A 56,657-nucleotide genomic window follows, 5' to 3' on the forward strand; every position below is an offset into this window, starting at 1 on the left:
GCAGAAACTTAGCCGGGCAGCACGGCCGACCAGCCGCCGTCCACCATCAGGTTTGCTCCCGTCACGTAGGAAGCCTCATCCGATGCCAGGAACAGCGCGCAGTTGGCGACTTCTTCCGGCGCCCCGATCCGCCCCAGCGGGATGCTCCCCTCAATGGTCCGCATGGGGTGGTCCGCTGCCAGCAGGTTGCCCTCCGTGGCTGCGGTACGGATCATTCCGGGACTGACGGCGTTGACGCGCAATCCATGCGGAGCGCCCTCGGCCGCGAGCTGTTTGGTCATGGCCACCACCGCTCCCTTCGTGGCCGTGTGGGCCAGCCGGCCGTTGGTCATGGAGCCGGTCACCCCCGCTGTGGAGCCCACCAGGACAATGGCACTGTTTACGGCCTGGATCAGCTGCGGCCAGAAGTACTTGACCGGCAGGAACACCACGTCCATCTCGTGTTCAATGTTCCATTTCCAGTCATCGAAGGTGAGCTCCTCCACCGGGGCGAAGCGCGTGACTGCGGCGTTGGCGTACAGGATGTGGACCTGGCCATGCGTAGCGGCGACACCCGCAGCCCACGCCGCCACGGCTGCCTCGTCCGTGAGATCGACCCGGCTGCTGCTCATCCGGCCCCCGGCGTCGGTGACCGCCGCAACCGTGGCCGCGGCGCCGTCGTCGTCCATGTCGCAGCCCACCACGAAGGCCCCTTCCGAAGCGAAGGCGAGCGCGGCGGCCCTGCCCTGGCCGCTTGCCGTTCCGGTGATGACGGCGGTCTTGCCGGTCAGGCGTGGGCTGGAAGCGGGCATGGGAGATCCTTCCGAAAGCGTGTTTCCTCGACTTTCGCAGGGATGGGCCGGAAGGGGAACGGCGTCTTGGGTCTAGGTGGTATCCGCCGGGCGGATAGTCCCGCAGATAGTCACGGGGACGGACTCAGGCGTCTTCGGCGGCAGTGCCGGCGGCCGGAGCCGCAGCGTCTGCGGCGAGGGCTTTGCGCCGGCGGGAAACCTGGATGGCGATGGCGGTGGGGATCGCGGCCAAAGCGGTGATCCGCATCCAGGGCCGGTCCAGGACATGGCCCGTGAGCGCATCAAGGGAGTAGAGGCCGGAGCCCCCGATCGTGAACGCGGCGGCTGCCAGGCCCAGCACGGCCGGGTACTCGAGGCCGCCCTCTTGGGCGAAGAAGCCGTTCGGGGCGTGGACGCTGGCTGCTACGCCCATGGTGGTGGCAGCAGCGGCGCCGGCGGCAGGGGTGGCCAGGCCCAGGGCCAAGGCGAGTCCCGCTCCTGCTTCACCGACGCCCGCGAGGACGGCGCTGGGTTTTGCCGGGCGGAACCCCATGGCGTGCATGCCCTTGCTGGTGCCTTCAACGCCTCCCCCGCCGAACCAGCCGAAAAGTTTTTGGGATCCGTGCGCGATGAGCACCCCTCCGAGACCAACGCGGAACAGGGTCTGGGCGGCGGCGGCCGCCTCAGGGCTGGTGGTTACATTGCGCATAACAGTCCTCCTTGGGTTGCTGAGTCGCTGCCCGGCTCGGTGTGAGCACGATTCTACGTCTGCGCTGCCTCCCGCGCCTGGATAGCCACCGGATGGGCAGTGACGGGGAAGAGTTCGTGGAGCCGGGCGCAGGAGCGCTGGACCACGGACCGCAGCCACACGCTGGCCGGGTCCTCCGCCTGGGACGGGTGCCAATACATGGCCTCCACCAGGGAAGCTTCGGTGCCTTCCGAGAACTCCAGCACAACGATGTCCGCGCCGCGCTGGGCCCGGGCCGCCAGCATCCGCGGGACCATGGCCACCAGGTCCGTCCCTTCGACCAGGAGCGGCAGCGACAGGAACCCGGCCACTACGGCAGCCACGCGCCGCTGGATGCCCCGCGACTCGAACAGCTTGTCTGCCGGGGTGCTGATTCCCTCGCCGAAATAGCCGACGGCGTGGGGAACCGAGGCCAGGTCCTCCAGCGTCAGCCGGGGCTGCTGGAGCAGGGGGTTGCCGGCGTCGGCAATGGCCACGAAGCTGTCACGGAAGAGTTGCTTACTGGCTCCCTGCATCTGGTAGCCCGTAGGCCCCACCAGCAGGTCGATCTTGGAGTAGTCGGCCATCTGGCCCTGGATCCCGGAACCGGCGGTGGGCACGAAGTCCACTGACACGCCCGGGGCTTCCTGACGCAGGATGCCACGCAGCGGACCCACGATCAGCGCCGCCGCATAATCCGAGGCGGCGATAATGAACTCCCGCTCGCTGGTGGCGGCGTCGAAACCGGACCGCACGCGTGTGGCCCGCTGGATGTGAAGCATGGCTTCATCAACCAGCGGGACCAGGGACTGCGCGAAGGGCGTGAGGTCGTAGGTGCGGCCGTTCCGCACCAGGAGTTCGTCGTCGAAATGGCGCCGGAGCCGGGCCATCGCAGCACTGGTGGCGGGCTGGCTGAGCTGGAGCCGCTCCGCTGCCCGGGAGATGTTCCGCAGTTCAAGCAGGACCTGCAGGTGGGGCAGCAGGTTCAGGTCCAGGTTCTTCATACCCACAGGTTATCCATGCCCGCAGTGCGGCCTTTGCGATGCCGGGATTCTAATGGCTGACGGCCGCCATCCGGGGTCCCCGGACCAGGACAGCCAGGAGGGCCACCGCGCACGCGATTCCCAATCCGCCCAGGGCAAGGCTGAGGCTCCCGGTTGCCGCCGCGGCCGCGCCAAGGACAATGGGCGTCAGGAACTGGCCGATGAACAGTGTCCCGGTCCAGATGCCGGTGCCACGCCCGCGCTGCTGGAATTCAAGGCCATTGACGGCCCAGGTCAGCAGGGTGGGCAGGAGCACTCCGGTTCCGGCGCTGGCAACCACCGCCCCCGCGATGGCCAGCGGCACGGTCCCCGCGACGGAGACCAGGGAAAGTCCGACGGCGGCCAGCCCGAAGGCGAGCGCCAGCAGGTTCCGCGTGCCGAGCTTCGCCAGGAAGCGGAAGGAGATGGCACCTGCCGCGGTGGCCAGGGAAGCGATGGCCGCAGCCAGTCCAATGAGGGCGGCATCGCCCACGCCCAGTCCCGTGATGACGTACGGCAGGTGGACGATGAGTGCGTAGAACACGATACCGCCGAACAGCGTCACTGCGGCCGGGGCACCGATCTGCCGCCATGGCACCGGCGTCCTTTCCGCCGTCGTGCGCTGGCTCTTTGCCGGCTCCCACAGCTTGAAGACCATGGGGATCACGATGACCGCGCTGACTGCGTAGAGCCAGAACGGTGTGCGCCAGCTGATGCTGCCCAGGGCGCCGCCGAGGGCGAAGAATGCGGTGGCCGCGAGCGCGCTGACCATGGTCTGCAGGCCGAGGTATTTGTTCCGCTGCCCGCCCGCGTAGTAGTCGGTGATGAGCGTGGTGCAGCAGGTCATGATGGCCGCTTCCGCAATTCCGACGCCCACCCTGGACAGTGCGATGGACTCGAGCGTGTCCAGCCACAGCGGCGCGGTCCCGAACGCTGCGTAGGCCAGCATGGCGAAGACCAGCAGCTGCTTGCGGCCCACCCGGTCGGCAAGGTAGCCGGCAAGCGGTGAGAAGAGTGCCACGAACAGCGCGGGCAGCGTGAGGGTCAGCGGTACCAGGATGGCAACACCGGGGGTGTCCGCGAACGCCTGGTTCAGGGTGGGGAGGATGGGTGCCAAAAGTACGGCGCCCAGCACCGGCATGCAGCTGCCGGCAACCAGGAGGGTTGCCTGCAGGCGTCCTGCCGTGCGGGGCCCCGAGGTGCCCGGGGCCGCATTCCCGGTCCCGGTATCCGTGAGCTGAATATTCTCCATTGAATCTTCCTTAGCCTCTTGATGGTCACGGAGGGATCAGCGCGGTTCAGGCGCTGAAGAGTGACTTCCCTCACTGTGGCAACCGTTGGGCTATCGGGGAATCATGGATTTGGGATAGCTGATATCCACGGAACGGATGGCAGGACGAAGGTGTGCCGGGCGGCTGCTTCCGCGCGGGAACCTCCGGACAGATCAGGCCCCCAGTTCTTCTGCCACCTTCCGTGCGCCGCGGACCGCAATCGCCACGCTCATCAGGGTGGGGTTCATCGCCGTCGCCGTTGGTATCAGCGCATTGCCGCCCACAACCAGGTTCCTGTAGCCCCACACCCTAGACCACGGATCTGCCACCGAGGTGTCGTCGTCGATGGCGCCCATCCGCATGGTGCCCTGGTAGTGGAGGCTCGAACCGTTGGGCATCAGCCGCGGCTCGGCAACAAAGACGCCTAGGGCCTTCCCGGCGCGGCGCAGCCGCTCTGTGGCCTGCGCGATTTCCACGTTTTCCCGCTCGGTGAGCTCGTATTCGATGGTCATGTTGGGGAATCCCCGGTAGTCCGGCTCGTTGTCGTCGAAGGTGACCGCATCTTCATACCGGGGGTGCTTGCGCATGCCGTAGCCCATGTTGACGTAGCCCCACGGGTTCTGTGAGTACGGGGTTCCGGGCTCCATGGGGAAGGGCGCGGTCTCCGAGTACATGACCTGGACGGAGAAGGGGTGCTCCGGTTCCGAGAAGGGGATGCGGTTGACCGCGGCAACGGGGTCTGCCGGATTCATTGCACGCCGGGCGAGTTCGGCGTCGAGGTCCTCCTCGGTGGCGAACCGGCCCATCTTGTCGGCATCCAGGGCCACCGTGGAGATGACCACCGGATGTTCGGTGAGGTAGTGGCCCAAAGCCTTCGGCCGGATCCCGGAGGCCCACAGGAGCTGCGGCGAGCGGAAGGCATCTGCGGCAACCACAACCATGTCCGCTGCCACAAATGACGTGTCCCCCGTCCGCAGGTCCTGGACGGTGATCCCGGTGACCCGGGGCCCGTCCAGTTCCACCCGGCGGACCAGGGTGAGGTCGCGGAGTTCGAACTGCTTCGAGAGCGGACTGTCCCTGTCGACCAGCGGGCCGAGGACGACGTCGGCACCCGCCCAGCGCACGGACCCGTCAGGCTGCGGATCCCCGGCCACGGGAAGGGTGCCCACCCCATAGCCTTCCGGCAACTCCGCACCGAACTCTTCATCGAGGAGGGACCGGATGGCCTCGCCGACTTTGGAATCGGCGAAGGCGGCGCTGTGGACGTGCAGCAGCCGCTTGGCGTCCTCGATCAGCCCGTCCCATTCGTCGTCCGCGATGAAGGGGATCTTTTCGCTGAAGGCGGGCGACGGCGTCGCGCAGGTCCAGTGCGCACCCTGGCCGCCGACGTTGGTGGCCGCAGCCGCTGCCGGGAAGGATGGGGCATGGGCGGCGCCGGCGCCCCCGAAGTCCAGCAGGTGGGTGCCCTGGCGAGCGGTGAACATGCCCTCCGTGACGGTTCCGGCCGGGATGCCGAGCGATTCCCGGTACGCGCCGGCCTGCGGCCCCTGGGACATTTCCCGGGCACGGGCCTTTTCGGCGGCATCCGGGATGTTGCGGACGCTCTCGCCCGGGACTTCGGTGAGTTGCGGCCCGGCTTCGAACATGATGACCCGGGCGTTCGGGACCTGCTCCACGAGCAGCCGGGCGTAGGTGGAGCCGATGGGCCCGCTGCCGACGATGGCAATGGTTGGGTTGGACATGATGTCTCCTTTGAAATCAGGCCGAAAGGGATTCGGAAGGTGAGGGGGCGGCGGGAACGGGTTCGTCGGAGAGGCGGCCCTGCGGAAGCAGGACAGCCGCAGCGATGCCCACCACATAGGCGGCCGCCAGGGCGATGAAGACCGGGGTGAAGACCGAGCTGTAGATCTGCGCCACATTGGCCTGGACGTCCGGCGCGGCCCCGTGGACCAGCTGCGGGGTCAGGGTTGAAGCGTCGAGGCCTGCCGGCAGGAGGGCGGCCACGCCGAAGCCGATGACGCCGCCGATGATCGCCGTCGCCACTGTTGATCCCACCTGGCGCACCAGGTTTACGGTTGCGGTGATGGTGCCGGTCTGTCTTGCCGGGACGGCTCCCTGGACCACGGCGACGATCAGGCTCATGAAGGCACCGGTGCCAATGCCCACCACACCCATCACCACCATGGGAACCCACAGCGGAAGCCCGGCAGGCAGCAGGGCCATCGCGAACAGCCCGGCGGCTCCCAGCGAGGTCCCCAGGATCGGGAAGATCCGGTACCGGCCGGTCCGGCTGGCCAGCCATCCGGTGAGCAGGTTGCTGATCAGCATGCCGAACACGGTGGCGATGGGAACGAGGCCGGACACGGTGGCCGTGGTCCGGTAGGCCATCTGGACGTACGTGGGGAGGTAGGCAGTGATGGAGAAGAGCCCGACGCCGATAATCGCCGAGAGCGCGGTGCCCGCCGCAATGGTCCGGTTGGCAAAGACGTGGAGCGGCACGATGGGCTCGGGGGCGCGGCGCTCGATAAAAAAGAATGCCACAAAGCCCAGCATGCTGACCGCGAGCGCAGCAGCCGTGGCAGGGCCTGCGCTGCGTTCCGCAGCCCAGGTGACTGCGAGTACGAGGGCCACCAGCGAGGCAGTGAAAACTGCCGCACCGGCAACGTCAAAGTGGCGGGGGGCGGGCCCTGGCTCCAGGTGCGGCACAGCAATCAGCGCAAGGGCCAGGGCCGCCGCACCAACGGGGATATTGATCCAGAAAACCCACTGCCAGCCCCAGTAGTCAGTGATGGCGCCGCCAAGCACCGGCCCCACCAGGATGGCGATGGGGAAGGCCGCGCCGATAATGGCCATGTAGTGGGGACGTTCACGCTGGGTGGTGACCCGGGCAATGATGGTCTGGGACATCAGCTGCAGGCCGGCGGAGCTCATCCCCTGCAGGACACGCGCGGCGATGAGCCACGCCATGTCCGTCGCGAAACCGCAGGCCAGGGAGGCGGCGAGGAACATCACCAGCGAGCCGAGGAAGATCCGCCGGGCGCCCAGGACATCACCGAGCTTGCCGAGTACCGGCAGCAGCACGGTGCTGGCGAGGGTGTATCCCACCACAACCCAGCTCATCAGCTTCAGCGCGCCCAGCTCACCGGCGATGGTGGCCAGCGAGGTGGATACCACTGTGTGGTCCAGGGCCCCGAGGAAGGAGACCGTGAGCAGGGAGATAACAAGGAGACGGAGTCTCAAAGGCGAAAGTGGCATAGTGATCTACCCGAACGATCGGGCCGTCGACGCGACGTGGTGTGCCTCCGGCGCACCATCACGCCGGAGAACGGGTCCGGCAGGAACCCCGGCGCCACTTCCATGATACCCAACTTTAGTCGTAAAACAACATAAGAGTGCAGGAATCGGGCATGGACGAATGGCGGTGCTCCTAAGCATGGCGCAGTGCCCATGCCAGGGCCATGTCCTGGAGCAGCTCATCCAGGTCAGCTTCCTGCTTGCCCGACAGGCAGGCGTCGAGAGCCCGGCGGAGCGCCAGGCGTGCTGACGATTCGTAACGCTCAGGTGCCCGCAACGCCCCATCCCCCGTGAAGGTCTCCACCCGGGTCAGCCCGGCCGGCTGGTCCACGGTGACTTCAGTCCGCACCTCACCAAGGGCCAGCACGTGGAGCAGGCCTCCTTCATGAGGTCCACCGACAGGAGTCCCCAGAACGGTGGCGGGGGCAGAACCGGTACCCTCCGAATCCAGCAACGCCATCCTGCCCTGCGGCGTGGACATTCCCACGCTCAGCGCCAGGGGTGTCCCGGCAAGGCACCGGGCCCAGCCGAAGCCATCGAGGATGACGCCGTCCAGGCCGGCAACCGGAGCGGCGCATTCAACGGTGACCAGGCGGGCCGGACTGCCTCGCCGTGCCCGGACCGCATCGGCTGCAACATCGGGACGCAGGCGGGGCCGCTCAATGATCACCGGAATGTCACGCGGCCACGCTTGGGAGGCAAGAGCATCCTGCTGGAGCATTGCCGGGTCGGCTAGCACCACCGCCGACGCTCCCGCGGCCCGGGCAGCCAGCATGCCCTGCCACCAATCCCCCACTCCCGGCACCACCACCACCGCACCCCGCATGTCCTCCGCAAGTGCAGCACTGACGGGAAGCTCGGCAACAGCGGCGGCGTAGGCCGGCAAGGCGGTGACGACGCCGAATGCGCCATCCCGGCTCATTGCGTCACCCCTGCCAGGACTTTGGCTGCCGCAGCGTCCGCCAGCCCGATGGCAAACAGCGAGTCCGCCAGCAGTTCGTCGTACTCCACGGGGGCATCACCTTCCAGGAGCGAGGCAACCAGGCGCCACTCGGCCACATAGCCGTCTTCCTCATCGCGAGGGTACTCCGTCCACTGCCCGTCCACGCTGCGCACCCGGACGGCAGCGCTTCCGGCATGGACGAAGGCGGGCGGAAAGTCCACCTCGATGCGGTCATGGGTGGTGGCGATGTTCATCCGCCAGAGGGCATCCGGCCCTTCCGGCAGCATGGTGAGTGCCAGCTGGACCAGGACTCCGCCGGCCCGGTAGCCCACCTGGTAGCCGATGGGCGCAACGATCCTGGCGTAGAGAATGTCATCGATGCCGGGCGCGATGTCCCGCACGGCAGGAAGATCATGGATCGCGAGCCCGGTCAGCAGCTGCCGCAGGACATCTGCCGCCACCGTGGGGTTGCCAAGGTCGGGGCGCCCCCGCCGGGCAGCCTGCAGGGAACCGCCCTCGGCCACGAGCCGGTGGTACCTGTCGTTCGGAGGCAGCGCCAGGGTCACGGAGATGGCCTGCACCCGGCCCTCCAAGGCGACAAGATGGTGTTTTGCGCGCCCCCAGGCAGCATCAAACAAGTGGTTCGTTCCCACCAGCAGGAGTGTGCCCGCGGCCCGGCATGCAGCAATGACGTCATCGGCTTCCTGCCTGCTGGTGGCCAACGGCTTCTCGCAGAAGATGGCGAGCTTGCCGGCGGCCACCGCGCCGAGGATCTGGCGGGCATGTTCAGCGGGCGGGCTGCAGACGGCCACCACATCCACCGCCGGATCGGCGAGGAGGTCCGCCTCCCCCTCCGACCAGCGTGCGCCGAGCCTTTCCGCAAGTACCTGCGCGCGGCCGCTCCCCGCGTCGGCAATATGGACCACCTTGTACAGGTCCCCCAGGCGTCCCAGCACCGGCAGATGCAGGGCGGCAACGCCGGGCCCGGCTCCCAGTATCCCCACGTTCCAAGGCATCGTTGCCTCCTCACTTTTGTCTCTATTATTCATAAGTAAGGACGCTTCTGGCTATAGTCGTGCTTAACCGCACCTTAGTCGGCCGATCTATGTGAGAATTGTTGGCATGACCACAGACTCCACCCTCCGCTTTGGAGCACAGACGGATGAAGTGACGAGCCTCCTGCGGATCGTCAACCTGGTGCGAACGGGCGAGGCCACCACGCGGCCCGAAATCGGCAAGGTTACCGGGCTCGGCAGGGGCGTTGTCAGTCAACGCGTCGATCAGGCCATCTCGATGGGCTTCCTCGGCGAGGGCGACTTCGGAGCCTCCTCCGGCGGCCGCGCACCCCGGACCCTCCGCTTTCGCGCAGAGCAGGGACACATCGTGATCTGCGCCCTTGGGGCGGCTCATATCAGGGTTGGCGTAGCCGCGCTCGACGGCGACATCCTGGAACACACGCACCGCACCTGGGACATCGCGCAGGGTCCGGAGAAAACCATCGAGGCCGTCATGACCCTCGTGGAAAAAGTGCTCGGGCAGCACCCCGCCGTGCCGGTCTGGGGTGTCGTGGTGGGCCTCCCCGGACCAGTGGATTTCGCCTCGGGCCAGCCTGTGGCACCTCCCATCATGCCCGGCTGGAACGGCTTCGACGTCCGCACGCCCTTTGAGGAACGGTTCACCGCGCCCGTGTGGGTGGATAACGACTCCAACCTGCTTGCCCTCGGCGAACGCGCCCGCCGGCGCGACTCACTCGCGGACCTCATCTACTGCAAGATCGGCTCGGGCATCGGAGCCGGCCTGCTGTCCAAGGGCAGGATCCACCGCGGTGCCAACGGCGCGGCAGGCGACATCGGCCATGTCCGGGTTTCCGACTCCGATGTCCAATGCCGCTGCGGCAAGACCGGCTGTCTGGAAGCCGTTGCCGGCGGCTGGGCACTGGTCCGGGACGCAGAAGAGGCCATCAAGGAAGGCGTGAGCACTTCCCTTGCCGCGCTGGCGAAGAAGGGAAGGCTTTCCCTCGAGGAGATCACCCTTGCAGCCCAGGCGGGCGACTCCCTGGCCATCACCCTCGTCCAGAAGTCGGCGCGCGTGGCGGGCGAGACTATCTCGGCGCTGGTGAACATGTTCAACCCCGGGGTTATTGTCATCGGCGGTGCCATGGGTTCGGCCGGCGAGGTTTTCCTTGCCGAAGTGCGCCAACGCGTCTACGAACTGTCGCTGCCGCTGGCCACCCGGGACCTCACCATCACCCTCTCCGTCAACGATGAGCGCGAACCGCTGCGCGGAGGAGCCGAGCTGGCCCGCGAGCAACTGTTCGACATCACCTTCCCGCGCTGGTTCGCGGACGGGCGGCCGTCGCCGGAACGGGTTGCCCTTTCCGCTTAACGTTCCGCCGCCTCTAGGTTCCGCCGCGGAAGGACCCCTCCTCAGGCCACGTCTCGGGACACGCTGGGGACCGGCACCCGGTCAAGCTCCAGGCGGGCCTCCAGGTGGAATGGGAGGACCAGCGGAGAGCCGGGACGTGCCTGCAGGTAGGGCACCATCAGCCGGAAGTCGACGGTGACGGCGTGTGGCCCGCGCGGGAGTTTACGCCGGCCTGCCAGGACGAGCCTGTCCTGGACGAACCACCAGCCGGACTCTGCCTGCAGCGCATCGGGGTGTACGGCGCGGGACCCGAGCATCACCGCCAACTCCCCCGGCGCCAGCGGACCGCCGTCGACGTCCACGGACAGGCCGGCAACGCTGGACAGTGGCATTGAACGGATCCACGGCAGGCCAAGGCGGAGCTCAAAGCCTCCCGGAGTGGCGGTCAGCGCATCTTCGCGCAAAGCGGTTTCCAACATGGCTTCCATCCTTTATCCTGAATCTGACATAAGTTTGTCATTAACAAGCATAAAGGGGAAGACGCCCTATGGCTTCTGAAATTCCAAGCGGCTGGACGTTCTGCGCCAGCTCCTTCAACTGGACGCCGGACATCATCGCTGCCCGGCGGACGGCCCAGGACATCGTCACCGGCATAGCGGACTCGGTGGTGAAGACAGTAGAGCTCGAGCCCGGGCTGGTGTGGAGGTCCTTCCCCGCTCCGCAGAACGACGAGGTGGACGGCCTGCGGGAAGCCCTGGCGGCAAAGGGCGCATCTATCAGCATCGTTGGGGCCAGCCTGGACGACTTCACCTCACCCACGCAGCACCGCTCCCTGCAGCAGCGCCTCGACTTCCTGGTCCCCCAGATCCATGCCGCGCACCGGGTAGGAGCCCGGGGAGTCCGGCTCCCGATCGGACAGGCGGGGAGTGAACTCCTCACGCTGGTCCAGCCGCTCCTGCACGAGCTCGACCTGGTGCTGTACGAGGAAATACAGGGGCAGCAGGCCCCCGGAAGCCCCGCCGTCGAACCTGCCCTGGAGGCGATCGCCGCGCTCGGTGATGACCACGTCCGGGTGCTCGTGGACATCAGCATGCTGATGCCGGCCCTTCCGGTCACCTACCTCGAGGAGCTGCGGCAGGGCGGTGTTTCCCCGGATCTGCTGGCGCGCCTGGAGAATGGCTGGCGGGATCCCGCCACCCACGACGCCGTCACCGCCCTGCTCCGTTCAGGGAACGTGCCGCCGCGGATCCACACCCTCTTTATGAACCTGATCATCCGATTTGGCCGCAGTGACGCTGCCGGCCTGCAGGGCATCCTGCCCCTTGTGGGCGCCTTCCACCTGAAGTTCTGGGACCTGGACGACGACGGCGGGCGGGTTTCGCAGCCGCTGCGTGACCTGGGCGGCCTTCTCCGCCGTAACGGCTTCAGCGGCACGCTGACCAGTGAGTGGGGCGGCCACGAGTGGCTGCAGGACGACCCCACTGACATGACGAGGCGGCACCTGGCGCTGGCGGAAGCAGCACTGGTCGAACCTTTCCCATCGGCGGTTGAGCCCGTCGAAACCCTGATTTCGACAGGCTCAATCACCGGCTGACACCACAAAAGGACCGGTCCTGGATGTCCAGGACCGGTCCTTTTGCTTTGTACTTATTTCGTGCTGAAGGCGGCGTCGAAAGCTGCCGCGGAGGGCTCGTAGCTGGAGAGCCTGCGCACAAAAGCCAGAGCCTCGGGGGCGCCGTCCAGGCGGTCCATGCCGGCGTCCTCCCACTCCACGGACAGCGGGCCGCGGTAGCCGATGGAGTTCAGCATCCGGAACGCGTCCTCCCAGGGCACGTCGCCGTGGCCTGTGGAGATGAAGTCCCAGCCGCGGCGCGGATCAGCCCATGCCAGGTGGGATGACAGCCGCCCGTTGCGCCCGTTGCTGAGCCGCTTCTTCGTGTCCTTGCAGTGCACGTGGTAGATCCGGTCCTTGAAGTCCCAGAGGAACCCGACGGGGTCGATGTCCTGCCACACCATGTGGCTCGGATCCCAGTTCAGCCCGAAGGCCTCGCGGTGCCCGATCGCCTCCAGTGCCCGCTGCGTGGTCCAGTAGTCGTACGCGATCTCGGACGGGTGCACCTCGTGGGCAAAGCGGACACCGACTTCGTCGAAGACATCGAGGATGGGGTTCCACCGGTCGGCGAAGTCCTGGTAGCCGGCGTCGACCATCTTTTCGGAGGCCGGCGGGAACATGGCCACGTACTTCCAGATGGACGAGCCCGTAAACCCGGTCACCGTCTTCACGCCCAGCTTCGCGGCGAGCCGCGCGGTGTTCTTCAGTTCCTCGGCGGCGCGGCGGCGCACTCCTTCAGGATCGCCGTCGCCCCATACGGCGTCCGGCAGGATGCCGCGGTGCCGTTCGTCGATGGGGTCGTCGCAGACAGCCTGGCCCTTGAGGTGGTTGGCAATGGTCCATACCTTCAGGCCGTGGCGTTCCAGGATGTCCAGCTTTTGCTGCACGTAGGCGTCGTCGTCCCAGCGCCAGGGGTCCAGGTGGTCGCCCCAGCAGGCGATTTCGAGCCCGTCGTAGCCCCACTCGCCGGCGAGCCGCGCCACCTCCTCGAATGGCAGGTCGGCCCATTGGCCGGTGAACAGAGTGATAGGTCGTGCCATGTATTTCCCCTCCTACCGGACCTGCGCCGGAACGTCAGCGGCAACACGGGTCCAGGCTGAATCATTGTCGGAACTGCGTTCGACGGCGTCGAGCACCCGCTGCACCCTCAGCCCGTCAGCGAATGTCGGGTGCGGGTCCGTGCCGGCCACAATGCCCTCCACGAGGTCCTTGACCTGGTGCGAGAACCCGTGCTCATAGCCAAGCATGTGGCCTGCCGGCCACCACCCGGAGACGTAGGGATGCTCCGCTTCGGTGACCAGGATCTTCCGGAAGCCCTGGCGGTCACTGGGCGCCGTGCGGTCGTATAACTGGACACTGTTGAGGTCCTCGAGGTCGAAGGCAAGGGCGCCCTTGTCCCCCGAGACCTCGATCTGCAGCGCGTTCTTCCGTCCGGTGGCGAAGCGCGAAGCCTCGAACGACGCCAGGGCGCCCGATTCGAAGCGGCCGGTGAAGATGGCGATATCGTCCACGGTCACCTTGCCCTTGCCCACTCCGGCCGTGCCGGAAAGCCCGCTGCCGGAATCGAGCAGGGGGCGCTCCTTGACGATGGTGTCAATGGTTCCGGACACCTTCTCCAGGTTCAGCCCGGTGACGAACTGGGCCAGGTCGATGGCATGGGCCCCGATGTCCCCCAGCGCGCCGGAACCGGCGTGCTCCTTCTGCAGGCGCCAGGCCAGCGGCATGTCAGGATCAACGAGCCAGTCCTGCCGGTACGAGGCACGCACCTGGTTGACCGTCCCCACAGCACCCTCAGCGATCAGGTTGCGCAGGAAGGTGACGGCCGGGACTCGGCGGTAGGTGAAACCCACCATCGCCCGGATGCCCTTTGCGGCCGCCCGTTCCGCCGCTTCGGCCATCGCCTCGGCTTCGGCCACCGTATTGGCCAGCGGCTTCTCGCAGAGCACGTGCTTCCCGGCTTCCAGCGCCGCGATCGCAATCTCTGCATGGGAATCACCCGGGGTGACAATGTCGACGACGTCGATATCGTCCCGCGCGACCACCTCGCGCCAGTCTGTGGCTGACTCAGCCCAGCCCCACTTGTGGGCAGCCGCGGCCACCGCGTCGGCGTTCCGGCCTACCAGAACCGCCATTTCCGGCTCCGCCGGCAGATCGAACACGCGTGGGGCCGTGCGCCAGCCCTGGGAGTGGGCGGCACCCATAAAGCCGTAGCCGATCATGGCCACGCGCAGGGTGTTCATGCCAGCACTACCTTGCGCTCAACCGCCACCCGGTTTCCGACGTAGCGCATGGGTGCGATCTGCATGTAAAGCAGGCGGAGGGTAAGGATGACTTCGACATCGATTTCCTCGCCGGCGTCGGGGATGCGGTCCAGCGGGATGATCACATCGGGCTTGTCAGCGACGAACCACAGGGTTTCCCACTGTTCGGGAAGTTCCGCGATGGAGTAGGACTTTCCCTGGAGTTCGAAGCGGAGAGCTTCCTTGGGGATCGCCACGCCGTTGACGGTGGCCGCAACATCGTCCACGGCGGACAGCCAGAGGCTGCGGTACCAGGGCAGTTGCACGGACACCGAAATGCCCTCGGGGTGCCTGCGGACGTCGGCGTCCTGGAACAGGGAGTTGTGGGTTGCCATGGCTTTCCTTACTTCGCAGTCTCGACGAGGGCCGGGTTGGAAACAGTTGCATCAACGGATTCTTCGATGGCGCGGCGCATCAGCGCGTGCTGCTTCTTCACCAGGTCAATGGGGTCCGATTCGCCCAGGTCGGCGAAGGCGTGGCCTTCCCATTCGCTGGAGAGGAATCCTTTGTAGCCGCCCTTGACGAACTGGCGCACGATGCGCGGGATGTCCATGGCGGGCTCGTTGCCGTTCTCGTCGATGTCGTAGAACTTCGCGTGCACGTGGAACATCTGCGGCATGATGTCCAGCCATTCCTCCGGCGGAACCAGTCCGTGCATGTTGAACGCCAACCGGGTGAAGGGGCCCAGCCGGGCGGGATCGAAGTTATTTTCGCGCAGGTAGTCCTCGAACTCCTGGTTCCGCTCCTGCATCGGCAGCGGCTTGCGCCAGATGTCCTGCATGACCGCAAAGTGCTCCTCGGGCAGGCCCATCTGGGTCAGGGTGCGGAACAGCGTGGGCGACAGGCTGTGCATGGTGGAACTGAAGTCTGCCGTGAAGCCCAGCCGGTCGCTGCCGAGCTCCTCATACATCTCTCGGATCTGCAGGATCTTGGGATCGTTCGGGCCCTGGGGCGCGTGGATCTCGTAGCCGAGCTTCTGGTCGTACTTCTCGGCCAGCGGAAGCAGCCGGCGGAGCAGTTCCTTGCCGGCGGACCGGATGACGATCTTGTTGAAGCCCAGCGTGTTGGCGGTCTTGAGCTGCCTGGCGAAGAAGTCGTACTCCTCGTCCGGCGTCATGTCCCGGTCCTTGCGGCGGCCCATGTCCAGGTTGGTGCCCACGGCGCTGGGGGTCAGGCCGTAGCGGTCCATGCTGTCCCGCCACAAGCGGACAAAGTCCTCGTCCACATCGGGGTAGGTGCGCAACATCTGGGCGATGTTGAACTCGACGCCGGGGCCGAGGCCTTCATCGGCGACGGCCTTGATGAGCGTCTCCGGCGTGTAGAGCCCGGCGGCGAACTCGGAGGTGAGTGAATAGAGTGTGATGCCAAGCTCGATGCCCGAGCCTGCGATGCCTTCTGACATGTGTGTTGTTTCCTTCGTTGTCAGCCGCGGACGGGCTGGGCGAGGTGGCTGCTGAGGATGCGTCGCGCTTCTGGGGCGTCGGTGATCATGGCCGAGCCGGCGTCAGCCGCGGCAGAGCGCTGGACGGCCTGCTCGGCGCGGATGATGTCGAACGGGTCCTGCCAGTTGTTCCAGTGCCAGCCTTCGTATTCACTGGAAATGGCACCGGTGTAGCCGTTTTCCACGAGCTGGCGGACCAGGCCGCGCACCGGAACCGAGGGCTCCTCACCGTTTTCGTCGATGCCGAAGAACTTGCCGTGCACGTGGCGGACCCACGGCATGATTTCCAGCCAGGTGTCCAGCGGTGCGGGACCGAACAGCCCCGTTCCGTTGATGCCGAAGTCGATCCCCAGATCCGGCCGGCCGTTGCGGGCGGCCAGGCCGATGAAGGCACCGAAGCGCTCACCATGGACCTTCTGGGTGTTGGGCGGACCTTCTGCGTAGAAGCCGTTCCACAGCTCAACAACCTGCCGGAGCAGGTCCTCGGATGCGCCACGACGGCGGTAGGCCTCCAGCAGGGAGGGGGCAAAGCCGGTGACGGTGGCACCCCAGTCGGCGGTGAAGCCCAGCAGCGGGGAATCGAGCTTTTCGTAGCGGTCGCGGAGGGCAAGGACCCGCTCGTGGGCGCCGTGCTGGTCAGCGTGGACTTCGAGGGCCAGGGTAACGCCGTACTTTTCGGCGACCGGCAGAAGGCTTTCCATGGCGTCGGGTGTCAGCGAGATCTGCACGCGGGCAATCGGGAAGCCGAGCCTGGCCGCCACCTCGATCTGCTTGCGCATGTATTCGACCAGTTCGTCGTGGTTCATCAGCCGGTCCCGGCGGATGCCGGTGTCAACGTTGACCGCGAGGGACGTGGGGACCAGGTCCACCTCAGCCACCAGGTCGCGGAACTGGCCCACGAAAGCGTCGTCGATGCGGTCCGGGAAGCCCCGGAGGCTGGAGAATCCAATGACCTCAAGCCCCGGACCAAAACCCTCGGCCGCTACCTTGCGGATCAGGCCATCGAGGTCGTACTGCCGCGCGTGGAAGGCGCGGGTGAAGCTGTAAAGGGTGACGCCCTGGATCGGCGTTCCGAGGCTGGTCATCGCGATGCCACCTTCATGGTCTTGGTGTCGTGCTCTTCGATGTGCAGCACGCCGTGGTCGGTGATGATGTACGGGATGTAGAGCTTCAGGTCCACCCGGACCTCGTGCTCTCCATCGGCATCCTGGACGGGAAGGTCGCCGGAGAGGATGGCCGAATCCAGCGGGTACCACCATTCGCCGGTCTCATCCACGAGCTCCTCGAACCTGAACGTCCGGTTGTTCATGGTCCAGCGCAGGCTGTCCTCGGGAGCGGCAACGCCGTCTATGGTCAGTGCTGCGCCGGCGATGCATGAGCCCGGAAGGGCCCGGTACCAGGGGATGCGGACTTCGACGGCGGTACGGCCGTCCTGGGTACTGAGTGTTCCCTGCTCGATTATGCGGTCGGCGATCATCGAGACCTCCTTGTCTGCGGCATGCCTTGCCGGTGAATGAAATGCCTGTGAGTGAACGAAAACGCGGCATCCTGCCACTTATTCATTATTTAGCCATTCTATTGTCTGATTCAGACATAAGTAAAGCGTCGTTCAGTTCTTTTGCGATTTTTCGGGCTCCGCGCACGGCGAGCGCAACCGCCGTCAGCGTCGGATTGCATGCCGTGGCGGTGGGAATGACGCCGTTGCCGGCCACGAAAAGGCCGGGGACCTGCCACACCTGGCTGTCGGGCGAACAGACGCTCCCGCCGTCGTCTGTTTCTCCCATCCGCGTGGTGCCTTGGTAATGCAGGGACGCTCCGGGCGGCATCACGAATGGACGCTCGTCGAGCGGTTCACCCACCGCCTTGCCCAGGCGGACGATTTCCTGCTTCGCGCGCTCCACCACCTCGTGGTCCCGCTCTGTGAGGCGGTAGTGGATGCGCATGGCGGGCATTCCGTAGGCGTCACGCGCGTCGTCGTCGAACGCCACCCGGTCCTCGCGCTGCAGGTCCTTGGCGCAGAACAGGCCCAGCCCCACGATCGATCCCGGAACAATGGGATCATCGTCGGCCAGCGGGACCGGGGACGCATCCAGCTGCATGATCTGGCCGTGGAAGGGTGCCTCGTCCATGTAGGGCACCCACGCCACGCCGCTCTGCTCGCTCAGGGCACCGTCAGCTGCCCGCGTTACATGTTCGGCCGAGACGCCGCGCAGCCTGCTTGCGAACACCACCTGGGCCTGGTCGTTGAGGTAGCGGCCCAGGGCGTCGGGCCTGATGCCGGAAGCCCACAGCAGCTGCGGCGTGCGCAGCGCGTCACCTCCCACCACAACATAGCGGGCGGCGACGTGATGTGTTTCGCCGCTGCGGCGGTCCTGGACCTCGATGCCGGAGGCAATTCCGTCCTCCGCCAGCACCCGGCTCACCAGCGACTCGTCGAAGAGTTCAAAGTGCGGGTTCTCGCGGGTCACGTCACCCATCACGACGTCGGAGCCTGACCAGACGAGGCCGCCGTCCTCCCGCCGGTGGACAGCAAGCGGCATGGGCTGGACGCGGAATGCAGGGTCGCGGCCCTCGTCCAGGACGGCCGACAGGCGGTTGATGACGAGGTCCGAGAAGGGTGCGTCGTCGAAGGCGTGGGTGGTGACGCCCAGCAGGCGGTCGGCCTCGTCAAGAAGCTGCTCCAGGTCCGGCAGGAACGGTATGCGCTCCGTTCCTCCGGGACGCGGGCATGCGGCGGTCCAGTGCGCCGCCATGCCGCCCACGTTGCTGGACATGGCCGCGACGGGCATGCCGTCCTCTCCCGGGAAGGCGTAACCGTCCGGCAGGAGATATGTGCCTGCCCTGGCCCGGCGCTCCCCGCTCTTGGCTGCGCCGGGGGAGGTGATCGTTTCGGCCCCTGCCCCAGGTCCCTCGGAAGCGCGCTGGGCAATGCTGCGGCGGTCGGGATCGGCGATGTTCTTGACGTGCGCACCTGGCGGATTGCTGACGGTGGGGCCCACTTCGAACATGGCGATGGTGGTGCCGGGGGCTTCCTCGCTGAGGATCCGCGCATACGCGGATGCTGTGGGCCCGCTGCCAACGATGGCGACGTCGACGCGTGCGGGATAGCGGTTACCGGCCATGGCCCGCCACCAGTTCCTGGATGCGCCGGACGGACTTTGCCGAATCAATGGTCGGGTAGTACTCCAGCCCGATCGGGCCCGTGTAACCGCTGTTCTGCAGGTCCCCGATCCTGGCAGGCCAGTCGATGGAACCCGACCCGGGCTCCCCGCGTCCCGGGGCATCGGCGATCTGCACGTACTTGATGAAATCCCCGGCGTTGGCCAGTTCGGCAACCACGTCCTCGCCCTCGACCGTGGAGTGGTAGAGGTCGTAGAGGACGCCGAAGTTCGGCGAGTTGACGCCTTTGGCGACGTAGACGGCTTCCGAAGTCCGGTCCAGAAGGGCTCCGGGGTGGTCAACACGGATGTTCACCGGTTCGAGGACCAGGGTGATGCCCGAACCCTCGATGTGCGCCACGCCGCGGGTGAAGATCTCGATCAGTTCGTCCAGCTGGTCCTGCCGCTTGCGGCCGCCAAAGCCGGTGCCGCTGCCCACCACAATCCGTGGGCAGCCGAGCTGCCGTGCCACCTCGACGCCGGCGTCGAGGCCGGTGTAGAAGGGTGCGTGGTCCTTGGGCGGGATCATGAACTGCATGCGCGGTTCGGCCAGTTGGGCGGTGAGCTGGACTCCGGTGTCCTCAAGGGCTGCCTTGAGGGCGGGAATGTCCTTGCCCGTGGGGCCCCACATTTCCACGGCGTCGAAGCCGGCGGCGGCTGCGGCGCGGACCCGGTCTGCGGGGCTGTCGCCTGCTTCCGAGAACAGGAGGTCGATATTGGGCGCAAGTTGGTACATGGATTTCTCCTTGAAGTAAGAAAGGTGAGCTGGATTGTGGGCCCTCAGCGCCCGGATCCGCCGGTTTTTGGGTGTGGAAGGCCGCCGCGCAGCGTTCGAGGCGCTGCGCGGTGGTCAACCGTTGCGGGTCAGCCCTTAAGGCCGCCGGAGAATCCCTGGATGAAGCGCTTCTGCGCGAACAGGAACAGGGCGAGGATGGGGATCATGGACACGATGACGATGGCGAAGATCGAGTTCCACTGGGAGACCAGGGAGCCGATGTAGTAGTACATGGCCACCGGCAGCGTCTGGTTGGCGGAGCCGCCCAGGAAGATCAGCGATGTGAAGAAGTCGTTCCACACGATGAGCCCGGCAAAGATGGTCACCGTGCCCGTGGCGGGAGCCATCATGGGGAACACCACCTTGGAGAAAACCTGGGACTTGCTGGCGCCGTCGATGGTTGCCGCTTCTTCGTAGTCCGTGCCGAGGCCGCGGAAGAAGTTTGCGTAGAGGAAGATCGAGAGCGGCAGGAGCATGCCGGTGTAGAGGACGATCAGGCCCCAGGCCGATCCGGTAAGTCCAAGGGCGCGTGCACCCATGTAGAGGGGGACGGCGCCGAGTTGGCCGGGCAGGATGATGGCGACCAGGAAGAGGTAGTACGCGCCCTTGCTCCAGCGGCGGGTGCTCCGTGAGATGACGTATCCGGTGACGGAGCCGAGGGCAATGAGTCCCACAATGCTGCCGGCGGTGATGATGAGGCTGTTGACCAGGCCCAACACCACGTTGGAGTTGCCGGTGGCGGTCAGGACGTCCACGAAGTTGCTGAAGTCAGGGCTTGTTGGCGGAGCCAGGGCCGAGGTGGTGAACAACTCGGTGTCCGGCTTCAGGGCGGTGGTCACCAGGAAGTAGAACGGCGCGAGGAACAGCAGGGCGAGTGCCCACAGGCCGACTTCGCGGAGCAGGGTGAGTTTGGTGTAGCGGAACATGGCTTAGTCCTCGGGGTTCGAACGCGTCAGCCGCTGCTGGAGTACGGCGAAGATCAGGATGATGGCGGCGAGCACCAGGGCCAGGGCGGCACCGCCCCCGAAGTTCCCGAGCGCAAAGGCCTGCTTGTAGACCTGGGTGGCCAGCGTTTCCGTGGCCCCCGCGGGTCCGCCGCCGGTGAGCGCCATGATGGGGTCGAAGACGCGCAGTCCCTGGACGATTCCCAGCGTGGTGGCAATGGCGACGGCGGGTCGGATGGCGGGCAGGGTAACGTTCCGGAACCGCTGCCACAGGTTGGCGCCGTCAATGGCAGCCGCTTCCTCGACTTCCACCGGGACACCGGCCAGGCCGGCCATAAAAATCACCATGGCAAAGCCGGTTGACGACCAGATCAGCACCACCAGGACGGTCCAGATGGCCCACTGCGGGTCGGCCAGCCACGGCTTGGCCTGGTCGCCGGCGCCTATTGCCGTCAGGAGGGCATTGAGCGGACCGTCGAAGTCGAAAATGTATTTCCAGATGTAGGCCGTGGCCAGCGGGCTGAGCACCACCGGCATAAAGAAGAGGGTCCGGAGGATGTAGCGCGTCTTGAGGACCCGGTTCAGGCCCAACGCAATGATCAGTCCGGCAATATTGCCCAGGAGAACCGAGCCGAAGGCCAGGAAAAGGGTGTTGGAGAGGGCTCCGACTTTTGTGGGGTCTTTGAAGATGGCCTCGAAGTTGGCCCAGCCCGTGATCTTGAACGAGCCGATGCCCGTCCAGTTGGTGAAGGCGAAGAATCCGCCGATTCCGGTTGCCACGTAGTGGATGGCAACCACCAGTGCGATTCCCGGCAGGGCCCACCACCAGTGTCCGAACTCCAGGCCGCGGCCCCGGGAGCGGGCGTTCTGTCCCGCCCCCGGAGTGCGCCTGCCTCGCCGGGGTGCTTCTGCTGCTTCGCTTTTCGGTTGCATCGTCGCAGTCATGGTATTCCTTGCTTGTCCCTTTGAGTGGTCGGAACGTTGATAGTGAAGAACGGCTACTGTCCCCAGGCGGCGTCCATGGCCTGCAGGACCTGGTCAGGGTTCTTCTGGCCGGTGATAATTCCCTGCACGCCGGTTGCGAGGGCGTCGTAGACGGCGGAGTTCGGCCACTGGCTGTTCGGCAACGGCCCGTATTTTCCGTCCTTGATCAGGTCGCCGACGTTCTTGTACGCGCCGCCCTCGAAGTCGTAGCTGTCGATTCCACTCACCGGCAGGGCGCCGTCGATCTCTGCGAACGCCTTGGTCTGCTCCGGTTCGGCAGCCCAAGCGAGGAACGCCTTGGCGGCGTCCTTGTTCTTGGAGGCGGCGTTAATGGAGAAGGCGTAGTTGGCGCTGGCGTAGACGTAGTCGTTACCGGAGCCCTTTTCAGCCGGCAGTGCCCGCACGCCGAATTCGGAACCGGCAGCGGCGGACTGCAGCTGCTTCCAGCTCGTGGCCGGAATGAATCCTGCCAGTGACGTACCGCTGGCAAGGCCCTTGGTAATGGCGTCAAAACCGGCGCCGGCGGCGCCCTTCTGGAAGCAGCCTGCGTCCTTCAGAGTGTTGACTGCCTCGAGTGCCGACTTCCAGCCGTCGGAGCCCGCGAAGGTGACCTCATTGGCCGCGCGCTTGTCGTTCCACTGGGGGTCTTCCGCGTAAACGCGGGAGGCCGCCAGGGACATCGCGGTAAGGCCTGTGTTGGGAGGCGCCGCGCCGGCAAGGGCGAAGAGGGATTTCCCGGACGATTCGAGGGACTTGCACTGCTGTTCAAGAGCCGCAAAGTCCGTGGGGAACTCGCCGGCTTCCTTAACCGCAACCTCGTTCGCGACCAGGGCGGACACAGTAATGGCCGTTGCCTGGCCGAAGACCTTGCCCTCCGGGCCGAAGCTGCTGGCGCTCCCCTCAGGCAGCAGCTCTTTGGCGGAATCGTCCAGGGGCTCAAGGAACCCGGCCTCCGCCAGCGGAAGGATGCTGCGTCCCTGGCCGCTGCCCGGCGAGGTCACCACAATGTCCGAGGCGTTGCCGGCCTGGAGCTGGGTCCGCAGGGTCTGGTCATAGGAGTCGTTGGGCTGGGGGTTGAACGTGATCTTGACGTTCGGGTTGGTCTCCATATACTTCTCGGCGAGTACCTGGAAGGGGCTCTCGATGGTGTTGGAGGTGGCGAATGACAGGGAGAATTCCTGCGAGCCGCTTGAAGAGGCGTTGCTGCCGGTGGAGGCCGAGCAGCCGGTAAGGACGAGGGCTGCGATGGTGGGGACGGCGAGGGCGCCGGCCTTCAGGCCCGAATAGCGACGGTGCTGTGTCATGTCCAGCCTTTCTGACTTCGTTGTCGAAATTATCCGGGAGCCGTGACCCCGGTCACTCACCAGTATGCGGGAGATGTGCAGAAAAAGCACATAAGTCTTGCCGATGACAGACATAAGTTGAACGGGGGTCTGCAGAAGCAATCCGCATCGGACGGCGTGATGCACACCGCAGAACCTATTGATGCCGCTGATACACTGGCGGGACGAAAGTTCACCGTTGAAAGATCGACGTGCCGTGACGAATAATGTCCTGCTTTCCCGGCTCGACCTCAACCTGCTGATCTCGCTGGATGCCCTGATTACCGAGCGGAGCGTGACGAGGGCGGCCGAGCGGCTCCACCTGAGCCAGCCGGCGCTGAGCGCGTCGCTGGCGAGGCTCCGGTCCCATTTCGGGGATCCCATCCTGGCCCGCCGGGGCAATGCCTATGAGCTCACGCCCTTCGCGCTGCGGCTGGCGGAGCACACCACCACGGCGCTGGAGGCCGCCCGCCGTGTCTTCGAAAGCCAAGCGACCTGGGAGCCGAGCGAATCAGAGCGCGAGTTCTCCATTTACGGCTCGGATTACGGCTTTACCACCATCGGACGGGTGGTTTCGGAGCTTGCGGCCGAGCGCGCCCCCGGTGTCCGGTTCCGGTTCATGCTGCACAACCCGATGGTGGTGGAGGATGCCGCAAACCGCCTGCGTTCGGTGGACGGCATGGTGATTCCGCACGGCTTCCTGACCGGGCTCCCCTACCTGGACCTGTGGCGGGACGGCTGGGTCGCCGTCGTCTCGTCGTCCAATGACGCCGTTGGCGAGAACATCACCATGGAGAACATCGCCGAACTCCCCTGGGTGATGACCTACCAGACCCGTTCGGCGTCAACGTCGGCAGAACGCCAGATCATGCAGCTCGGTGTTGAGCCGCGCGTGGACGTGGTGGTGGAGAGCTTCCAGTCCCTGCCGCACTTCGTGGTGGGTACCAACCGGATCGCGCTCATCCAGGCGGCGCTGGTGCCGTTCGCGCTGCGCGTCGGCGGGGTGCGGATCCTGCCGCTGCCCTTCGACGCCACGCCCCTGGTCAACGCCCTGTGGTGGCACCCCGTCCATAACCGCGATTCGGAGCATGAGTGGATGAGGGAGCTCTTCAAGGAGGCTGCCGGCATTGTTGCGGCGGCTGCGGCCCAGGAAGCCCCGTAAACAAACGCGCGCTTAAATGCCTCGGTGCCCGGCCGGATGAACCGGCGGGCACCAAAGCATTTGGGATTGCAGGGTCAGGCGGATGCCAGGACAGTCCGCATGCTCTTGCGGATGAGGTCGTGCTGCTTGCGGACCAGCAGCAGCGGATCCACCTCGCCGAGCTCGGCGAAGGCGTGGCCCTCCCACTCGCTGGACCAGTAGCCGCGGTACCCGCCCTCGACGAATACCCGGACGAGTTCCGGATAGTCGATGGCCGGTTCGTTTCCTTGCTCGTCGATGTCGTAGAACTTGGCGTGGACGTGCATGATCTGCGGCATGATGTCCGCCCACTCCTTCGGGCTGACATGACCGTGCATGTTGAAGGCCAGGTGCGCGAAGGAACCAAGGCGGGCAGGATCGAAGTCCCGTCCCCGGAGGTAGCCGATGAACTCCTCCTGCCGGGCCCGCATTGGGGCGTCGGTAGCCCAGATGGCCTGCAGCGTGTGGATGGCTTCGTCGTCGAGCCCGGCGCGGCGGACGGCCCGCAGGAGCGTCGGGGACATGCTGTGCATGGTGGAGGAGAAGTCCGCCACGAAGCCCAGCAGCGGCGAATCGAGTTCCGCGTAGACGTCGCGGACCTTCATGATTTCCGGCGAGTTGGGGCCCAGCGGTGCGTGGATCTCGTAGGCGAGCTTGAGTTCGAGGTCCTCGGCGAGCGGCAGGAGCCGGCGCAGCAGCTCCGGTTTGGCGCTCTGGATGCGGACCAGCGGGAAGCCGAGTTTCTTGGCGCCATGAAAGAGCGTCTCGGTGAACTCATACTCCTCGTCCGGAGTCATGTCGCGGTCCCGTCGGCGGCCCATGTCCAGGTTGGCGCCGAAGGAACTGGCGGTGAAGCCGTGCTTGTCGAAGGCCTCCTGCCAGGAACGGGCGAAGCCATCCGTCACGTGCGGGTAGGTGGGCAGGACCTGGGAGGCGACGATCTCGATGCCGGGGCCGATGCCCAGCCCGGCCACGCGGTTCAGCAGACCGTCAAAGTCGTACCAGCCGGCCCTGAACTCGGCGCTGGCGGAGTACAGGGTGAGCCCGAGCGAGAAGGGATCGTCCTCAGCCTTCGGCGGAGGCGGGGCCACCGCCGTCGTCAATCCAGGAGCAGCAGCCGCCCTGTCCGTAACGGTCAGCTCGAGTGTCTGGTTCACGAAGTTGGGGACGTACATGCCGGGTCCGCCGTCCTGGCCCGGGGCGATCTGCATATAAGGCAAGCGCAGCTCCCCAATGAGCTGCACCCTGTGCTGCCCGCCGAGGGCCACCGGGGTATCCCGCTTGGCGATCAGCAGGGGGTGCTCCTGCAGGTACCAGAGGGTTTCGCTCTGCGCTGGCAGGTCGGCGAGTGCGTAGCGGACGCCGCCGAGTTCCAGGGCCAGGTCATCGGCAGGAACGTCCTGTCCGTCAATCGTGAGCCGCAGGCTGGAGACCGAGGAAAGCCACAGGCTCCGGTACCACGGCAGCGTCAGGGCCAGGGCAAGGCCGTCGGGATGGGTGCGGAGGCTTGAATCGTCAAGAAGTCCGTTGGGCATGGCTGTTCTCTTTGCTGGAGGAGGAATGGGTTTTTATTGAAGTCCGGCGGTGATGCGGCGGATCAGCGCGTGCTGGCGCCGCACCTGTTCGATGGCCCGCCAGGGCGTGCGTTCGCCTTCGTATTCGCTGGAGAGGTAGCCGGTGTAGCCGGCGTCCTTGATCGCCTTGAGCACCGGCAGCCAGGGAATCTGCTGGTCTTCGAGTTGCTCGTTGATGTCGTGGAACTTGGCCTGGATGAACACCACGTACTGGGCGATTGCTGCGAAGTCGGCGGGGTCGACGCCGATGCCGTCCAGGAAGGCGGGCCGGGTTGCGCGGGTCTCGCCTTCGCGCAGCGGGATGGGCCGGTCCTGGAATATTCCGGTGTCGATGAGCAGGCCGAAGTTCTTGGTTCCGGTCCGTTCGATGAGGCCAATGTAGTCGTCCACGACGGGGTGCTTGATGGGTGTGGGTGAGTGGATCTCGGGGCAGATGATGATCCCCAGCTCGTGCGCCAGGTCGAGGGAGCGTTCCACGGACTCGGTCCAAATCGGGTCCGGAACCAGGTCGCTGGATACAACGCCGATTTTGGGCCGCACAAAGCCGAAACCCAGCCGGTGGGCAAGCCGCAGGTCACGCTGCAGTGCCTCGGCACCCTCGGCAGCCGTCATGCTCCGCCCCGGGTGCAGCCGGGTATCGATCCAGGATCCGTAGCTCGTGGGCTCCAGGGAGTACTTTTCGAGCAGGCTGAACCAGTTGTCGGTCCATGCCGGGGTGGGTTCGGGGTAGCCGGGCACGTGGCCTTCGCCGAGGATCTCGACGCCGGTGGCGCCCACGTCCGCCACGGCCGCCAACGCGGTTTCCAGGTCCATCACGGTGCCGTAGTCGCCCATGAAGCTGTAAAGGGAAACGCCGTAGCGGAAGGTACCGCCGCCGCCTTCCGGCGCCAGCGTTACTTTCCGGCTGACCCGGTGGGTGGTGGGCTGGTGCTCAACAGGGATGTAGGACATCCGCAGCCGCAACTCGATGCTGATCTCGTGGACGCCCTGCGGCAGGCCGCCGTCGAGCGGAACGGTGACCACTGCCGCCTCCTCAAGGGGCCAGCGGACGCCGTCGCTCTCCCAGAGCTGCCGCAGGGTGTAGGTCCGCCCGCCCAAGGTCCACAGCGGAACGTCGGGTCCGACGTCAACGAGGTTGCCCACCCGGACGGCGATGCCGTCAATGAGGGACGCGGCCATGCCGCGGTATGAAGGCATCCGGACCCGGAACTGGAAGCCGGTCACGCGTCCGCCCTCGGTGACGTTGCGGAAGCCGACGGACTGGATGAGGTCTCTTTCGAGAAGCATCATTGCTCACTCTCTCTAGGTGCAAAACCAGCGTAACAGCATTATGTCGGTTTCACACCTAAGTTTGTGAGTATTCTGCCTAACTCTCCCCGGGCGCCCCGTTCAGCTCGGCCCGCGTGGGCGGGTTGGCACCGGGACGCGACACGGTGACAGCAGCAGCCCGGGCAGCGTGGGACAGGAGTTCGGCGAGGCCTTCGGCGGGAAGTTCCCGGAGGTCCTTGCGGTTCTGCGCACCGTCCAGGCCGCGGTCCACCAGGCCGGACAGGAGCGCCGCCATAAACGAGTCCCCGGCACCTACGGTGTCCGCCACCTCAACCTTTGGCGCATCCACCTTGGCCTCGCCGGCCCGGGTGATTCCCCACGGCCCGTCCGCGCCGCGCGTGACCACCACCATGGCCGGCCCTTCCGCACCGCCCAGGGTCAGCCAGCGGCGCGCGGCGTCCAGCACGTCCATGTCCGGGTACAGCCAGGCCAGGTCCTCGTCGGACGCCTTCACCACGTCCGCCAGGGACACAAACTTCTCCGCATGGCGCCGCGCGTAGGTTACATCGGTGATGATGCTGGGCCGGCAGTTGGGGTCGAAGCTGATGGTGGCGCGCGGGTGGGCATATTCGACGGCGGCGAGCACGTCGGTGGCGCCCGGCGCCAGCATCGTGGCGATGGAGCCGGTGTGCAGCAAGGTGGTGCCCTGCAGCATAAAGGCGAGCCGGTCCGCGATGCCGGGAAGCTGCCAGGCGAGGTCGAACGTGTAGGTGGCGGCGCCGTCGTCGTCGATCAGGGCGGTGGCCACGCTGGTGGGCAGTTCGTCCGGCCCCAGCGGCAGCATCACGGAACTGGCGCGCAGGTGCGCCGCCACCGAGTCGCCGTACGCGTCGCGGCCGTACCGGCCGATGAACTGCACGGGGTGGTCCAGGCGGGCCAGGCCCACCGCCACGTTGAGGGGGCTGCCGCCCACGTGGGCTTCGATTCCGGAGGCGCGCTGGACAACGTCGACGAGGCCTTCGCCAATAACTGTGAGCATGCTCATACTCTGCCAGAGGAGCGGCTGGCAGGCACGTTGCTAAGCACCATGACGGTAATCCCAGCCGACTGGCCGGGCTGACTGATGCTCTGACCCGCTATGGCGCCAGCAGCTCCTCGACCAGCTCCCGGCACTTCACGTAGGCCGGGGCGTGGGGATCGATGAGCGCGAAGTGGTCCCCGGGTACCGTCACCAGCCGCGCGGGCACCTTTCCGCCGCGGCTTGCCTCCACATACGTGGCAGACATGGCCAGCGGAACGTTGTCGTCCTCCGTCGTGTGGACGGCATAGACGGGGACATCCAACGGCAGCGCAGCCATCGGATCCGCGTACCGGTGCCGTCCCAGAACGTCCGACGACGGTCCGCCCAGCAAGTTGGCCACGGCACCGTTGCTGAGGTTGCGCCTTTCAGCTTCCGCCAGGTTGAGGACACCGGACTGGCTCACCACCCCGGTGAGGCGGACGCCCTCGGGAGCGGCACCGGCTTCGCGCTGTTCGGCCTCCAGCCCCAGCCGGCCCAGCCGGTCCCGTCCTGCCGCCCACACCGCCAGGTGGCCGCCGGCGGAGTGCCCCAGGGCGACAACCTTCCGCAGGTCCAGCGCATGCCGGCCGGCAAGGTCGCGGAGTTTGTCGATCCCCGCCAGCACGTCCTGGAAGGTGTGCGGCCAGCCCCCGCCGTTGCCGGCCCGCCGGTATTCCAGGTTCCAGGCCGCCATGCCGTGGCTGGCGAGGTCCAGGGCAAGCGGCTCGCCCAGTGCCGCACCATACGTCGACCGCCAGTACCCGCCATGGATCACCACCACCACACCCTGGTGCGTCCCGCCCCCGGGCACCTCCGGCAGGAAAAGCTCGCCCCACTGGCTGGGGTCGTCTCCGTAGTTATACCGGTGCCGCTGGACCATGTGCCGAGCGTACCGTGCAGGACCCGGCCGGCCGTTGCCGTCAGGGCCCGGCACTGCCATTCTGGGTGGATCCGCACCTCCAGCACGGACGAAAAGGATCAGAACAATGCCGCTCTATCTATCGAAGTTCAGCTACACACCGGAGACCTGGAGCCGGCTGATCAACAACCCCGAGGACCGGCGAAAGGCCGCGCAGGCATACATCGAATCTGTTGGAGGGAAACTGCACGGATTCTGGTACGCCTTCGGCAGCCACGACGGCTACAACCTCTGGGAAGCCCCGGACAACGTCTCCATGGCCGCCGTAGCCCTCGCCATCAGCGGCGGCGGAGCGCTCAGCTCACTCGAAACCACGGTGCTGATGAGCGTGGAGGAAACAATGCAAGCCCTGCAAAAAGCGGCAGACATCAAATACCAGCCGCCGGGCAGCTGACATGCCCGGCCCGACGTCGGCTGGAACGGGCTGGAAGCCGGTGGCTCCTGCAAGCCTGTCCCGCCTTTCCGGCCTCGTGGCCAGCGCGGCCGGCAGCCCGATGCGGGCGTCCTATTCCCCGGTGGACGGGAGCCTTGTGGGTGAGGTTCCTGCCTGTACCCCGTCCGACGTCGAACGTGCTGTTGCCCGCGTCCGCGCAGGCCAGCGGACGTGGGCCGCTGTTTCCATCAGGGAGCGCCGCGCCGTCGTCGCGCGTTTCCACAGGCTGCTGCTCCGGCAGGAGGCGCAGATCCTGGACATGTCCAGGCTGAAAGCGGCAAGTCCCGGCTGAACGCGTTCGAGGAACTCGCGGACGCCGCCCTCACCGCCGCCTACTACGTACGGACGGCCGAGCGTCACCTGCGCCCCGCCCGACGCAGGGGCGCGGCGCCCGGCCTGACACGGACCGTGGAATACCGGGTCCCCAAGGGCGTGGTGGGCATCATCAGCCCGTGGAACTATCCCCTGACGCTCGCCGTCTCGGACGCCATTCCCGCCCTGTTGGCCGGCAACGGCGTTGTCCTCAAACCCGATTCGCAGACCCCGTTTTCCGCACTCCTGGCCCTGGAGCTGCTGCGGGAGGCGGGGTTGCCGGAGGACGTGTTCCAGATCGTCACCGGAGACGGAACCTCATTGGGGCCGGCGATCATTGGCGGGGTGGACTTCCTGATGTTCACCGGGTCCTCGGAAACCGGCAGGATCGTGGGCAAGCAGTGCGCGGACCGGCTCATCGGTTTTTCCGCAGAGCTTGGCGGCAAGAACGCCCTGCTGGTCCTCGACGATGCGGATATCGGCAGGGCCGCCCGGGGCGCCGCGCAGGCCTGTTTTTCCAACTCCGGGCAGCTCTGCATCAGCATCGAGCGGATCTACGTGCATCGCGCGGTTTATGGGCAGTTCCTCGCCGCCTTCACCGGGCAGGTTGAGGCATTGCGACTTGGTGCGGGGCCTGGCTGGGACATCGACATGGGGCCACTCACTGGCCGGAAACAACTGGAGAGGGTGAACGGCCATGTCCAGGAGGCCCTGGCCAAAGGCGCCCGGCTCATCACCGGCGGCCGGGGCAGGCCTGATCTGGGGCCGCTGTTTTACGAGCCCACCATCCTCGCAGACGTGACCGGCGACATGCTGGTGGCGCGGGAGGAAACGTTCGGACCCGTGGTGGCCGTGTACCGGGTGGAGGACGACGACGAGGCGGTGGCCCTCGCCAATGACTCCCCCTACGGACTGAACGCGAGTGTTTGGTCTGCCCGTCGCGGAGTTGGCGTGGGACGGCGCCTGCTGGCAGGAACAGTCAACGTCAATGACGGGTACTCGGCCGCATGGGCGTCCCATGATGCATCCATGGGCGGGATGAAGGATTCCGGGGCGGGGCGGCGGCACGGCCGGGCAGGCATCCTGAAATACACCGAAGCCCAGACCGTCGCCGTGCAACGGCTGCTCCCCGTTGGCACGCCGCCCGGAATGACCAACGAGCGGTACGCCCGGCTCGTCAGGGGCGCCATCAAACTGATGGGTAGGTTCCCCTGACCGTTCCGTTCCCGTCAGTGGAAGTCGACACTCTTGTCTTTGGCTACCTCCAGCAGCGTCGTCTGGAAGGCGATCTCGGCCGCGGCCCTGACCCTGTCATGCCGGTGTGCCAGGAGCACCCGGCGGGAGGGGGCACTCGAGCCCAGCGAGACGATGCTGACACCTGGGTGCTTGTTCACCACAGCCGTCCGTGGGGCAAGGGCTATGCCCAGGCCCACGCTGACCATGGCCTGGGCCTCCTGGTAGTCATTGGCATGGAAGGAAATCCGCGGTGAAAATCCTGCGGCCTGGGCGCTGCGGTGGAGCACCTCGACCACCGGGTGCTCCTCTTCCCGGACAATCCACTCCTCATTCGCCAGGTCCGCCATGTCCACCTGCTTGCGGCGGGCGAGCCTGTGGTCCTTGCCCACGATGAGGGCTGTGGCATCTTCGAAGACGGTTGTCAGGGCGAAGTTTTCCGGACTCAGGCGGTTCCATTCGTAGTCCCAGAGCAGGGACATCCCCACTTGCCCGTTTTCCAGCATCTCAATGAGGTCATCAAAGCGGCTGCTGCGCACGTGCAGGGTGATCGCCGGGTACTGCGCCTTGAACCTGCTGATGACCAACGGCAGGAACGAACCACCCAGGGTGGGAAACGTCCCCATGGTGAGGCTGCCCCGGTTCAGCCCCGCGATCTCGGCAAGGTCCGCTTCCGCGGCTGCCATCTGGCGAAGGATTCTTCGTGTATGCGCCGTCAGGACGTGGCCGGCGTCCGTGGGCACCATTCCCCTGGCCTGCCGCTGCAGGAGGGGCTGCCCCACTTCGGCCTCGAGGCGCCGGAGCTGCTGCGAAACGCCGGAGGGGGAATAGACGTGCTTCTCTGCCGCGGCAGTGATCGAACCGAGCTCCACAACATCCAGCAACAGTTCCAGTCTCCGAACGTTCAGCATGGCGGCCTTCCTTGAAGTTTTCGTTATACCCCCCTAACAATTTTAGCCACTTACTTCATCCAGCGCGGCGCGGCGCGGGGTGGTGCCGCGGTCCCCGCCCCAAAAGACCCAATCCACGTTCCTGACGCGTGGTTTCAGGGCGCTAAGAATGAAGTAAAAGTGCAGGGATATGCAGTTTCTAGCGTTTGTAATTCATCTGGGATGGGCATCACACTGGGTTAGCCGACAGGGCAAATCGCCCGTATTCCGGCGCCGGGAAAGGTGTGAAAGCAATCATGGTAAAGATCCCTGCCGCTTGGATGCGTGGCGGAACCAGCAAGTGCTGGGTCTTCGAATGGGACAGCCTGCAGGTCCCGGGGAAGACCGTGGATGAGGTCCTCCTGCGGCTCTACGGAAGTCCGGACAACCGCCAGATCGATGGTGTTGGCGGCGGTACATCCACCACCAGCAAGGCCGTCATCCTGTCCCGCTCGCTCTCCGATGAAGCGGATGTGGATTACACCTTCGCCCAGGTGGGCATCGAGGAACAGCGCGTCGACTGGGGCAGCAACTGCGGCAACTGCTCGGCCGTCGTCGCCCCGTATGCCATCGAACGCGGCTGGGTGGAAGCGGGTCCTGAGACCACGCTGGTCCGCACCCTGAACACCAACACCAATCAACTCATCCTGCAAAAGGTCGATACACCCGGAGGCGAACTGGGTTACTCCGGCGACCAGGTCATCCCCGGTGTACCGTTCCCGGGCATGCCTGTGGGAATGGGCTTCTTCGACCCCGCCGGACGGACAACGGGAAAGCTCTTCCCCACCGGGGAGCCAATGGACAAGGTCACCTTTGACGGCAGGCAGGTGCCGGCAACGCTTATCGACGCCGGTGCTCCCGTTGTCATCGTGGAAGCCGAATCCGTGGGCCTGACCGGCCACGAAACGGCAGCAGAGATCGACTCGCGGACCGAACTGCTGGTGCATCTCGATGACATGCGCCGAGACGCTGCGGTGCAGATGGGACTGGCCGGAAGCCGGGCGGAAGCCGAACGCGCCATTCCCAAACTGGCCCTCGTGGCCAAGGCCGGGCAGTCCGACGAAGCGGACCTGGTGGTCCGCATGCTGTCCATGGGCCGCCTCCACCCGGCCCTTGCCATCACGGGCAGCGTTGCTCTGACCATGGCGGCCCAGCACACCGGAACCGTGGCGGCGAACCTCATTTCCAGTGACGTTTCAGAGGGCGTCACCCTGCGGACCCCTGCCGGCCTGGTCCAGACCTGGTCTGAAGCCAGGGACGGGGTCCCCGTTGTCGGTGCGCTGCGCAGTGCCCGGCGGCTTGCCGACGCGGAACTCCTGCTGCCGGACACCTGGTAAAGCGCCCCATTACAAGCACGCCCCCTCCGGCTGCCCCCACAGCTGGCACGGCACATGATTAAGGACCCCTCAATGACGAGTCAAAAGTCTTCCCTGGAACCTCCCGAAGGCCTCCAGGAAACAGCGGCCACGGAACAGCCCGAACCGGCCAAGCACAGCCGCCGCATGGTGCTGGGAGCAGTAGCCTCCTTCGCCGTTCTTGGCCTGGCAACAACCGTGCTGGGCGAAGGGCTCCTGAACCCGCCCTCCAGCACCGAAGACGGGAACTACAGCGGCGAAACCGTTGAATTCCTGATTCCCCTGGCCTCCGGCGGCGGCACCGACACCTGGGCCCGCTTCATCGGTACGGAACTGACCAACTACATCCCTGGCCGCCCCGGTTTCGCGCCCGTCAACGAACCCGGCGGCGAGGGCATCTCGGGCACCAACAAGTTCGCCCGCTCGGCAAAGACCGACGGCACCGAGATCCTGGTGGGCACCGCGTCCACCGTGGTTCCGTGGGTCCTGGGCCGCTCGGCCGTGAAGTACTCGTTCGAGGACCTGAAACCCGTGGTGGTCAACGGCACCGGCGGCGTCATCTACGCCCGGACGGAAGCCGGCGTCAACGGCATCGGCGACCTCATCAACAGGGACAAGCCCCTCGAATTCGGAGGCATCAGCGCCACCGGGCTGGACATCACCACCCTCGTCGCCTTCGATCTGCTCGAAGCGGACGTGACCTCCACCTTCGGCTTCGAAGGCCGCGGCCCGGTCAACCTGGCGCTGCAGCGCGGAGAGATCGACCTGGATTACCAGACCACCTCCGCCTACGGCTCCGCCGTGGAGGGCATCGCCAAGGAGGGCAAAGCCACCGTGCTGATGTCCTTCGGGCAGCTGGACGGCTCGGGCGACGTCATCCGGGACCCCAACTTCCCGGATGTGCCCACGGTCGTGGAAGCGTACGAGCAGCTGCACGGCAAGAAGCCCTCAGGGGAAAAGTTCGAGGCGTACAAGACCCTGCTCGGCCTGACGTACACCTACCAAAAGGGCCTTTGGGTCCCCAAGGACACGCCCGAGAAGGCCATCACGCTGCTGCGTGAATCAAACGAAAAGCTCGGCGCCGACCAGGGCTTCCAGGCAAAGGCAGCGAAAGTCCTGGGCGGCTACCCCCTGGTAGCGGACGCGGACATGGCCAACCGCGTCAGGGACGCCTACACCGTCAGCAGCTCCGTCAGGTCCTACGTCAAGGACTTGCTCGAGAGCACCTACAACATCCACGTTGAATAAGGACCATCATGCTTGACTCCGCTATGGCAGCGCTGGCATCACTCGCTGACCCGTCCCTGCTCATCATGCTCCTGATCGGCACAGTCGCCGGCCTCATCATGGGCCTCATCCCCGGCCTGGGCGGCACAGGCGCCGTCGCCATCCTCCTGCCCATCACCTTCGGCATGGAACCGCCACAGGCCCTGGCACTCCTCATCGGCGCACTCGCCGTGGTCCACACGTCAGACACGGTCTCGGCCGTGCTGCTTGGTGCCCCCGGCTCCGCCTCAGCCAGCGTGACAATGCTCGACGGCTACTCCATGGCGAAAAAAGGGCAGGCCGCCAGGGCACTGACGCTTGCGTTCCTGTCCTCCATGGCAGGCGGCATCATCGGCGCCGTCGGCCTCACGCTCGCCATACCCCTCGCCCGGCCCCTCGTGCTGTCCTTCGCAAGCCCGGAACTGTTCATGCTGACAGTCCTCGGTGTAGCCCTCGCCGCCGTTCTCTCCCGCGGCAACATCATCAAGGGCATCTCCGCAGGCCTCCTCGGCCTGGTCCTCGGCATGGTGGGCACCTCACCCACAACGGCCGAGGAACGCTTCACCTTCGGCAGCCTGTTCCTCGGCGACGGACTGTCACTGGTAGCCGTGGCCCTGGGCATCTTCGGCCTGGCCGAAATCGCCTCACGGGCCAGCCAGCGCCGCGGCCAGACGGAGAACATCACCGTTGGCGGAGGCTGGGGCAAGGGCATCCGGGAATGGCTGTCCCACTGGACACAGGTCATTCGAGGCGCCCTCATCGGCATCTGGGCAGGCGTGCTGCCCGGCGTCGGCGCCACCGCCGGAACATGGCTGGCCTACGGCCAGGCCGTTGCAACCGCCAAGGACAAGCGCCAGTTCGGCAAGGGCGACCCCCGCGGCATCGTCGGCCCCGAAAGCGCCAACAACTCCGTCGAAGCCGGCGACCTCATCCCCACCCTTCTGTTCGGCATCCCCGGCGGCGTCCCCTCGGCAATGCTCCTGGGCATGCTGCTCACGTACGGAATCCAGCCGGGCCCGTCCATCATCACCGAACACCTGGACCTGATGTACCTCATCGTGTGGTCCTTCGCGATTGCTTCCATCCTCGGGGCCCTGTTCTGCTTCCTCAGCGTCAAGCAGCTCGCCAAGCTCACCAAGGTCCCCTTCGCCGTCCTGGCTGCAGGCCTCGTGGCCGTTATGCTGCTCGGCTCCTTCCAGGAGGGCGGCCAGCTCGGCGACCTCTGGGTGATGATCATCCTCGGCGTTTTCGGCTGGCTGCTGAAGTCCACCGGATTCCCCAGGGCGCCGTTCCTCATCGGGTTCGTCCTGGCAATCCCGCTGGAACGCTACTACTTCCTCACCGACAGCCTCTACAACGGACTGGACTGGATGGCCCGCCCCGGCGTGCTGGTCTTCCTCGCCATCCTGATCCTGCCCATCCTCTGGGCCTTCATCAAGTTCATCCGCGCCCGCAGGAACACCAACCTCGACGACGGACACCGGGACGAGCGCCCGGAAGATGACGAAAGCCCCCTGAAGGACTCCACCTGGTCCCTCGCCGCCGCAGGCATCTTCGCCGCCGCCTTCGCCGCAGCACTGATTTCCTCGGCGTCGTTCTCGCCCGAGGCCCGGCTGGTGCCCCAACTGGTCAGCATCGGAGGCCTGGTCTTCTCCGGCATCCTGCTCTTCATTGAGATCCGGACAAGGCTTCGCGGCAGGACGCCTAACGCAGGTCAGACCATCTCCGAGGAGGCAGAGGGAATCCTTGCCACACAGCCCGCGAAGGCAGGCTGGACCCTCGACGCAAAGTTCGCGTTCAAGACCTTCCTATGGATGACAGGGTTCCTGGCCCTCACGGCCGCCTTCGGATACCTGATCGCAGTCACGATCTTCATCCCGGCCTTCCTCCTGATAGTCGCAAGGGCCCGGCTCAAGACGGCGGTGGTCTACACAGCGGTGCTGTACGTGGTGCTCCTCGCACTCCCGTCGCTCCTTCCCATCGACCTGCCCCAGGGCTGGCTCAACACACTCGTCTAGGAACCAGCATGCCCACCACCAAAAACGACGGAAGAGAAAAACCATGACGGTTCTCGTTGCCTACGCCCCCGCACCTGAGGGCCGCGAAGCCCTCACCCAGGGCATCGCCGAAGCAGTGCTCAGGAAAGCAGACCTCCTTGTGGTCAACGTTGGCCGCGGCCATCACGGCCTGGAGGCGAATGACCTGAAGGACATCGAAGACCGGCTGCAGGCAGCAGGGCAGGCACTGCATCTCGAATCCTCGGTCCTCGCAGACCCCGGTGACGCGGTCATCCAGATCGCCCAGGACCGGAACGTGGACATGATCGTCATCGGCCTGCGGCACCGCTCCATGGTGGGGAAACTCATCCTGGGAAGCACCGTCCAGCGCATCCTGTTGGACGCCACCTGCCCCGTACTCGCCGTCCGCGCAGACCGGCTCAACTGACCATCCTGCTCAACCAACCACACGGCGGGACCGTCTCCATCCGGTCCCCCACTGGCTGCCGGCAACGCACGGCAGGCATGTCCCACCCCGCATTCCATCGCAACAGGAACCCCGAAGGACGGGCGCGGGGCGGGACAGCACCAGAAGGAGGCAGGGGGGCCAACCAGTCATCCTGCCTCCTTCGCACGCCCCCAGCAGTTGCAGCGGGGGCCCGATCCACGAGGAGACCACATGATTAGCACCGAGCAACAGACCGCCGCCCCGGAGGGCGATTCCCGGGAGCACAGTCCCGGGCCCCGGCCCCGCCGCCGTATCCTACTGATTGCGGCTGCCGGTTTCGCGCTTCTGAGTCTGGTGGCCATCGTGCTGGGAGGGAACCTTTTCACCCCGGCGGCCACCACGGATTCGGAGCCGACCATGACCGCGACCCAGATCGTCCCGCTCGTCGTCCTCGTGGTGATGTTCATCGTGGCCACCAAATGGCCGCTGAACATCGGTGTGATGGGCCTGGTGGCATCCTTCGGCATCGGCTACTTCATGCTGGGGATGACCGACCGGGAAATCCTCGCGGAATTCCCTGCCAGCATCGTCCTGACCATCATCGGTGTCACCTACTTCTTCAGCATGGCCCAGCGGAACGGCACCATCGACATCATCGTCCAAAGCTGCGTCCGCCTTGTCCGGGGCAAGACGCTGGTGCTTCCCTGGGTCTTCTTCCTGCTGGCCGCGGCGCTGACGGCGCTGGGCACCTTCTCCCCTGCCGCCGTCGCACTGCTGGCACCCGCGGCGATCGGATTCGCCTACGAGTCGCGCATCCATCCCGTCCTGATGGGCGCCTTCATCATCAACGGAGCGCACGCGGGCGGCTTCTCCCCGCTGTCCGTGGCGGGCGTGCTGGTCCATGACATCGCGCTGGACAACGGCTTCCCCATCTCCCAGGGTGCCCTCTTCACGGCCAGCTTCGCCCTCAACCTCATCCTGTCCGTCCTGACAATCGTCATCTTCGCCCTCCTGGGACGCCTCCGGGACGGCGAAAAGGGCCAGCACGCCGACCTGGTAGTACCGGTCACCATCAGGCCGCACGGCCAGCAGATCCTCACCCTGGTGCTGATCGTTGCCATGCTTGTCTGCACCTTGGGCTTCCGGATGCCCATCGGATTTGTTGCCCTCTCCGCGGGCCTCCTGCTGGCCCTGATCAACATCAAGGAACACCAGACGTTCATCGGCGGCATTTCCTGGTCCACTGTCCTGCTGGTGGCCGGCATGATCACCTATGTCTCCCTGCTCCAGCACGTCGGAGTCATCGACACCCTCGCCGAGCAGGCCCTGGCACTGGGAGCGCCGCTGCTCATCGCACTCGTCCTTTGCTACGTGATAGGCGTCGGCTCGGCCTTCGCCTCCTCGACGGCGCTGCTCACCGCCTTCATCCCCCTGGCCGGCCCGCTCCTGGCCACCAGCACCCTCAGCGCCTCCGGAACGGTGGCAGCACTTGCCATTGCCGCCACCGTCGTGGACGTTTCCCCCTTCTCCACGGACGGCGCCCTGGTGGTGGCCAACGCCCGCGAAAACGACAGGCAGCGCATCTACAAGCAGCTAATGATCTACGCCGGAGCCGTGGTGCTGACCGCCCCGGCACTGGCATGGGTCCTGCTGGTGCCCACGGGCATCATGTAAGCACCGCCGAAGGCTTCGAATTGGACCTCCCGTTTGGCCGGGACCGTTTCTGGGCACGGTGATGTCATGGATGCTGCGGAAACTATTACTACCCAAGACTCGACGGTCGATGAATGGACGGAGGCGCTGGCCCAGTCCACCGGTTCCCCGGGCGGTGGTGCCGGGTCCGGGCTGATGCTTGCCGTGGCGGCGTCACTGACGTCCATGGTTGCCGGTTACACGGAACCGAAAGAGCACGAGGGCGCGGAAGTGGCGGAGATCCGGGAGCGGGCCCAGGCCCTCCGGCGGGAGGCCCTGCAGCTCGCCGATGAGGATGCGACGGCGTCCCAGGCCTTTGGTGCCGCCTTCCACCTGGATCCGGGTCCGGACCGGGAGGAAGCCATCCACCGCGCGTCACTCGACGCCGCCAAGTCATCGGCCGTGCTCGGCGAGCGCGCCATCGAAGCCGTCGATGACCTGGCCTGGCTGGCGGCCAACGGCAACCCTGCGCTCATTGCCGATGTCGTCGTCGCGTTCGGGGCCCTGCGTGCGGCGGTGGCCGGAGCGCGGACCAACGTCAGTTTCGACCTTGCGTCGCTGCGGTCCGCGGGCGCCACCCTTGAGCAGATCCGTGAACAGCACCAGGACCTGTGGTCTGCTGTGGAACGCCTCAGCACCGCGCTTGACCGGATCGACGGACTGACGGCCCGGATTGATCACCGCGCCGCCCCCACCGATAGCATCTGATGGAGCGGGCGCCCCATTCGGTCGCCCGGCGGGACGAACCACCGCGCTGACGGCGGACCGACATTGAGGACAGTATCTTGGATGGAGTCTTAAAGGGCTTCTTTGTGGTGGGCGCGGTCATGCTGGTCGGCTACATCCTGGGCAAAACCAATGCCCTGGGCCCGCACGGCACAAAGGTGCTCTCCACCCTGACGTTCCTGGTGGGGCTGCCCAGCCTGATGTTCTCCCTGATCGCCTCGCGGCACATCTCCGACGTCCTCAGCACAACAGGCCTGATCTCGGTGGCCACAGCGGCAGCCATGATGGCCGTGTTCGCCATCATCGGCGCCATCGCCAGATGGGGCGTCCGCAGGACAACCATCGGAGCGCTGGCCACCGGCATCGTGAACTCCACCAACCTCGGCGTCCCGCTGTCGTCCTACGTGCTGGGCAGCGCCACCTACGTCACGCCCATCATGCTGTTCCAGCTCGCCGTCATCACCCCGATCGCCCTCACCATCCTGGACCTCAGCGATCCTGACGCGGAAAAGCCCTCCATCGGGCGCATCCTGGCCACGCCCTTCCGCAACCCCGTGACGGTGGCGGCCATCCTTGGAATCATCGTCAGCGCCGTCGGTATCCAGGTTCCCGAACTGATCCTGGATCCGCTGTCGCTGATCGCCCAGGTGACCGTCCCCCTCATGTTGATCATTTTCGGCATGTCGCTGCACGGCCTGTCGCCCCGCGGCCCCAACGGCGACGGTGCGCCAACCACGGTGGCCGTGATCCTCAAATCAGCCGTCCAGCCTGCCCTGGCGTGGGTGCTGGCCGTGTTCGTGTTCCGCCTGGATGCGTTCAGCACGTTCGTGGTCACCGCCTGCGCCATCCTCCCCACCGGCCAGAACGTGGTCCTGTACGCCGTCCGTTACCGGGTGGGGCAGAGCCTCGCGCAGTCGACGGCGGTGATCACCTCGGTTCTAGCGGTGCCCCTGCTGCTTGGCGCGGCCTGGCTGTTGAACTGAACCGCCTGGCCCAGAGCCGCCCGGCTGCAGCGGGCAGCCACCGGCACAGGGCCCAGTAGCCCACCCCCAGCACGAGGGACCCGACGACGGCCAGGACCGGGTTGACGGGAAGCAGCAGCGGGTAGACCAGCCAGTGGGTGAGGTAGATGTATAGCGACGCCGCGGCCAGCCAGCCGATGACCCGGCGCAGGAACGCGGGCACCGGCAGCGCCGGCACCCACACCAGCAGCAGGATTCCTGCGGCGACGGTGATATCCCGGACGCTGCTGCCAAAGAAGCCCGGCAGGGTCACCAGGGTGATGGCGGAGACAGTGATCCTGTGGAGGTGGGTGCGGGCCCGCGCGAGTGCCCAGCCGAGCGCGAAGATCCAGAAGACGGGCGGGGGTTTGGGCAGGCCGGGATCAACGATGTCGTACCGGCTCAGCAGCGCGATGGCCACCAGGCCCAGTGCGAAGGCAAAAGGCGCCCGGCGCTCCAGCCGGTCAACCCAGGGCACGGCCATGAGCGCTGCCACGGCCAGCAGGATGTACACCAGCAGTTCCACGAACCAGAAATGCCATTGCGTGGTCACCGCCTCGGGCCCCACCATCGCGTTGAGCAGGAAGATGTTGGCCACCGTGTAGTGGTCCGTGAGGAGGTAGGCCACGGCGATGAAGGCCGTGGAGGGCACCACTATCCGGGCAACACCGCGGAGCTGGCGGCGCAGCCGGGTTACCCGCTGGTCGGCCAGTTGGAACCGTGCGAAGTTGTAGCCGGCCACCGCGAAGAGCAGGTGCGCGGTCTGGAACATGATCAGCTCCACGTGCGTGGCCACGATGCATACGATGGCGACGGCCCGGAGCACAATCGAGGTCTCCAGGAAGGAGAAGGGGTTCCGCCGCCGGGGCTTCCGGCGGCGCTCCAATTCCCGCACCGGCAAGAGATGCCAGTCCGAGGGAAGCTGTCCCAGGACGCGTTCCAGCTGCACCGAGACCGCCACGTAGGACAGCGAGTCGCCGTCAAGGGAGACGAACGTGTCCTCGTCCCCCACAACGGGACATTCCAGGGCCTCGGCGAAAATGGTCCGGATGTCGTTTGGGCGGCCGGCGGGGGCTGGACCCGCCGGAGCGGCTTGGGCTGTTGCCGCGTGATCCGCAACGGCGGCGCTGGCAGCCGCGGGCTCCGGAGCGGCAAGGCCCAGGACCCCCGGGTAGTCCACCTTGCCGGTGGCCAGCCGCGGCAGGGCTTCCACGGCATGAATTACGACGGCGGCGCGGGGCAGCCCCAGCGTGCCGGCCAGGGTCTTGGCGAGGATTCCGCCGTCGTGCCCGCCTTCAACGGCCACCACCAGTCGGTCGTCCGTGCCGGCGGCGGCCGCAGTGATCCCCATGTCGCTCAAGATCCGTTCCACCTGCCCGAGGTCCACGCGCAGGCCCACAATCTTCACGAACCGGCTGCGCCGCCCCACCACCTCGTACAGCCCGTTCGGGTGCCGGCGGGCGAGGTCGCCGGTGCGCAGTTCGTGGACTTCCCGGCCCAGTGCGAGGTCCGCGGGGTGCTCGGCGTACCCGAGCATGACGTTGGGGCCGCTGTAGACCAGTTCCCCGTCTGCCAGGTCCTCAACCGGGTCGATGCGGAAGGATCCGCCGGGTACGGGGACGCCGATGGTTTCGGCATGGTCGGCGGCCAGGTCCGGCGGCAGGTAGGCCATCCGGGCGGTGGCTTCCGTTGCCCCGTACATCACAAAGAGGTCCCAGCCGCGGCGCTGCCCGGTTTCCGCCCAGGAGCGCACCTTCTCCGGTGCCAGCCGTCCGCCGGCCTGGGTGACGTAGCGCAGGTGCGGCAGGTCCGCGTCCGCGAAGCCGACCCGGTCCAGGAGGTCGAAGGTGTAGGGAACCGCCGCGAAGGAGGTGGCCTGCCGTTCCCGGAAGAGGTCCCAGAAGCAGGGGTCCACCACTGAGAGGTCCGTGAGCACCAGCCCTGCCCCGCGGATCAGGTGGCTGTTCACAACTGACAGGCCGTAGCAGTAATGCAGGGGCAGCGTGGTGGCGGCCCTGTCGTCCGGCCCAATGCCCAGGTACTCGGCGATGGCTTCGGCGTTGGCCGTGAGGTTGGTGTGGGAGAGGCGCACCAGTTTCGGCGAGCCCGTCGAGCCTGAGGTGCTGAGCAGCAGCGCCAGTTCCGGATGCAGGTGGTGCCGGGAGCCGTTGCGCCGCTCCTCGAGCACGGGCACCCCGTGGCCGTCGCCGGAGCGCAGCAGCACGTCCGGGTCGTAGGCGCCCATGAGGGACGCGAGGGCTTCCGGTTTGTCGGCCGGGGCCAGCAACAGGACGTGGCCGGCGGACAGGGCTGCGAGGTAGGCCACCAGCGAGTCCAGGTCGTTGCGCGCTGCCAGCACCACCAGCCGGCGTGCCGTTCCCAGGCGGGCGGCGGCGTCGTCGACGCGGGAGGCAAGCTCCCGGTAGGACAGGACGCCGTCCGCGGTGAGGACCGCCGGGCGGTCGCCGTGGCGGGCGAGGTCGGTGAAGGCGGCCCGGGCGAGGTCTGGTTGCGCGGTCAATGCGTCACCGGGGCGGTATGTGGGGACATCAAACTGGCCTAACTTAGCTGGACGGGCTCGGGCGACCGCTGCTGCAGGGAGCTGCCCGGGGGCGGGGAGGTGATGGCGTGGTCGCCCAGCAGCAGCGTGGGCGTGGTCCCTGCCGCTACGGTCACGGCCACCGCTGTTCCCACGGGGTGGCGGACGGTGTGGGGCTGCCAGGAGCGCACGGTGCGTCCCGAGGCCAGCCTGACGTAGTGGAGGACAAAGGCGCCGTGGTACTCGACGGCCGAGACGCGCGCCTGGGAATCGGGGTCCGGGCGCAGCGCCACCTCGTGCGGCCGCAGCACCACGTCCACGTCCGCCTCGCTGTTGGCCCAGCCCGGGACGGTGGAAACGACGCCGATCTCGCAGGTCAGCAGGGCGCGGTGCACATGGGCGGGGAGGAAGTCCGCATCGCCCATGAAGGAGGCCACAAATCGGGTGGCGGGCTGCTCGAAGACCTTCTCCGGGGTGTCCGCCTGTTCGATCACGCCGCCGCGCATCACCACCACCCGGGTGCCGACTGAGAGCGCCTCTGTCTGGTCGTGGGTGACGAGGACGCCGGTGGTGCCGGCCTCGCGCAGCGTTGCCACGGTGTCCCGGCGCACCTGCGCGCGCAGCGACTCGTCCAGGCTGGAGAACGGCTCATCCAGGAGGACGACGGCGGGGCGGGGCGCCAGGGCGCGGGCCAGTGCCACGCGCTGCTGTTCGCCGCCGGAAAGTTCGTGCGGGTACCGGCCCGCAAAGTGGGCAAGGCGCACCAGGTCCAGGACTTCCCCGGCCCGGGCTTTGCGCTCACCACGGCTCAGCCGGTCCAGCCCGAACTCCACGTTCTGGGCCACGGTCATGTGCGGAAACAGTGCGTAGTCCTGGAAGACGAGCCCCACCCGGCGCCGCTCGGGTTCAACGAAGCGGCGCTTGTCCGCCACGACGTCCCCGGCCACCCGGATGGTGCCCTTGTCCGGCCGTTCCAACCCTGCGGCGAGGCGGAGGGTGGTCGACTTGCCGCAGCCGGACGGCCCGATGACGGTCACCAGCTCGCCGGCCGGAACTGACAGTTCCAGCGTATCCACGCCCACGGCCGAGCCGTAGTCTTTGCTGACGCCTTCGAAGACGAGCGCTGCCGGCACACCCTCCGTGCCGGCAGGATGCTTTTCACGTGCCACACGAATGGTCATGCCGGGACCTTTCCAGGTGTTTCATTGCGGCGGGCTTGCCTGACGAGGACCAGGACGGGGAGGACGGCTGCCGCGACGATCACCAGTGCGGGCAGCGACGCCTTTTCCCAGAAGTTTTCGCGGGCAAGCTCGTAGACCCAGACGGACGCCGTGGTGAAGCCGAAGGGCCGGAGCAGCAACACGATGGGCAGTTCCTTGACGGCGTCGATTGCCACCAGCATCAACGCCACGGCAATCCCGGACCGTGCCAGGGGGACGTGCACCCGCGCCAGGATGCGCCGCGGGCTGGCGCCCAGGCTGAGTGCCGAGAAGGTGAGGGTTGCCGGGATTTTCGCGAAGCTGGCGTCCACGGCCTGGTAGGCGGGGGCGAGGAAACGGATCACGTAGGCGTAAAGGATGCCCAGGACCGAACCCGTGACCAACAGCCCGGTGCCGCCGGGAACGCCTGCAGCCTCAAGGGCATCATCCAGTGCCGCGAAGGAGATGAGGACGCCGATGCCCACCACAGCGCCCGGAACGGCGTATCCAAAGGTGGTCAGCTGCGCCGCGGAGGAGACGAACCTGCCCCCGCTGAGGCGGACACCGTGCCCTACTGCCACGGAGAGGAATACGCAGGCCGCAGCAGTGATTGCCGCGACCAAAAGGGTATTGACGATGTACTCGCCGAAGCGCGGATCCGCGAGGAAACCGGGGTTTTTGACGGCCCCGCCCACGGCCCATCCCAGCAGCTGGAGGACGGGGATCAGGAAGCCTGTGCTGACGGCAGCCGTGCACAGAGCGGCGGCAGCCCAGCCGCGGCCGCCGTGCAGAGTTGTCGGCTGCAGGCCCTGTCCCCTCCCGCCCTGCCGGTGATAGCGTGCCCGGCCGCGCAGAACCCGCTCCCCCGCCAGCACGGCGACGGCGAACAGCAGGACCAGGACGGCCAGCTGGGTTGCGGCGTGGAAGTTAAAGGTGCCCTTCCAGACCAGGTAGACACCCACGGAAACGGTCTGGACGTTGAAGTACTGCACCGTCGCGAAGTCGGTGAGCGTCTCCATCATCACCAGTGCCATGCCGGCGGCCAGCGACGGCCTGGCGAGCGGCAGCAGAACCCGCCGGAGTGCGCGTCCCCGCCCTGCACCGAGGGTCCGGGCTGCGTCGTACGTGCCGGATGCGTGCTCACTGAGCGCGGTGCGCGCCAGGAGGTAGACGTAGGGGTAGAGGGACAGCGACATCACCAGCACGGCGCCCGGCAGCGACCGGACGTCGGGGACCCAGACATCCGTACCCAGTACGGCACGCAGGGCGGACTGCACCGGCCCGGACACGTCGAAGACGGAGAGGAAGACGAAGCCCAGGATGTAGGCGGGTACGGCCAGGGGCAGGACCAGCAGCCAGGCGAAGACATTGCGCAGCGGAAAGCGGTAGGCGGTGACGAGCCAGGCCAGGCCGCCGCCCACCAGGAGGGAACCCGCTGCCACTCCCAGCATCAGGAGCAGGGTGGTGAGCACCATGCCGGAAAGTCCCCGCGGCGGCGCGGTGTCGCCCACGCTGCCCAGGCCATCAACAACCACGGCGAACACGGGGGTGGCAACCACCACGGCCACCAGGACCACGAGTGCGGACCACGCCGGGCGTCCGGCACCGGCCGTCCGGCGGGGACGGCGTTTCGGCGTCCCCGCTTCAGCGAGGACCGCCGTTTCGGTCACTTGTATCCGGCCTCGGCGAGCAGGTCCACGGCCCCGGCGTTGAGGTCGCCGTAGGCTTCGGCGTTCAGCGGCATCCGCTTGAAGTCGCCAAAGCCCGCAATCACCGGCTCGGGTTTCGCTGCCGGGTTGACCGGGAACTCGTGGTTCGCGTCGACGAAGGCGTTCTGGCCCGTGGTGGCGAGCCACTCGATGAGCCGCTGCGCGTCCCCGGCGTTGTCGGAGCCCTCCACCACGCCCGCACCGGAAATGTTGACGTGGGTGCCGGCGCCTTCCTGGCTGGCCCAGTAGAGGTCCACCTTGAAATCAGGTTTGTCCTCCAGCGTCCGCGCCAGGTAGTAATGGTTGTTGATGCCGACGTCGCAGGTTCCGGCGTCGATCGCCTCAAGCAGCAGGACGTCGTTGCTCATGATCTGAACGTCGTTGGCCACCCAGCCCTTAACAATCTCCAGGGCCTTCTCCCGGCCGTGCAGGTCGATCAGGCTGGCCACGAGGGACTGCGTGTAGGACGAGGTGGCGTCCCGCATGCACAGCCGCCCCTTCCACTTCGGATCCGCCAGCCCGGCGTAGGTGTCCGCCGCGTCGAAGTCAGCGGGATCCACGTTCTGGGGGTTGTAGGTGACGGTGCGCGCCCGCATGGCCAGCCCGAACCAGCGCCCCTGCGCGTCACGGAGGTCCTCCGGGACTGCTTCATTGAGGGCCGCAGAATCAATCGCGGCGAGCTCATCCTGGCGCGCCGCATTCCAAAGGTTGCCCGCGTCCACCGTCATAAACACGTCAGCCGGAGAGTCTTCCCCCTCGGCTTTCAGGCGCTCGAGAAGTTCCGCGTCGTCACCGGTGATGAACTCCACGGTGATGCCCGTTTCGTCCGTGAACTGCCCGAACGCACCCTCCAGGTCATAGTGGCGGGCTGAGTAGATCTGCAGGTCGGCAGGCTGTCCACCGATAATGCCGCAACCGGTCAGGGCTGATGCCAGTACTGTCAGGCCTGCGGCGGCAGCGAGTAAGCGTCGAGTGGGCACGTTGGGGCTCTTCTCAGGGGGCGGCTCCGGGACCGCACGGCAATTTGGCAAGGTAAGGCTATCTTAATTACTTGCCCGGCCCGTAACTATTAAGGGCCGTGACTGCCCAGCAGGCGCCGGTCGACGTCGGTTACTTCCGGGTACGCCGCCTGCGTGCCTTTCCGGGTGGTGGCCAGGGCGGCGGCCACGGAAGCGAACGCGGCAGCATCTGCGAGCGCATCCCCTGCGGCAAGACGCACGGCAACCGCGCCGGTGAAGGCATCTCCGGCCCCCGTGGTGTCCACTGCGTCCACCTTTGTGGGCTCGATCAAAGTCACCCGGGCGCCAGGCCCGGCCAGCGAGTCCAGCACTACGGAGCCCTGCGAACCCAGCGTCACCAGCACCTGCCGGATCCCCCGCTCCGCGAACCGCTCCCGCACGGCATCCCACTCTGCGGCGGTGGCCTCGGCGCCCGGCACGGACGCCCCACCGCCCAGGAACAGCGCAGCCTCGTGCGCGTTAACCAGCAGGACATCGGCGAGCCCGGCCAGGGCGGCGGGGACCTCGGCGTACGGCGAGAGGTTCAGCAGGACTGTCGCGCCGGCGTCGTGCCCTGCCTGTGCGGCTGCCACCACCGTTTCCATGGCGACTTCAAGGCAGAGGCTGACGACGGCGGCGCCCTCCAGGACGTCGTCTGCCTCGGCGACGTCGGCCGGGGAGAGGGTGCCGTTGGCGCCGGCCGAGATGATGATGTTGTTCTCGCCGTGCGAATCCACGGCGATGACCGCGACGCCCGTGGGTTCGCTGGACGTCCGGACGTGCCCCACGTCCACACCCGCCCCGGCAACCGAGGCGAGCAGCATGTCGCCGTTGGGGTCCTCCCCCACGGCACCGACGAGGCTGACCCGGCCGCCCAGCCGGCCCGCGGCGACGGCCTGGTTGGCGCTCTTGCCGCCCGGGTTCACGGCAAAGCCGTTGCCGTGAACCGTCTCGCCGGGCAGCGGGAGGCGTTCGCAGTAGATGGTCAGGTCCGCGTTCAGGGAGCCGACGACGACGATCCGGCCGGTCTTTCCGGCGCCGGTGGTTCCGCCGCTCATTCGGCCACCTCGGCCTCGACCGGCTTGGGGATCAGCAGCGAGGCGGCGAACGCCGCCACGGTCAGGGCCAGGCCCACCACCACAACGGTCAGGTAGGAGGCCTGCGCATCGCCGAGTGCAGACGTTGCCACCAGCACGGCGGGCAGGATGAGGAAGCTCAGGCCCGCGCCGAGGTTGAAGGCACCGGCGTTCATGCCGGGCAGGAAGCCGGGGTTGCCTGCGGGCGAGAGGACAACGCCGAGTCCATTGAGCATGATGTTGACCGTACCGGCGTACATGATGCCCAGCAAGACCGTGCCGGCGATCATCAGGGGCAGGCTGTTGAGACCAAGGAACGCGATGATGGCGAGCGCGGCAACACTCCCGAGGAGTCCGATGCGCAGCACTTTGGTGTAGCCGAGGACGGGTGCCAGCTTGCCGCTCAGCGGGCCGACCAGCCAGCCGAGCAGCGCGTACGGGGTGAGGATGATCAGCGACATCTCCGTGGGGCCGATGCCGAAGCCGGGCTCGGCGGCCTGGACGTAGGCGGGGACGATGCCGTTGATCACGGCGAAGATGCCCGTCATGGTGAGGGTGGTGGTGAGCAGCGGCGCCCAGGTGGCGCGCTGGCGCAGGTGCACCGTTTCAACCATCGGCTGGCTGGCCCGCTTTTCCGTCCGCCAGAAGGCGAGGAACGCGACGGCGGAGACGGCCACGAGTGCGAGGCTCAGTACGAGGGTTCCGGAGGAGAAGGCGCCCACCAGCTTGGAGCCTTCGTTAAGCGCTGTCAGCAGGGCGCCCACGGCCACCACGATGAAGAACACACCGCGCCAGTCCATGGTGGTGCCGGCCGCCGGCTTGCTTTCAGCGGCGAGGAAGGCGATCAGCGCGGTGGCCACAACAGCAAGGACCACCATGAGCCAGAAGATGCTGCGGAAGCCGTAGTGCTCCGCGAAGTAGCCGCCCACGAAGGAATCGACGCCGGCCACGCCGCCGTTCACGGCGGTGATGAGGCCCATCAGGGTGCCGTATTTACGGGGGTTGCTGACGGCGGAGCGCAGCATGATCAGGCAGAGCGGCACGGTAGGTCCGCTGACGCCCTGGATGATGCGGCCCACGAACAGCCAGGTCACATCCGGTGCCAGGGCTGCGATGACGGAGCCGGCGGCCATCAGCAGCATCATGCCCAGCAGGACCTTCTTGCGGCCGATGATGTCGCTCAGCCTCGGCAGGAACAGGGAGAACAGGGCGGCCGCGGTGAAGAACCAGGTCTGCGACAGCCCGATGACGGCCTGGTCCGTTTTAAGTTCTTCGCCCATGGTGACCAGGGCGGGGCTGAGCATGGAGGCGTTGAGCTGGAAGGCCACGCAGGCCGCCAGGAGGGCGATCATCAGCGCGGTGACATTGCCGCGGCCGGTCTTGGGTGCGGTGATCGTGGCAGTCATCTACTTGACCCCTCCGGCGGTGAGGGCCGCGCCTTCGCGGCTGTCGGCGTCGGACGGCTCGCCGATGCGGACCAGCGCATCGGTGACCAGGTCCCAGAACTTCGTGTGGTCCAGGTCCACCGCAACGCTGGTGTGGCAGTCAGCCGGGGCCGGGGCACGGAAGTCCGCCACGGTCATGCCCAGGGTCAAGGTGCCCTGCAGTTCGATGTTCACCGGCACCTTGCGGGTGCTGACGATGCTGGGATCGATGACGTAGGCCACGGCGCACGGATCATGCACGGGCGGGAAGTCAAAGCCCTGCGCGTCCTTATAGGTGTGGGCGAAGAAGTCCATCAGTTCCGTGACGAACTGTGCGGGTTTGGTGCCGATGGCCGCGATCTTTTCGACGACGTCCGGGGTGGCCAGCGCCTGGTGGGTCAGGTCGAGGCCCACCATCACCACGGGCCACTTTTCGTTGAAGACGATGTGGGCGGCCTCGGGATCGATGATGATGTTGAACTCGGCCACCGCGCTCCAGTTGCCCACGTGGTAGCCGCCGCCCATGAGGACAACTTCCTTGACGCGCTCCACGATGCGAGGTTCCTTGCGGGCGGCCAGGGCGATGTTGGTGAGGCCCGCGGTGGGAACCAGGGTGACGGTGCCCGGCTCGTGCGCCATCACGGTGTCGATGATGAGGTCGACGGCGTGGCGGGGGTCCAGCTCGATGGTGGACTCGGGGAGGGCCGGGCCGTCCATGCCGGACTCGCCGTGGATGTCCGGCGCGGTTTCGATGCTGCGGACCAGGGGGCGGCCGCAGCCGGCGGCGAAGGGGACGCCGGTGATGCCGGCGATGGTGCCGACGGCCAGGGCGTTGCGGGTGACCTTTTCCAGGGTCTGGTTGCCCACCACCGTGGTGACGGCCAGCAGGTCGATGGCGGGGTTGCCGTGCGCGAGCAGCAGCGCCACGGCATCGTCGTGCCCGGGGTCGCAGTCCAGGATGATTTTGGTGCGTCCGGCCTGGCTTGCGGGCTGGGGATTTGGTTCCACGATGGTTCTCCACGTCATTGGGGTCCTGCCTGGGGTGGCAGGAGGCTCAGCATTCCGGAGTGATCATGACACTGTTTCGGCGGTCACGTCAAACGCTTAACGCTCCCCACCCGCCCCCTCTCCTCGCAAGCTCGGACAGGGAACCCTGCGGGCGTGGGCCCACTTACGTCAAACGCTTGATGCCATGCGCTGCCTGAAAGTGTTGTGTTGCTACTACGATCGAGGTATGGAATCCGTGGAACAGGTGCAGCAGCCGGCGCGCCACCGGCGGATCACGGCCGCCATGGTTGCCGAGCGCGCCGGGGTCTCGGTGGCCACTGTGTCACTGGTGGCCAACGGCAAGACCGCAGGCCGCGTTTCCGAGGACAACATTTCCCGGGTGCGGGACGCCATTGCCGAGCTGGGCTACGTGGTGGACGGCATCGGCAGCTCCCTGGCCAGGGGCGTCAGTTCCATCGTGATCCTGGTGGCCCCGGACATTTCCAACCCGTTCTTCGCCAAGGTCATCGCCGGGGTCCGCGAATCGCTGGGCCCCAGCTACCAGCTGCTGCTGTCCGTCACGGACTCGGGGGAGTTTCCGAAGGCAGCCGACGTCCGCAAGCTGATGTCCCTGCGCCCGGCCGGGCTCCTGGTTGACGCCCCGAACGCCGACTTCCTCGAGGACCTGTCCGTGGCCGGGCCCCTGGTGCTGCTGGACGCACCCGGGATGGAGTCGTTCGCGCCGGCCGTGAACCTGGACGTAGCCTCTGGAGCGCGGGAACTGGCCGCGCATCTTGCGGGCGCCGGGCACCGGCGGGTGGCCTACCTGGACAGCGTTACCGGGACCACCACCTTCACCCTCCGCCGCGACGCCTTCCTGTCCGAGGCGGCAGCGCGCGGCATGGCGGTGGATTCCGCCGACGTGCGGAGCACAACCATCGACGTCGGCGCGGCAGCGGCCGCCTTCGCCCACGCCTGGCCGGACTGGCAGCGGAACGGAATCACCGCCGTCGTCTGCGCCACCGATACGCACGCCTACGGTGTGCTGCAGGAAGCGCGCGTGGCAGGGGTGAAAATCCCGGAGGAGCTGGCCGTGGCCGGCTTCGACGACCTTCCCTACTCCGCCACCAGCAGCCCCGGCCTCACCAGCGTGCACCTGCCCGCCACTCCCCTGGGCCTGAAGGCCGGTGAACAGCTGCGCCGGCTGATGGAGGGACGGGCGCTGGAGCCGACGGACCTGACGCTGGAAAGTTCCCTGGTGGTGCGGGGTTCAACGCTCGCGGGACGCTGAAGGTTACTGCCGCCGCCGTTCTGTCACAGCCCGGCCGTAAGCTGGGAGCATGCCGAGTCACTGGGAAAGCCTGGACGCGCCGCTGCGCGAATCCGTGCAGCACAACGTGGAGATTTACGAGCGCGTCCGCCCTGCCCTGAAGCTGGTCACGCGCGATGTCCTGCTGATCCTGCGGGACATGCTGAAGGACTCCGAAGTTACCCCGCTGTTCGTGACCGGCCGGACCAAAACCGTGGAATCGTTCAAGGAAAAGATTTCCCGGACGGAGGAACCGCTCGAGCCGGGCGGACCTCCGGTGCTGAAGTTCCCGGACCCGTTCCGCACCCTGAATGACATGGTGGGGATCCGCGTCATCACCAAACTGCCTGCGGAAAATGCCGCGGTGGCCAACATCATCAAGCGCCAGCGCCAACTGTTTGACTGCCGGGGGGACCGGGAGAAGGACATCGGCTCCATCGAGTCCGGCACCTACGGGTATTCCAGCCGCCACCTGATCCTGCGGACCATCCAGAACGAGGCGGTCAAGGAGTACCAGCAGGTCTTCAACCCGGACATCGCGCCCAACGGCAGCTACTTTTTTGAATGCCAGATCCGCACGATCTTCGCGCACGCCTGGAGCGAGATCGAGCACGACATCCGGTTCAAGGCGGAGGACCCAAGGGCCTGGACTCCGCATTTCGACCGCCAGTTCACGGCGACGGCGGCCATGCTGGAAACCGTGGAAACTGCGTTCGCCGACCTGCACGAACGCTACGAGGAAGTGCGCAGTTTCTGGGACACGGACGGCGAGGGGGCGGCGCCGTTGACCCCCAACCGGATCCGCGACGTGTGGCGCACCCTGCTGCCGCACGTGGACCGGAAGGTGGACGACGACTGGGGCTGGGCTGCCGAGCTCCTCGCCGCGCACGGCCTCAACCAGACCATGCAGCTGGCCGGGCTGCTCAGCGCCAACCGCATCACCGAGGTCCGCAAGGCGCTGGACCACCGCTACTCCCCCGGCCCGGACCGGCTGCTGGATGACCTGCTGCTGTGGCAGTACGGCACCAAGCATATCGACCTCACCGCAGAACCGGCCGACGCCGTCCCGCACCCGCGGCGGGACAGCCTCCTGCGGCGGCTCAAGCAGATTGAGCGGTACCGGCTGACGAAGAAGTAGGGGCGCCGCTAGGAAGATGTAGAGCGCGTGTCGAAGGCCGCGGCCGATTCCCGCAGGAGGCGGGCCACCGTGTCCACGGGCGTGCCGGCGGACCGCCGCCTGTCGAAGCGTCGGAGGACGATGCGCCGCGTACCCAGCCCGGGGACGTCCAGGACGTCAACCCCGTCCTGGACGACGCCCGTCAGTGCCAGGGTGGGCACGATGGCGGCGCCCTCACCCGCAGCCACCAGTGCCAGCGCGGTCAGCGTGTCCTGATACTGGTGCACGGTTTCCATCGGGACGCCCGTTGACTGGCGGAGCCGGCCGAGCACCGAGGCGTTGGCGGCTGACGGCTCGACGCCGAGCCACGGAAATGGCAGGCGGCCAAGGTCGATGTTCTCGGTGGTAAGGAGGGCGCCGGCGGGAACCACCAGTTTCCACGGCTCATCCAGCAGGGGCTCCTCGGTCATTCCGGCGGACAGCGAACGTTCGCCGGACGTCGTCGAATCGAGCTCCACCACCACGGCGTCCAGGGCACGCTGCCGGAGGAGCCGCATCAGGGCGGGGAAGTCGTCCTCAATCATCCGGATCTGCAATTGCGGGTACTGGATGCGCCACTCGGGCAGGCGCGGGATCACCACGGTCCGGACAAAGCTGGTGAATCCGCCGACGCGCACCACGCCGGCAATGGTGGCGCCGCCTTCGATCCGGGCGCGGGCGACGCTGAGGGCGCGTTCAATCTCTTCTCCGGCTTCGGCTATCGCCAGACCGGCGGGTGTCAGCACCGACCCTTTGGGTGTGCGCAGGACCAGCGAGTGCCCTGTCTCCTCCTCCAGTTTGTTGAGTTGCTGGGAGACCGCGGAGGCCGTGATTCCCAGCTCGTCAGCGGCGGCGAGCACGCCGCCGGTACGGGCAATCGCAAGGAGCACACGGAGCCGGCGCGGATCGATATCCATGTTAAGCAGTTCTAAACCATGTCTTCAGAGGAATGCAATTGATCTAAAGCTTGGGCCTACTCATAATTGCTGCTGAAGGGCTAGTTACGCCGGGTGATTATCGGCTGGGCATCAACTGTGAAGGGACATCATGGAACTGCTGTGGGAAATTGCGGGCTGGGCAGGCGCGGTTGCAATACTCAGCGCGTACCTCGCCGTATCCATGGGTTGGCTCAAAGCCGGCAAGGGCTTCCAGATTGCGAACCTCCTCGGTTCCTGCGCCTTTATCGTGAACGGTGCATTTCATGAGGCATGGCCGTCCGTGGTCACGAACATTGCGTGGTTCCTCATCTCAGCGGTAGCGCTGTTCCGCATGCGCTCCGGGGACGGGGCTGCGGCTACTGCGGGCGAAGCACCGCAGGCGCAGTTCCCTGGTGTACCGGAGACCGGCCAAATGGCCATCATTGAGGCGCCCCGCGCAGCGTAGCTTCACCTGCTCCCTAACGGCAGGCCGCTTAGTCCTGCCCCGCGGCAGCCAGCTTCTCGGATCGGTTAACTGACCGGCGGATACCAACTATTCGGACGGCGACTCCCACAAGGACGAGGCTGATTCCCAGCGTCATCAGAATCCAGACCGGCACCGTAGCGGCGTCGATATTCCGGTAGCACTCCGCCGCCAACCCGGTAGTCCGCATCTGCACGTCGGCTATTTCGGCCGCGGTGCTGTTCGGAAGCAGAGGACTGCCGCACAGCGGCCCCACCGTCTTCAGCCCGATAACGAAACTAAGGATGTGCAGGGCTAACCCGACAGCGACTGTCAGAAGCCAGCCGCGCCGCTGGCTAAGCTCCTGATTAATGTCCCTGGTCGCATCTCCCGGAGAATCTCGAACCTCCATACGTAGAGCTTAACGGGAGTCCCGCCTGCCGTGGTGGCGTCCTTGTTGAGGTTGACGCGCCCGTGTAGTGGGAAGGGCTACACGTACTGCGTTCATTTATGGATACCCCTAGGATGACCCTCATGACATCTGATGACGAAAAGGATCCTCCTGTACCCGCCGATCTGGTCGGGGCACCGAAGCGCATCCACCACGATCGGGTTGCGGGAGAGAATGACCGTTCCGACCGCACGTCCCCTGCGGAGGAGCCGAAGGACTGAAAAAAATACTCCTGGCTTTGTCGATCTGATGCCGGCCCGTTCGACGCGATAGTAGAAGGACGCATCAGGCGTTCTCAGTTAGAAGGAGAAGAACCGTGAAGTTCATGCTGATTATGCGCGCTACCGAAGAGGCAAAAAAGGCCTACGAAGCGGCGGACATTGAACAGATCATCAATGCCATGGGCGCCTACAACGAATCGCTCATGAAGGCGGGAGTGCTGCTCGCCGGTGAAGGGCTCGCCGACGATATGAGCGAGGCTTTCGTTGTTGATTTTTCAGGCGAGAACCCCATTGTCACCGACGGCCCCTACGGGGAGACCCATGAACTCTTCAATGGATTCTGGATCATCCAGACCGCCAGCAAGGAAGAAGCAGTGCAGTGGGCCAGCCGCTGCCCGCTGGGCCCGGGCAACAAACTCGAAGTCCGCCGCGTCACCGATATGAGCGACTTTGAAGACTTCTCGGACAACGAATTCCTCCAAAAGGAAGCCGGCTGGCGTGAGGAACTCAACCAGCCCTAGCCGCATGGCCGACGAGTCCTCAAACACCTCCACGCCGGCGATCCAGCGCACGCTGGACGCCGTGTGGCGGATCGAAAGCGCGCGGATCATCGCAACGCTTGCCAAGATGACCGGCGACGTCGGCCTGGCGGAAGATCTCGCCCAGGAAGCCCTGATCGACGCCCTCACGCAGTGGCCCGGGTCAGGCGTCCCGGATAACCCGGGCGCCTGGCTTACGGCCGTGGCAAAACGCAAGGCCATAGATAATTGGCGCCGCCGGGACCGGCTCGACGAACGCTACCGTGCAATCGCCCACGACCTCACGGAGATGACCGAGGACCAGTGGCAGCCCATCCCCGATGACGTGCTCAGGCTGGTCTTCATCGCCTGCCACCCGGTGCTCTCCCGTGAGGGGCAGGTCGCCCTGACCCTTCGCACCGTGGGCGGGCTGACCACCGGGGAGATTGCACGGATGCTGCTGGTTCCCGTCGCCACCGTCCAGCAGCGCATCGTACGGGCAAAGAAGACCCTGTCGGCCGCCCGTGTGCCCTTCGACACCCCTGAGCCGAACGAGTGGAACGCGCGGCTGGGCTCGGTGCTGGCGGTGCTGTACCTCATCTTCACCGAAGGCTATGCCGCCACAACGGGTCACCAGTGGATCCGGACCGACCTCGCCAACGAAGCGCTGCGCCTTGGGCGTGTGCTTGCCGGCCTGCTTCCGCAGGAGCCCGAAGTTCACGGCCTCGTCGCGCTGATGGAGTTCCAGGCATCCCGGTTCGCCGCGCGCGTCCGCCACGACGGTGCCCCGATCCTGCTCGCTGACCAGGACAGGTCACGCTGGGACAGAACCCAAATAGGACGTGGCCTGGCATCACTGGCACGTGCCGATGCGCTCGGCCGCGGAAGGGGCAACTACTGCCTTCAGGCGGCCATCGCGCAATGCCACGCGACCGCCCGCAGCTTCGAAGAAACCGACTGGAACAAAATAGTGCTGCTCTACGAGGCCCTGGGACGGCTGGCACCCAGCCCCATCGTCGAGCTGAACCACGCCGTAGCAGTGTCCATGGCCACCGGCCCTGCAGCCGCCTTGAAGATCGTGGACCGCCTCGTTGCCGGTGGCACCCTCCGCCACTCACACCTGCTGCCAAGCATCCGCGGAGAGCTGCTCTCCAAACTCGGAAGAACCGACGAAGCCAAAACCGAACTGCTGCAGGCTGCCGCACTCACTGCAAACGAACAACAAAAAGCGGTTCTCCTCGCCAAGGCAGCCGCCCTCTAATCATTCCAAGCGGACTTCGGGCCATGTTGGCTGCAATGGTGCAGTCCAGCGCTGAAGCTGAAAGTCCGGAAATCACCCCCTGCCGCAGCACAGCTGAACGGCAATGGT

The 56,657-nt window shown here is 66.5% G+C and carries 51 protein-coding genes and 1 pseudogene; 18 read left to right on the plus strand and 34 right to left on the minus strand.

Features of this window, described 5'->3' with window-relative positions:
- Positions 1 to 8: 8 nt before the first annotated feature.
- From P2Q66_RS11860 to P2Q66_RS11895, 8 genes are all read right to left on the minus strand, one after another.
- Complete coding sequence (locus P2Q66_RS11860; protein WP_275728274.1) at positions 9 to 791, minus strand: SDR family NAD(P)-dependent oxidoreductase; 783 nt, start codon at positions 789 to 791, stop codon at positions 9 to 11.
- A 124-nt stretch (positions 792 to 915) separates the two neighbouring features.
- Complete coding sequence (locus P2Q66_RS11865) at positions 916 to 1,479, minus strand: DoxX family membrane protein (protein WP_275728276.1); 564 nt, start codon at positions 1,477 to 1,479, stop codon at positions 916 to 918.
- Positions 1,480 to 1,532: 53 nt separating this feature from the next.
- Positions 1,533 to 2,501: a LysR family transcriptional regulator gene (locus P2Q66_RS11870; RefSeq protein ID WP_275728278.1), complete on the minus strand. Its 969-nt coding sequence runs from the start codon at positions 2,499 to 2,501 to the stop codon at positions 1,533 to 1,535.
- 49 nt (positions 2,502 to 2,550) lie between these two features.
- Positions 2,551 to 3,771, minus strand: coding sequence for an MFS transporter (locus P2Q66_RS11875; protein ID WP_275728280.1), 1,221 nt, complete (start codon positions 3,769 to 3,771; stop codon positions 2,551 to 2,553).
- Positions 3,772 to 3,963: 192 nt separating this feature from the next.
- Positions 3,964 to 5,532, minus strand: coding sequence for a GMC oxidoreductase (locus P2Q66_RS11880; protein WP_275728283.1), 1,569 nt, complete (start codon positions 5,530 to 5,532; stop codon positions 3,964 to 3,966).
- 16 nt (positions 5,533 to 5,548) lie between these two features.
- Positions 5,549 to 7,030: an MFS transporter gene (locus P2Q66_RS11885; protein WP_275728285.1), complete on the minus strand. Its 1,482-nt coding sequence runs from the start codon at positions 7,028 to 7,030 to the stop codon at positions 5,549 to 5,551.
- 187 nt (positions 7,031 to 7,217) lie between these two features.
- Entirely contained in the window at positions 7,218 to 8,006 is a 789-nt protein-coding gene (locus tag P2Q66_RS11890; protein WP_275728288.1) for a hypothetical protein, read from the minus strand.
- On the minus strand, positions 8,003 to 9,043 hold the full coding sequence (locus P2Q66_RS11895; protein ID WP_275728290.1) for a Gfo/Idh/MocA family oxidoreductase: 1,041 nt from the start codon (positions 9,041 to 9,043) through the stop codon (positions 8,003 to 8,005). The genes P2Q66_RS11890 and P2Q66_RS11895 overlap by 4 nt, the downstream gene beginning before the upstream one ends.
- 106 nt (positions 9,044 to 9,149) lie before the next feature.
- Here P2Q66_RS11895 and P2Q66_RS11900 point away from each other — a divergent pair, with 106 nt between their 5' ends.
- A complete protein-coding gene (locus tag P2Q66_RS11900; RefSeq protein WP_275728291.1) occupies positions 9,150 to 10,412 on the plus strand; it encodes an ROK family protein in 1,263 nt (420 codons plus the stop codon).
- Between the two features lie 41 nt (positions 10,413 to 10,453).
- Here P2Q66_RS11900 and P2Q66_RS11905 read toward each other — a convergent pair whose 3' ends face one another.
- Complete coding sequence (locus P2Q66_RS11905) at positions 10,454 to 10,870, minus strand: DUF6379 domain-containing protein (RefSeq protein WP_275728293.1); 417 nt, start codon at positions 10,868 to 10,870, stop codon at positions 10,454 to 10,456.
- 68 nt (positions 10,871 to 10,938) lie between these two features.
- On the opposite strand from P2Q66_RS11905, the gene P2Q66_RS11910 reads away from it, so the two are divergent.
- Entirely contained in the window at positions 10,939 to 11,985 is a 1,047-nt protein-coding gene (locus P2Q66_RS11910; RefSeq protein ID WP_275728294.1) for a restriction endonuclease subunit R, read from the plus strand.
- Positions 11,986 to 12,038: 53 nt separating this feature from the next.
- Here the strand turns inward: P2Q66_RS11910 and P2Q66_RS11915 are convergent, their stop codons facing one another.
- The 11 genes from P2Q66_RS11915 to P2Q66_RS11965 form a co-directional block, all read right to left on the minus strand.
- A complete protein-coding gene (locus tag P2Q66_RS11915) occupies positions 12,039 to 13,043 on the minus strand; it encodes a sugar phosphate isomerase/epimerase family protein (protein ID WP_275728295.1) in 1,005 nt (334 codons plus the stop codon).
- A gap of 12 nt (positions 13,044 to 13,055) precedes the next feature.
- Positions 13,056 to 14,243, minus strand: a complete 1,188-nt coding sequence (locus P2Q66_RS11920; RefSeq protein ID WP_275728296.1) for a Gfo/Idh/MocA family oxidoreductase — start codon at positions 14,241 to 14,243, stop codon at positions 13,056 to 13,058.
- Positions 14,240 to 14,638 (minus strand): DUF6379 domain-containing protein, encoded by a 399-nt coding sequence (locus P2Q66_RS11925; RefSeq protein WP_163167123.1) that lies wholly within the window; start codon positions 14,636 to 14,638, stop codon positions 14,240 to 14,242. The genes P2Q66_RS11920 and P2Q66_RS11925 overlap by 4 nt, the downstream gene beginning before the upstream one ends.
- Positions 14,639 to 14,646: 8 nt before the next feature.
- The gene (locus P2Q66_RS11930) at positions 14,647 to 15,705 is read right to left on the minus strand and encodes a TIM barrel protein (RefSeq protein ID WP_275728297.1); all 1,059 of its coding nucleotides are present in this window, start codon (positions 15,703 to 15,705) and stop codon (positions 14,647 to 14,649) included.
- 20 nt (positions 15,706 to 15,725) lie between these two features.
- Entirely contained in the window at positions 15,726 to 16,829 is a 1,104-nt protein-coding gene (locus P2Q66_RS11935; protein ID WP_115525641.1) for a sugar phosphate isomerase/epimerase, read from the minus strand.
- Positions 16,826 to 17,221 (minus strand): DUF6379 domain-containing protein, encoded by a 396-nt coding sequence (locus P2Q66_RS11940; protein WP_079596967.1) that lies wholly within the window; start codon positions 17,219 to 17,221, stop codon positions 16,826 to 16,828. The genes P2Q66_RS11935 and P2Q66_RS11940 overlap by 4 nt, the downstream gene beginning before the upstream one ends.
- Before the next feature lie 85 nt (positions 17,222 to 17,306).
- Entirely contained in the window at positions 17,307 to 18,866 is a 1,560-nt protein-coding gene (locus tag P2Q66_RS11945) for a GMC oxidoreductase (protein WP_079596968.1), read from the minus strand.
- Complete coding sequence (locus tag P2Q66_RS11950; protein WP_275728302.1) at positions 18,856 to 19,638, minus strand: TIM barrel protein; 783 nt, start codon at positions 19,636 to 19,638, stop codon at positions 18,856 to 18,858. The genes P2Q66_RS11945 and P2Q66_RS11950 overlap by 11 nt, the downstream gene beginning before the upstream one ends.
- A gap of 128 nt (positions 19,639 to 19,766) precedes the next feature.
- The gene (locus P2Q66_RS11955) at positions 19,767 to 20,603 is read right to left on the minus strand and encodes a carbohydrate ABC transporter permease (protein ID WP_275728303.1); all 837 of its coding nucleotides are present in this window, start codon (positions 20,601 to 20,603) and stop codon (positions 19,767 to 19,769) included.
- 3 nt (positions 20,604 to 20,606) lie between these two features.
- Positions 20,607 to 21,566, minus strand: coding sequence for a sugar ABC transporter permease (locus P2Q66_RS11960; RefSeq protein ID WP_275728304.1), 960 nt, complete (start codon positions 21,564 to 21,566; stop codon positions 20,607 to 20,609).
- A 53-nt stretch (positions 21,567 to 21,619) separates the two neighbouring features.
- On the minus strand, positions 21,620 to 22,909 hold the full coding sequence (locus P2Q66_RS11965) for an ABC transporter substrate-binding protein (protein WP_275728305.1): 1,290 nt from the start codon (positions 22,907 to 22,909) through the stop codon (positions 21,620 to 21,622).
- A gap of 235 nt (positions 22,910 to 23,144) precedes the next feature.
- On the opposite strand from P2Q66_RS11965, the gene P2Q66_RS11970 reads away from it, so the two are divergent.
- Positions 23,145 to 24,089 carry a LysR family transcriptional regulator gene (locus tag P2Q66_RS11970; RefSeq protein ID WP_275728306.1) on the plus strand — a complete coding sequence of 315 codons (945 nt, stop codon included), beginning with the start codon at positions 23,145 to 23,147 and terminating at the stop codon, positions 24,087 to 24,089.
- A 74-nt stretch (positions 24,090 to 24,163) separates the two neighbouring features.
- On the opposite strand, the gene P2Q66_RS11975 is transcribed toward P2Q66_RS11970, so the two are convergent.
- From P2Q66_RS11975 to P2Q66_RS11990, 4 genes are all read right to left on the minus strand, one after another.
- A complete protein-coding gene (locus P2Q66_RS11975; RefSeq protein ID WP_275728309.1) occupies positions 24,164 to 25,642 on the minus strand; it encodes a DUF6379 domain-containing protein in 1,479 nt (492 codons plus the stop codon).
- 33 nt (positions 25,643 to 25,675) lie between these two features.
- Positions 25,676 to 26,968, minus strand: a complete 1,293-nt coding sequence (locus P2Q66_RS11980) for a DUF6379 domain-containing protein (RefSeq protein WP_275728364.1) — start codon at positions 26,966 to 26,968, stop codon at positions 25,676 to 25,678.
- A gap of 79 nt (positions 26,969 to 27,047) precedes the next feature.
- Positions 27,048 to 27,989, minus strand: coding sequence for a carbohydrate kinase (locus P2Q66_RS11985; protein WP_275728312.1), 942 nt, complete (start codon positions 27,987 to 27,989; stop codon positions 27,048 to 27,050).
- A 97-nt stretch (positions 27,990 to 28,086) separates the two neighbouring features.
- Complete coding sequence (locus tag P2Q66_RS11990; RefSeq protein WP_275728315.1) at positions 28,087 to 28,890, minus strand: alpha/beta hydrolase; 804 nt, start codon at positions 28,888 to 28,890, stop codon at positions 28,087 to 28,089.
- Between the two features lie 106 nt (positions 28,891 to 28,996).
- Here P2Q66_RS11990 and P2Q66_RS11995 point away from each other — a divergent pair, with 106 nt between their 5' ends.
- The gene (locus P2Q66_RS11995) at positions 28,997 to 29,323 is read left to right on the plus strand and encodes a GYD domain-containing protein (RefSeq protein ID WP_275728317.1); all 327 of its coding nucleotides are present in this window, start codon (positions 28,997 to 28,999) and stop codon (positions 29,321 to 29,323) included.
- Between the two features lie 100 nt (positions 29,324 to 29,423).
- Positions 29,424 to 30,889: pseudogene (locus tag P2Q66_RS12000) on the plus strand (succinic semialdehyde dehydrogenase).
- Positions 30,890 to 30,903: 14 nt separating this feature from the next.
- Here P2Q66_RS12000 and P2Q66_RS12005 read toward each other — a convergent pair.
- A complete protein-coding gene (locus P2Q66_RS12005; RefSeq protein ID WP_275728319.1) occupies positions 30,904 to 31,818 on the minus strand; it encodes a LysR family transcriptional regulator in 915 nt (304 codons plus the stop codon).
- A 275-nt stretch (positions 31,819 to 32,093) separates the two neighbouring features.
- Here P2Q66_RS12005 and P2Q66_RS12010 point away from each other — a divergent pair, with 275 nt between their 5' ends.
- The 7 genes from P2Q66_RS12010 (at position 32,094) to P2Q66_RS12040 (ending at position 40,303) form a co-directional block, all read left to right on the plus strand.
- Positions 32,094 to 33,173 (plus strand): PrpF domain-containing protein, encoded by a 1,080-nt coding sequence (locus P2Q66_RS12010; RefSeq protein WP_275728321.1) that lies wholly within the window; start codon positions 32,094 to 32,096, stop codon positions 33,171 to 33,173.
- A gap of 72 nt (positions 33,174 to 33,245) precedes the next feature.
- On the plus strand, positions 33,246 to 34,439 hold the full coding sequence (locus P2Q66_RS12015) for a hypothetical protein (RefSeq protein WP_079596981.1): 1,194 nt from the start codon (positions 33,246 to 33,248) through the stop codon (positions 34,437 to 34,439).
- A gap of 8 nt (positions 34,440 to 34,447) precedes the next feature.
- Positions 34,448 to 36,475, plus strand: coding sequence for a tripartite tricarboxylate transporter permease (locus P2Q66_RS12020; protein WP_275728323.1), 2,028 nt, complete (start codon positions 34,448 to 34,450; stop codon positions 36,473 to 36,475).
- A gap of 43 nt (positions 36,476 to 36,518) precedes the next feature.
- The gene (locus tag P2Q66_RS12025) at positions 36,519 to 36,902 is read left to right on the plus strand and encodes a universal stress protein (protein WP_115525655.1); all 384 of its coding nucleotides are present in this window, start codon (positions 36,519 to 36,521) and stop codon (positions 36,900 to 36,902) included.
- A 231-nt stretch (positions 36,903 to 37,133) separates the two neighbouring features.
- A complete protein-coding gene (locus P2Q66_RS12030; RefSeq protein ID WP_345795632.1) occupies positions 37,134 to 38,576 on the plus strand; it encodes an SLC13 family permease in 1,443 nt (480 codons plus the stop codon).
- Positions 38,577 to 38,642: 66 nt separating this feature from the next.
- On the plus strand, positions 38,643 to 39,302 hold the full coding sequence (locus tag P2Q66_RS12035; RefSeq protein ID WP_275728325.1) for a cyclodeaminase/cyclohydrolase family protein: 660 nt from the start codon (positions 38,643 to 38,645) through the stop codon (positions 39,300 to 39,302).
- Positions 39,303 to 39,379: 77 nt separating this feature from the next.
- Entirely contained in the window at positions 39,380 to 40,303 is a 924-nt protein-coding gene (locus P2Q66_RS12040) for an AEC family transporter (RefSeq protein WP_275728327.1), read from the plus strand.
- Here the strand turns inward: P2Q66_RS12040 and P2Q66_RS12045 are convergent.
- The 7 genes from P2Q66_RS12045 to P2Q66_RS12075 form a co-directional block, all read right to left on the minus strand.
- The gene (locus P2Q66_RS12045; protein WP_275728328.1) at positions 40,248 to 42,842 is read right to left on the minus strand and encodes an AMP-binding protein; all 2,595 of its coding nucleotides are present in this window, start codon (positions 42,840 to 42,842) and stop codon (positions 40,248 to 40,250) included. The genes P2Q66_RS12040 and P2Q66_RS12045 overlap by 56 nt on opposite strands.
- A gap of 38 nt (positions 42,843 to 42,880) precedes the next feature.
- Entirely contained in the window at positions 42,881 to 44,041 is a 1,161-nt protein-coding gene (locus tag P2Q66_RS12050) for an ABC transporter ATP-binding protein (RefSeq protein WP_275728329.1), read from the minus strand.
- Positions 44,038 to 45,729 (minus strand): iron ABC transporter permease, encoded by a 1,692-nt coding sequence (locus P2Q66_RS12055; RefSeq protein WP_275728331.1) that lies wholly within the window; start codon positions 45,727 to 45,729, stop codon positions 44,038 to 44,040. Before P2Q66_RS12055 ends, P2Q66_RS12050 begins: the two co-directional genes overlap by 4 nt.
- Positions 45,726 to 46,748 carry an extracellular solute-binding protein gene (locus P2Q66_RS12060; protein ID WP_275728333.1) on the minus strand — a complete coding sequence of 341 codons (1,023 nt, stop codon included), beginning with the start codon at positions 46,746 to 46,748 and terminating at the stop codon, positions 45,726 to 45,728. Before P2Q66_RS12060 ends, P2Q66_RS12055 begins: the two co-directional genes overlap by 4 nt.
- An 89-nt stretch (positions 46,749 to 46,837) precedes the next feature.
- On the minus strand, positions 46,838 to 47,824 hold the full coding sequence (locus P2Q66_RS12065) for a ribokinase (RefSeq protein WP_275728336.1): 987 nt from the start codon (positions 47,822 to 47,824) through the stop codon (positions 46,838 to 46,840).
- Positions 47,821 to 49,248, minus strand: coding sequence for an MFS transporter (locus tag P2Q66_RS12070; protein WP_275728338.1), 1,428 nt, complete (start codon positions 49,246 to 49,248; stop codon positions 47,821 to 47,823). The genes P2Q66_RS12065 and P2Q66_RS12070 overlap by 4 nt, the downstream gene beginning before the upstream one ends.
- Entirely contained in the window at positions 49,249 to 50,292 is a 1,044-nt protein-coding gene (locus tag P2Q66_RS12075) for a nucleoside hydrolase (RefSeq protein ID WP_275728340.1), read from the minus strand.
- A gap of 208 nt (positions 50,293 to 50,500) precedes the next feature.
- Here P2Q66_RS12075 and P2Q66_RS12080 point away from each other — a divergent pair, with 208 nt between their 5' ends.
- Positions 50,501 to 51,544 (plus strand): LacI family DNA-binding transcriptional regulator, encoded by a 1,044-nt coding sequence (locus P2Q66_RS12080; protein WP_275728343.1) that lies wholly within the window; start codon positions 50,501 to 50,503, stop codon positions 51,542 to 51,544.
- 49 nt (positions 51,545 to 51,593) lie between these two features.
- A complete protein-coding gene (locus P2Q66_RS12085; protein ID WP_079596995.1) occupies positions 51,594 to 52,700 on the plus strand; it encodes a (p)ppGpp synthetase in 1,107 nt (368 codons plus the stop codon).
- 8 nt (positions 52,701 to 52,708) lie between these two features.
- On the opposite strand, the gene P2Q66_RS12090 is transcribed toward P2Q66_RS12085, so the two are convergent.
- Positions 52,709 to 53,635: a LysR family transcriptional regulator gene (locus P2Q66_RS12090; protein ID WP_275728347.1), complete on the minus strand. Its 927-nt coding sequence runs from the start codon at positions 53,633 to 53,635 to the stop codon at positions 52,709 to 52,711.
- A 130-nt stretch (positions 53,636 to 53,765) separates the two neighbouring features.
- On the opposite strand from P2Q66_RS12090, the gene P2Q66_RS12095 reads away from it, so the two are divergent.
- On the plus strand, positions 53,766 to 54,101 hold the full coding sequence (locus P2Q66_RS12095) for a hypothetical protein (protein ID WP_275728349.1): 336 nt from the start codon (positions 53,766 to 53,768) through the stop codon (positions 54,099 to 54,101).
- 28 nt (positions 54,102 to 54,129) lie between these two features.
- Here the strand turns inward: P2Q66_RS12095 and P2Q66_RS12100 are convergent, their stop codons facing one another.
- On the minus strand, positions 54,130 to 54,510 hold the full coding sequence (locus tag P2Q66_RS12100; RefSeq protein ID WP_275728350.1) for a hypothetical protein: 381 nt from the start codon (positions 54,508 to 54,510) through the stop codon (positions 54,130 to 54,132).
- Between the two features lie 122 nt (positions 54,511 to 54,632).
- On the opposite strand from P2Q66_RS12100, the gene P2Q66_RS12105 reads away from it, so the two are divergent.
- From P2Q66_RS12105 to P2Q66_RS12115, 3 genes are all read left to right on the plus strand, one after another.
- Positions 54,633 to 54,770 carry a hypothetical protein gene (locus tag P2Q66_RS12105; protein WP_275728352.1) on the plus strand — a complete coding sequence of 46 codons (138 nt, stop codon included), beginning with the start codon at positions 54,633 to 54,635 and terminating at the stop codon, positions 54,768 to 54,770.
- Positions 54,771 to 54,865: 95 nt separating this feature from the next.
- Entirely contained in the window at positions 54,866 to 55,291 is a 426-nt protein-coding gene (locus P2Q66_RS12110) for a YciI family protein (protein ID WP_275728354.1), read from the plus strand.
- 4 nt (positions 55,292 to 55,295) lie between these two features.
- Positions 55,296 to 56,549 (plus strand): RNA polymerase sigma factor, encoded by a 1,254-nt coding sequence (locus tag P2Q66_RS12115; protein ID WP_275728368.1) that lies wholly within the window; start codon positions 55,296 to 55,298, stop codon positions 56,547 to 56,549.
- Positions 56,550 to 56,657 lie beyond the last annotated feature (108 nt).

This window comes from Arthrobacter sp. Cr_A7 (assembly GCF_029222765.1).
Classification (GTDB): Bacteria; Actinomycetota; Actinomycetes; order Actinomycetales; family Micrococcaceae; genus Arthrobacter.

Excerpts from the sequence above, each read along its gene's own strand:
- P2Q66_RS11860 (WP_275728274.1), bottom strand. The coding sequence starts at position 791 with ATGCCCGCTTCCAGCCCACGCCTGACCGGCAAGACCGCCGTCATCACC.
- P2Q66_RS11865 (WP_275728276.1), bottom strand. The coding sequence starts at position 1,479 with ATGCGCAATGTAACCACCAGCCCTGAGGCGGCCGCCGCCGCCCAGACC.
- P2Q66_RS11870 (WP_275728278.1), bottom strand. The coding sequence starts at position 2,501 with ATGAAGAACCTGGACCTGAACCTGCTGCCCCACCTGCAGGTCCTGCTT.
- P2Q66_RS11875 (WP_275728280.1), bottom strand. The coding sequence starts at position 3,771 with ATGGAGAATATTCAGCTCACGGATACCGGGACCGGGAATGCGGCCCCG.
- P2Q66_RS11880 (WP_275728283.1), bottom strand. The coding sequence starts at position 5,532 with ATGTCCAACCCAACCATTGCCATCGTCGGCAGCGGGCCCATCGGCTCC.
- P2Q66_RS11890 (WP_275728288.1), bottom strand. The coding sequence starts at position 8,006 with ATGAGCCGGGATGGCGCATTCGGCGTCGTCACCGCCTTGCCGGCCTAC.
- P2Q66_RS11895 (WP_275728290.1), bottom strand. The coding sequence starts at position 9,043 with ATGCCTTGGAACGTGGGGATACTGGGAGCCGGGCCCGGCGTTGCCGCC.
- P2Q66_RS11900 (WP_275728291.1), top strand. The coding sequence starts at position 9,150 with ATGACCACAGACTCCACCCTCCGCTTTGGAGCACAGACGGATGAAGTG.
- P2Q66_RS11905 (WP_275728293.1), bottom strand. The coding sequence starts at position 10,870 with ATGTTGGAAACCGCTTTGCGCGAAGATGCGCTGACCGCCACTCCGGGA.
- P2Q66_RS11910 (WP_275728294.1), top strand. The coding sequence starts at position 10,939 with ATGGCTTCTGAAATTCCAAGCGGCTGGACGTTCTGCGCCAGCTCCTTC.
- P2Q66_RS11915 (WP_275728295.1), bottom strand. The coding sequence starts at position 13,043 with ATGGCACGACCTATCACTCTGTTCACCGGCCAATGGGCCGACCTGCCA.
- P2Q66_RS11920 (WP_275728296.1), bottom strand. The coding sequence starts at position 14,243 with ATGAACACCCTGCGCGTGGCCATGATCGGCTACGGCTTTATGGGTGCC.
- P2Q66_RS11925 (WP_163167123.1), bottom strand. The coding sequence starts at position 14,638 with ATGGCAACCCACAACTCCCTGTTCCAGGACGCCGACGTCCGCAGGCAC.
- P2Q66_RS11930 (WP_275728297.1), bottom strand. The coding sequence starts at position 15,705 with ATGTCAGAAGGCATCGCAGGCTCGGGCATCGAGCTTGGCATCACACTC.
- P2Q66_RS11935 (WP_115525641.1), bottom strand. The coding sequence starts at position 16,829 with ATGACCAGCCTCGGAACGCCGATCCAGGGCGTCACCCTTTACAGCTTC.
- P2Q66_RS11940 (WP_079596967.1), bottom strand. The coding sequence starts at position 17,221 with ATGATCGCCGACCGCATAATCGAGCAGGGAACACTCAGTACCCAGGAC.
- P2Q66_RS11945 (WP_079596968.1), bottom strand. The coding sequence starts at position 18,866 with ATGGCCGGTAACCGCTATCCCGCACGCGTCGACGTCGCCATCGTTGGC.
- P2Q66_RS11950 (WP_275728302.1), bottom strand. The coding sequence starts at position 19,638 with ATGTACCAACTTGCGCCCAATATCGACCTCCTGTTCTCGGAAGCAGGC.
- P2Q66_RS11955 (WP_275728303.1), bottom strand. The coding sequence starts at position 20,603 with ATGTTCCGCTACACCAAACTCACCCTGCTCCGCGAAGTCGGCCTGTGG.
- P2Q66_RS11960 (WP_275728304.1), bottom strand. The coding sequence starts at position 21,566 with ATGACTGCGACGATGCAACCGAAAAGCGAAGCAGCAGAAGCACCCCGG.
- P2Q66_RS11965 (WP_275728305.1), bottom strand. The coding sequence starts at position 22,909 with ATGACACAGCACCGTCGCTATTCGGGCCTGAAGGCCGGCGCCCTCGCC.
- P2Q66_RS11975 (WP_275728309.1), bottom strand. The coding sequence starts at position 25,642 with ATGCCCAACGGACTTCTTGACGATTCAAGCCTCCGCACCCATCCCGAC.
- P2Q66_RS11980 (WP_275728364.1), bottom strand. The coding sequence starts at position 26,968 with ATGCTTCTCGAAAGAGACCTCATCCAGTCCGTCGGCTTCCGCAACGTC.
- P2Q66_RS11985 (WP_275728312.1), bottom strand. The coding sequence starts at position 27,989 with ATGCTCACAGTTATTGGCGAAGGCCTCGTCGACGTTGTCCAGCGCGCC.
- P2Q66_RS11990 (WP_275728315.1), bottom strand. The coding sequence starts at position 28,890 with ATGGTCCAGCGGCACCGGTATAACTACGGAGACGACCCCAGCCAGTGG.
- P2Q66_RS11995 (WP_275728317.1), top strand. The coding sequence starts at position 28,997 with ATGCCGCTCTATCTATCGAAGTTCAGCTACACACCGGAGACCTGGAGC.
- P2Q66_RS12005 (WP_275728319.1), bottom strand. The coding sequence starts at position 31,818 with ATGCTGAACGTTCGGAGACTGGAACTGTTGCTGGATGTTGTGGAGCTC.
- P2Q66_RS12010 (WP_275728321.1), top strand. The coding sequence starts at position 32,094 with ATGGTAAAGATCCCTGCCGCTTGGATGCGTGGCGGAACCAGCAAGTGC.
- P2Q66_RS12015 (WP_079596981.1), top strand. The coding sequence starts at position 33,246 with ATGACGAGTCAAAAGTCTTCCCTGGAACCTCCCGAAGGCCTCCAGGAA.
- P2Q66_RS12020 (WP_275728323.1), top strand. The coding sequence starts at position 34,448 with ATGCTTGACTCCGCTATGGCAGCGCTGGCATCACTCGCTGACCCGTCC.
- P2Q66_RS12025 (WP_115525655.1), top strand. The coding sequence starts at position 36,519 with ATGACGGTTCTCGTTGCCTACGCCCCCGCACCTGAGGGCCGCGAAGCC.
- P2Q66_RS12030 (WP_345795632.1), top strand. The coding sequence starts at position 37,134 with ATGATTAGCACCGAGCAACAGACCGCCGCCCCGGAGGGCGATTCCCGG.
- P2Q66_RS12035 (WP_275728325.1), top strand. The coding sequence starts at position 38,643 with ATGGATGCTGCGGAAACTATTACTACCCAAGACTCGACGGTCGATGAA.
- P2Q66_RS12050 (WP_275728329.1), bottom strand. The coding sequence starts at position 44,041 with ATGACCATTCGTGTGGCACGTGAAAAGCATCCTGCCGGCACGGAGGGT.
- P2Q66_RS12065 (WP_275728336.1), bottom strand. The coding sequence starts at position 47,824 with ATGAGCGGCGGAACCACCGGCGCCGGAAAGACCGGCCGGATCGTCGTC.
- P2Q66_RS12070 (WP_275728338.1), bottom strand. The coding sequence starts at position 49,248 with ATGACTGCCACGATCACCGCACCCAAGACCGGCCGCGGCAATGTCACC.
- P2Q66_RS12075 (WP_275728340.1), bottom strand. The coding sequence starts at position 50,292 with ATGACGTGGAGAACCATCGTGGAACCAAATCCCCAGCCCGCAAGCCAG.
- P2Q66_RS12080 (WP_275728343.1), top strand. The coding sequence starts at position 50,501 with ATGGAATCCGTGGAACAGGTGCAGCAGCCGGCGCGCCACCGGCGGATC.
- P2Q66_RS12085 (WP_079596995.1), top strand. The coding sequence starts at position 51,594 with ATGCCGAGTCACTGGGAAAGCCTGGACGCGCCGCTGCGCGAATCCGTG.
- P2Q66_RS12090 (WP_275728347.1), bottom strand. The coding sequence starts at position 53,635 with ATGGATATCGATCCGCGCCGGCTCCGTGTGCTCCTTGCGATTGCCCGT.
- P2Q66_RS12095 (WP_275728349.1), top strand. The coding sequence starts at position 53,766 with ATGGAACTGCTGTGGGAAATTGCGGGCTGGGCAGGCGCGGTTGCAATA.
- P2Q66_RS12100 (WP_275728350.1), bottom strand. The coding sequence starts at position 54,510 with ATGGAGGTTCGAGATTCTCCGGGAGATGCGACCAGGGACATTAATCAG.
- P2Q66_RS12105 (WP_275728352.1), top strand. The coding sequence starts at position 54,633 with ATGACATCTGATGACGAAAAGGATCCTCCTGTACCCGCCGATCTGGTC.
- P2Q66_RS12115 (WP_275728368.1), top strand. The coding sequence starts at position 55,296 with ATGGCCGACGAGTCCTCAAACACCTCCACGCCGGCGATCCAGCGCACG.